Origin of the sequence: Streptomyces sp. TRM70350, from assembly GCF_019219825.1 — a bacterium.
Lineage (GTDB): Bacteria > Actinomycetota > Actinomycetes > Streptomycetales > Streptomycetaceae > Streptomyces.
This window is the reverse complement of record NZ_JAHUXH010000006.1, coordinates 56698-112878: the sequence shown is the minus strand read 5'-3', so window position 1 is coordinate 112878 and position 56181 is coordinate 56698. Positions and strand designations below refer to the sequence as shown.

General features: G+C 72.5%; 53 protein-coding genes and 2 pseudogenes (2 of these 55 cut by a window edge). 36 read left to right on the top strand and 19 right to left on the bottom strand.

Going from position 1 to position 56181, the window contains the following annotated elements:
• On the bottom strand, positions 1 to 176 hold the 5' portion of the coding sequence (locus KWI83_RS11985) for a VOC family protein (protein ID WP_218514307.1). 589 nt of this gene lie to the left of the window's left edge; only the first 176 of its 765 coding nucleotides appear in the window; the start codon lies at positions 174 to 176; its stop codon lies beyond the left edge, outside the window.
• Positions 177 to 342: 166 nt separating this feature from the next.
• Here KWI83_RS11985 and KWI83_RS11980 point away from each other — a divergent pair, with 166 nt between their 5' ends.
• Positions 343 to 1257, top strand: coding sequence for a GNAT family N-acetyltransferase (locus KWI83_RS11980; protein WP_218514306.1), 915 nt, complete (start codon positions 343 to 345; stop codon positions 1255 to 1257).
• A gap of 7 nt (positions 1258 to 1264) precedes the next feature.
• On the opposite strand, the gene KWI83_RS11975 is transcribed toward KWI83_RS11980, so the two are convergent.
• Positions 1265 to 1657, bottom strand: coding sequence for a VOC family protein (locus KWI83_RS11975; RefSeq protein WP_218514305.1), 393 nt, complete (start codon positions 1655 to 1657; stop codon positions 1265 to 1267).
• A gap of 72 nt (positions 1658 to 1729) precedes the next feature.
• Here KWI83_RS11975 and KWI83_RS11970 point away from each other — a divergent pair, with 72 nt between their 5' ends.
• Positions 1730 to 2272 carry a GNAT family N-acetyltransferase gene (locus KWI83_RS11970; protein ID WP_218514304.1) on the top strand — a complete coding sequence of 181 codons (543 nt, stop codon included), beginning with the start codon at positions 1730 to 1732 and terminating at the stop codon, positions 2270 to 2272.
• A 3-nt stretch (positions 2273 to 2275) separates the two neighbouring features.
• Here KWI83_RS11970 and KWI83_RS11965 read toward each other — a convergent pair whose 3' ends face one another.
• Positions 2276 to 2959 carry a glycerophosphodiester phosphodiesterase family protein gene (locus KWI83_RS11965; protein ID WP_218514303.1) on the bottom strand — a complete coding sequence of 228 codons (684 nt, stop codon included), beginning with the start codon at positions 2957 to 2959 and terminating at the stop codon, positions 2276 to 2278.
• 243 nt (positions 2960 to 3202) lie between these two features.
• Between KWI83_RS11965 and KWI83_RS11960 the strand changes: the two genes are divergently transcribed.
• From KWI83_RS11960 to KWI83_RS11945, 5 genes and pseudogenes are all read left to right on the top strand, one after another.
• Positions 3203 to 4600, top strand: coding sequence for a DUF6421 family protein (locus KWI83_RS11960; protein WP_218514302.1), 1398 nt, complete (start codon positions 3203 to 3205; stop codon positions 4598 to 4600).
• Positions 4601 to 4638: 38 nt separating this feature from the next.
• Complete coding sequence (locus KWI83_RS11955) at positions 4639 to 5385, top strand: SDR family NAD(P)-dependent oxidoreductase (protein ID WP_218514301.1); 747 nt, start codon at positions 4639 to 4641, stop codon at positions 5383 to 5385.
• On the top strand, positions 5382 to 6452 hold the full coding sequence (locus KWI83_RS11950) for a low specificity L-threonine aldolase (protein ID WP_218514300.1): 1071 nt from the start codon (positions 5382 to 5384) through the stop codon (positions 6450 to 6452). The genes KWI83_RS11955 and KWI83_RS11950 overlap by 4 nt, the downstream gene beginning before the upstream one ends.
• Positions 6453 to 6563: 111 nt before the next feature.
• Positions 6564 to 6701: pseudogene (locus KWI83_RS38430) on the top strand (transglutaminase); the annotation flags it as partial.
• Positions 6702 to 6714: 13 nt separating this feature from the next.
• The gene (locus KWI83_RS11945) at positions 6715 to 7416 is read left to right on the top strand and encodes a B3/4 domain-containing protein (protein ID WP_218514299.1); all 702 of its coding nucleotides are present in this window, start codon (positions 6715 to 6717) and stop codon (positions 7414 to 7416) included.
• Between the two features lie 37 nt (positions 7417 to 7453).
• Here the strand turns inward: KWI83_RS11945 and KWI83_RS11940 are convergent, their stop codons facing one another.
• Complete coding sequence (locus KWI83_RS11940; RefSeq protein WP_218514298.1) at positions 7454 to 8182, bottom strand: lysophospholipid acyltransferase family protein; 729 nt, start codon at positions 8180 to 8182, stop codon at positions 7454 to 7456.
• Between the two features lie 296 nt (positions 8183 to 8478).
• Here KWI83_RS11940 and KWI83_RS11935 point away from each other — a divergent pair, with 296 nt between their 5' ends.
• The 4 genes from KWI83_RS11935 (at position 8479) to KWI83_RS11920 (ending at position 11655) form a co-directional block, all read left to right on the top strand.
• Positions 8479 to 8931, top strand: a complete 453-nt coding sequence (locus KWI83_RS11935) for a thioredoxin family protein (protein ID WP_218514297.1) — start codon at positions 8479 to 8481, stop codon at positions 8929 to 8931.
• Positions 8932 to 9118: 187 nt separating this feature from the next.
• Positions 9119 to 9637: a flavin reductase family protein gene (locus tag KWI83_RS11930; protein ID WP_218514296.1), complete on the top strand. Its 519-nt coding sequence runs from the start codon at positions 9119 to 9121 to the stop codon at positions 9635 to 9637.
• Between the two features lie 208 nt (positions 9638 to 9845).
• A complete protein-coding gene (locus KWI83_RS11925; protein WP_218514295.1) occupies positions 9846 to 10631 on the top strand; it encodes an electron transfer flavoprotein subunit beta/FixA family protein in 786 nt (261 codons plus the stop codon).
• 61 nt (positions 10632 to 10692) lie between these two features.
• Positions 10693 to 11655: an electron transfer flavoprotein subunit alpha/FixB family protein gene (locus tag KWI83_RS11920; RefSeq protein ID WP_218514294.1), complete on the top strand. Its 963-nt coding sequence runs from the start codon at positions 10693 to 10695 to the stop codon at positions 11653 to 11655.
• Between the two features lie 56 nt (positions 11656 to 11711).
• On the opposite strand, the gene KWI83_RS11915 is transcribed toward KWI83_RS11920, so the two are convergent.
• Positions 11712 to 12641 (bottom strand): endonuclease/exonuclease/phosphatase family protein, encoded by a 930-nt coding sequence (locus KWI83_RS11915; protein WP_218514293.1) that lies wholly within the window; start codon positions 12639 to 12641, stop codon positions 11712 to 11714.
• 190 nt (positions 12642 to 12831) lie between these two features.
• Here KWI83_RS11915 and KWI83_RS11910 point away from each other — a divergent pair, with 190 nt between their 5' ends.
• A complete protein-coding gene (locus KWI83_RS11910; protein ID WP_218514292.1) occupies positions 12832 to 14136 on the top strand; it encodes an aldolase/citrate lyase family protein in 1305 nt (434 codons plus the stop codon).
• Positions 14137 to 14243: 107 nt separating this feature from the next.
• The gene (locus KWI83_RS38425; RefSeq protein ID WP_308122034.1) at positions 14244 to 16628 is read left to right on the top strand and encodes a protein kinase; all 2385 of its coding nucleotides are present in this window, start codon (positions 14244 to 14246) and stop codon (positions 16626 to 16628) included.
• Here the strand turns inward: KWI83_RS38425 and KWI83_RS11900 are convergent.
• Both KWI83_RS11900 and KWI83_RS11895 read right to left on the bottom strand, forming a co-directional pair.
• Complete coding sequence (locus KWI83_RS11900) at positions 16574 to 17389, bottom strand: hypothetical protein (protein ID WP_218514291.1); 816 nt, start codon at positions 17387 to 17389, stop codon at positions 16574 to 16576. The genes KWI83_RS38425 and KWI83_RS11900 overlap by 55 nt on opposite strands.
• Positions 17390 to 17396: 7 nt before the next feature.
• Positions 17397 to 18434 carry a LacI family DNA-binding transcriptional regulator gene (locus tag KWI83_RS11895; RefSeq protein WP_218514290.1) on the bottom strand — a complete coding sequence of 346 codons (1038 nt, stop codon included), beginning with the start codon at positions 18432 to 18434 and terminating at the stop codon, positions 17397 to 17399.
• Between the two features lie 189 nt (positions 18435 to 18623).
• Here KWI83_RS11895 and KWI83_RS11890 point away from each other — a divergent pair, with 189 nt between their 5' ends.
• From KWI83_RS11890 to KWI83_RS11880, 3 genes are all read left to right on the top strand, one after another.
• The gene (locus tag KWI83_RS11890; protein WP_218514289.1) at positions 18624 to 19577 is read left to right on the top strand and encodes an ROK family protein; all 954 of its coding nucleotides are present in this window, start codon (positions 18624 to 18626) and stop codon (positions 19575 to 19577) included.
• Between the two features lie 404 nt (positions 19578 to 19981).
• Positions 19982 to 20212 (top strand): hypothetical protein, encoded by a 231-nt coding sequence (locus tag KWI83_RS11885; protein ID WP_218514288.1) that lies wholly within the window; start codon positions 19982 to 19984, stop codon positions 20210 to 20212.
• Positions 20213 to 20354: 142 nt separating this feature from the next.
• Positions 20355 to 21395 carry an NUDIX hydrolase gene (locus tag KWI83_RS11880; protein WP_218514287.1) on the top strand — a complete coding sequence of 347 codons (1041 nt, stop codon included), beginning with the start codon at positions 20355 to 20357 and terminating at the stop codon, positions 21393 to 21395.
• A gap of 275 nt (positions 21396 to 21670) precedes the next feature.
• Here the strand turns inward: KWI83_RS11880 and KWI83_RS11875 are convergent, their stop codons facing one another.
• Positions 21671 to 23026 (bottom strand): dipeptidase, encoded by a 1356-nt coding sequence (locus tag KWI83_RS11875; protein ID WP_218514286.1) that lies wholly within the window; start codon positions 23024 to 23026, stop codon positions 21671 to 21673.
• A gap of 191 nt (positions 23027 to 23217) precedes the next feature.
• On the opposite strand from KWI83_RS11875, the gene KWI83_RS11870 reads away from it, so the two are divergent.
• The 3 genes from KWI83_RS11870 (at position 23218) to KWI83_RS11860 (ending at position 26861) form a co-directional block, all read left to right on the top strand.
• Positions 23218 to 24468, top strand: coding sequence for a geranylgeranyl reductase family protein (locus KWI83_RS11870; RefSeq protein ID WP_218514285.1), 1251 nt, complete (start codon positions 23218 to 23220; stop codon positions 24466 to 24468).
• 513 nt (positions 24469 to 24981) lie between these two features.
• Entirely contained in the window at positions 24982 to 26199 is a 1218-nt protein-coding gene (locus KWI83_RS11865) for a sensor histidine kinase (RefSeq protein WP_218514284.1), read from the top strand.
• A complete protein-coding gene (locus KWI83_RS11860) occupies positions 26196 to 26861 on the top strand; it encodes a response regulator transcription factor (protein WP_218514283.1) in 666 nt (221 codons plus the stop codon). The genes KWI83_RS11865 and KWI83_RS11860 overlap by 4 nt, the downstream gene beginning before the upstream one ends.
• Here KWI83_RS11860 and KWI83_RS11855 read toward each other — a convergent pair.
• Complete coding sequence (locus tag KWI83_RS11855) at positions 26822 to 27106, bottom strand: DUF6332 family protein (protein WP_218514282.1); 285 nt, start codon at positions 27104 to 27106, stop codon at positions 26822 to 26824. The two genes, KWI83_RS11860 and KWI83_RS11855, sit on opposite strands and share 40 nt — an antisense overlap.
• A 327-nt stretch (positions 27107 to 27433) precedes the next feature.
• Here KWI83_RS11855 and KWI83_RS11850 point away from each other — a divergent pair, with 327 nt between their 5' ends.
• Positions 27434 to 27829, top strand: coding sequence for a MarR family winged helix-turn-helix transcriptional regulator (locus tag KWI83_RS11850; RefSeq protein ID WP_218514281.1), 396 nt, complete (start codon positions 27434 to 27436; stop codon positions 27827 to 27829).
• Positions 27830 to 27850: 21 nt separating this feature from the next.
• Here KWI83_RS11850 and KWI83_RS11845 read toward each other — a convergent pair whose 3' ends face one another.
• Positions 27851 to 28591 (bottom strand): maleylpyruvate isomerase family mycothiol-dependent enzyme, encoded by a 741-nt coding sequence (locus KWI83_RS11845; protein ID WP_218514280.1) that lies wholly within the window; start codon positions 28589 to 28591, stop codon positions 27851 to 27853.
• Positions 28592 to 28707: 116 nt separating this feature from the next.
• A pseudogene (locus KWI83_RS38420) lies at positions 28708 to 28854 on the bottom strand (MFS transporter); the annotation flags it as partial.
• A gap of 210 nt (positions 28855 to 29064) precedes the next feature.
• On the opposite strand from KWI83_RS38420, the gene KWI83_RS11840 reads away from it, so the two are divergent.
• A complete protein-coding gene (locus KWI83_RS11840; RefSeq protein WP_218514279.1) occupies positions 29065 to 30519 on the top strand; it encodes a glyceraldehyde-3-phosphate dehydrogenase in 1455 nt (484 codons plus the stop codon).
• 62 nt (positions 30520 to 30581) lie between these two features.
• Here the strand turns inward: KWI83_RS11840 and KWI83_RS11835 are convergent, their stop codons facing one another.
• Together KWI83_RS11835 and KWI83_RS11830 are read right to left on the bottom strand one after the other, a co-directional pair.
• Entirely contained in the window at positions 30582 to 31070 is a 489-nt protein-coding gene (locus tag KWI83_RS11835) for a GNAT family N-acetyltransferase (RefSeq protein WP_218514527.1), read from the bottom strand.
• Between the two features lie 169 nt (positions 31071 to 31239).
• On the bottom strand, positions 31240 to 32736 hold the full coding sequence (locus tag KWI83_RS11830; RefSeq protein ID WP_218514278.1) for an alpha/beta hydrolase: 1497 nt from the start codon (positions 32734 to 32736) through the stop codon (positions 31240 to 31242).
• Positions 32737 to 32884: 148 nt separating this feature from the next.
• On the opposite strand from KWI83_RS11830, the gene KWI83_RS11825 reads away from it, so the two are divergent.
• The 11 genes from KWI83_RS11825 (at position 32885) to KWI83_RS11775 (ending at position 45444) form a co-directional block, all read left to right on the top strand.
• On the top strand, positions 32885 to 34141 hold the full coding sequence (locus tag KWI83_RS11825) for an ATP-grasp domain-containing protein (RefSeq protein ID WP_218514277.1): 1257 nt from the start codon (positions 32885 to 32887) through the stop codon (positions 34139 to 34141).
• A complete protein-coding gene (locus KWI83_RS11820) occupies positions 34138 to 34965 on the top strand; it encodes a Rossmann-like domain-containing protein (protein ID WP_218514276.1) in 828 nt (275 codons plus the stop codon). The genes KWI83_RS11825 and KWI83_RS11820 overlap by 4 nt, the downstream gene beginning before the upstream one ends.
• Entirely contained in the window at positions 34962 to 36041 is a 1080-nt protein-coding gene (locus KWI83_RS11815) for a PLP-dependent cysteine synthase family protein (protein WP_218514275.1), read from the top strand. The genes KWI83_RS11820 and KWI83_RS11815 overlap by 4 nt, the downstream gene beginning before the upstream one ends.
• Before the next feature lie 11 nt (positions 36042 to 36052).
• Positions 36053 to 37099: a mandelate racemase/muconate lactonizing enzyme family protein gene (locus KWI83_RS11810; RefSeq protein WP_218514526.1), complete on the top strand. Its 1047-nt coding sequence runs from the start codon at positions 36053 to 36055 to the stop codon at positions 37097 to 37099.
• Positions 37083 to 38324: an MFS transporter gene (locus KWI83_RS11805; protein WP_218514274.1), complete on the top strand. Its 1242-nt coding sequence runs from the start codon at positions 37083 to 37085 to the stop codon at positions 38322 to 38324. The genes KWI83_RS11810 and KWI83_RS11805 overlap by 17 nt, the downstream gene beginning before the upstream one ends.
• 10 nt (positions 38325 to 38334) lie before the next feature.
• Entirely contained in the window at positions 38335 to 39129 is a 795-nt protein-coding gene (locus tag KWI83_RS11800) for a bifunctional 2-polyprenyl-6-hydroxyphenol methylase/3-demethylubiquinol 3-O-methyltransferase UbiG (RefSeq protein ID WP_218514273.1), read from the top strand.
• Positions 39130 to 39157: 28 nt separating this feature from the next.
• Positions 39158 to 40729 (top strand): ABC transporter substrate-binding protein, encoded by a 1572-nt coding sequence (locus KWI83_RS11795; RefSeq protein ID WP_218514272.1) that lies wholly within the window; start codon positions 39158 to 39160, stop codon positions 40727 to 40729.
• Positions 40726 to 41679: an ABC transporter permease gene (locus KWI83_RS11790; protein WP_218514271.1), complete on the top strand. Its 954-nt coding sequence runs from the start codon at positions 40726 to 40728 to the stop codon at positions 41677 to 41679. Before KWI83_RS11795 ends, KWI83_RS11790 begins: the two co-directional genes overlap by 4 nt.
• Positions 41676 to 42476: an ABC transporter permease gene (locus tag KWI83_RS11785; protein WP_218514270.1), complete on the top strand. Its 801-nt coding sequence runs from the start codon at positions 41676 to 41678 to the stop codon at positions 42474 to 42476. The genes KWI83_RS11790 and KWI83_RS11785 overlap by 4 nt, the downstream gene beginning before the upstream one ends.
• On the top strand, positions 42473 to 44026 hold the full coding sequence (locus tag KWI83_RS11780) for an ATP-binding cassette domain-containing protein (protein ID WP_308122032.1): 1554 nt from the start codon (positions 42473 to 42475) through the stop codon (positions 44024 to 44026). Before KWI83_RS11785 ends, KWI83_RS11780 begins: the two co-directional genes overlap by 4 nt.
• Before the next feature lie 158 nt (positions 44027 to 44184).
• Complete coding sequence (locus tag KWI83_RS11775; protein ID WP_218514269.1) at positions 44185 to 45444, top strand: phosphodiester glycosidase family protein; 1260 nt, start codon at positions 44185 to 44187, stop codon at positions 45442 to 45444.
• Positions 45445 to 45491: 47 nt separating this feature from the next.
• Here KWI83_RS11775 and KWI83_RS11770 read toward each other — a convergent pair whose 3' ends face one another.
• Positions 45492 to 47324 (bottom strand): glycoside hydrolase family 15 protein, encoded by a 1833-nt coding sequence (locus tag KWI83_RS11770; protein WP_218514268.1) that lies wholly within the window; start codon positions 47322 to 47324, stop codon positions 45492 to 45494.
• Between the two features lie 148 nt (positions 47325 to 47472).
• Positions 47473 to 48252 (bottom strand): DeoR/GlpR family DNA-binding transcription regulator, encoded by a 780-nt coding sequence (locus KWI83_RS11765; protein WP_218514267.1) that lies wholly within the window; start codon positions 48250 to 48252, stop codon positions 47473 to 47475.
• Between the two features lie 136 nt (positions 48253 to 48388).
• On the opposite strand from KWI83_RS11765, the gene KWI83_RS11760 reads away from it, so the two are divergent.
• Complete coding sequence (locus KWI83_RS11760; protein WP_218514266.1) at positions 48389 to 49264, top strand: SIS domain-containing protein; 876 nt, start codon at positions 48389 to 48391, stop codon at positions 49262 to 49264.
• Positions 49265 to 49939: 675 nt separating this feature from the next.
• Positions 49940 to 50800 carry a class II fructose-bisphosphate aldolase gene (locus KWI83_RS11755; protein ID WP_218514265.1) on the top strand — a complete coding sequence of 287 codons (861 nt, stop codon included), beginning with the start codon at positions 49940 to 49942 and terminating at the stop codon, positions 50798 to 50800.
• On the opposite strand, the gene KWI83_RS11750 is transcribed toward KWI83_RS11755, so the two are convergent.
• The gene (locus KWI83_RS11750; RefSeq protein ID WP_218514524.1) at positions 50790 to 51926 is read right to left on the bottom strand and encodes a methyltransferase; all 1137 of its coding nucleotides are present in this window, start codon (positions 51924 to 51926) and stop codon (positions 50790 to 50792) included. The genes KWI83_RS11755 and KWI83_RS11750 overlap by 11 nt on opposite strands.
• Before the next feature lie 69 nt (positions 51927 to 51995).
• Between KWI83_RS11750 and KWI83_RS11745 the strand changes: the two genes are divergently transcribed.
• Positions 51996 to 52694 (top strand): alpha-ketoglutarate-dependent dioxygenase AlkB, encoded by a 699-nt coding sequence (locus tag KWI83_RS11745; RefSeq protein WP_218514264.1) that lies wholly within the window; start codon positions 51996 to 51998, stop codon positions 52692 to 52694.
• Positions 52691 to 53935, top strand: a complete 1245-nt coding sequence (locus KWI83_RS11740; RefSeq protein ID WP_218514263.1) for an ROK family protein — start codon at positions 52691 to 52693, stop codon at positions 53933 to 53935. Before KWI83_RS11745 ends, KWI83_RS11740 begins: the two co-directional genes overlap by 4 nt.
• A gap of 208 nt (positions 53936 to 54143) precedes the next feature.
• Here KWI83_RS11740 and KWI83_RS11735 read toward each other — a convergent pair whose 3' ends face one another.
• The 3 genes in view from KWI83_RS11735 to KWI83_RS11725 are tightly spaced (at most 4 nt apart) and all read right to left on the bottom strand, a layout consistent with a single transcriptional unit that may run on beyond the window.
• Positions 54144 to 55055: a phosphotriesterase gene (locus tag KWI83_RS11735; protein WP_218514262.1), complete on the bottom strand. Its 912-nt coding sequence runs from the start codon at positions 55053 to 55055 to the stop codon at positions 54144 to 54146.
• Complete coding sequence (locus tag KWI83_RS11730) at positions 55052 to 55636, bottom strand: DUF4865 family protein (protein WP_218514261.1); 585 nt, start codon at positions 55634 to 55636, stop codon at positions 55052 to 55054. Before KWI83_RS11730 ends, KWI83_RS11735 begins: the two co-directional genes overlap by 4 nt.
• A gap of 4 nt (positions 55637 to 55640) precedes the next feature.
• Positions 55641 to 56181, bottom strand: partial view of a TetR/AcrR family transcriptional regulator gene (locus tag KWI83_RS11725; RefSeq protein ID WP_218514260.1) — the 3' portion only. 47 nt of this gene lie beyond the right edge of the window; only the last 541 of its 588 coding nucleotides appear in the window; the start codon falls outside the window, past its right edge — the gene reads right to left on this strand; it ends in the stop codon at positions 55641 to 55643.

Genomic DNA, 56181 nt, shown 5'->3' with positions numbered 1-56181 from the left:
GCGGCCACCGCCGCGTCGCCCAGGTGCGCGACCGTGTAACCGCCCGCCTCCTGGCGCGGGTCCGTCTCGGACCGCCAGCCGAACAGCTCGGCGTAGAACCGCTTGGCCCCGTCCAGGTCAGTCGTGCCCAGTTCGACCCAGCAGGGACCGCCGACCACCGGCTTGTCGAGCTTCATCCGACGTTCCTTCCGCAGCGAGAACCTCCACCTGCACGCTAGCCCCGCCCACTGACAGCGGCCATCCGGCAACCTTCTCGCGCCCGCGCCGCCGCCGACGTACGATCACCCCCGTACCGCACCGCGTGGCGGCCTCCAGACGATTCCCCCTGCCCGGAGGTTTTGCATGTCCGCGCCCCAGGTGCGCCCCTTCCGCCGCGACGACCGCGACCAGCTCACCGAACTGGTCAACGCGCATGTCGCCGCCGTCGTCCCCGGTGTCTCCGTCTCCGTCAACACCGTGCTCAGCGCGCTGGAGCGGGAGCCGGACGAGTTCATCACCGACCCATGGGTGTGTGAGCGGGTCACCCTCGTCGCCGAGCAGCGTCGCTCCCTGGTCGCGGCCGCCCATCTGCTGCGCTACCGCGCCGACGCCGAGGTCGGCGAGCACTACCGCGACGCCGGTGAGATCCGCTGGTTCGTGTGCGCCCCTGCGGCCTCGTTCCGGCCGGACACCGAGCGGGCCGCCGGCCTGCTCATGCAGGGGTGCCTCGCCCAGCTGGCCCGTTGGCAGGTACGGGTGCGGTACGCCGACGGCACGCTCCCGGCCCCGGCCGTGTACGGGCTGCCTCGCCCCTGGCCGCACGTCCGGTCCGTCTACGAGCGCGCCGGGTTCCGCCACGTCGGCGGCACGGAGGTGCTGCTCATCGCCCGCGTCGCCGACCTTCCCAGGCCGGAGACCCGGCCTGGGGTGACGTACGAGCGCACGCTCGGGGAGTGCGGCACCCGCTGGACGGCGTACGAGGACGGGCACGCCGTCGGTTTCGCGGAGGTGGACACGGCGCTTGCCCGGCCCGAACGGCACGTCCGGGCGGGCGGGCTCGCGGACGTCGGCAACCTGTACGTCGAGCCGTCCCGCCGGGCGGAGGGCTGGGAGCGCCGCTTGCTCGCCCAGGCCGCCGACTGGCTGCGCCTGTGCGGCGCGGACCGTGTCCTGGCGTACGAGGCGGCCGAGGACCGTACCGCGATCGACCGGCTCACCGGGACGGGTTTCCGGGAGCTGACCCGCACCGACCGCGGCTGGGAGCACCGCCCGGCCTGAGGGGTCCTCAGGTGCCCGGCCGGTACCGGATGGGATGATCCGCCGGGACCTCCACCAGCACGATCGGCACGCCGTCCGGGTCCGCGATCCACATCTCGATCAGTCCCCATGGCTCGCGGACCGGCGGCCGTACGATCTCCACGCCCTTGCCCCGCAGTTCGTCGTGCGCGGCGGACACGTCCGCGACCTGCAGCCACAGCCGGACGGCCGGGGACGGCGGCGTCTCGGAGCGGCCGGAGAGTTCCAGGTGACCGCCGCCGATGAAGTAGACGGTGCCGCGGTCCGGCCCCGTGCCGAACTCGCGGTAGACGGCGAGGCCCAGCTGCTCGCCGTAGAAGAGACGGGACCGCTCGGGGTCGGTGGGGCGCAGCAGGATCCGGCCGCTCAGTACATGCACCATGCACCCGGAGCCTAGTCGTGGCGCTACGCTCGTCGATGCCCGAGCCACGCCGGACCATGCGGAGGGAACCTGATGGACAGCGCCACCACCCACTCACTGACCTTCCGCGACGCCACCGACGCCGACGTGGACACGCTGGTCGCACTGATCGAGTCCGCCTACCGGGGCGACTCCAGCCGGGCCGGGTGGACCACCGAGGCGGACATCCTGCAGGGGCAGCGGACCGATCCCGAGGGCGTGCTGGCGGTCATCAAGGCGCCGGACAGCAGGCTGCTGACGGTGGAGCGGGACGGCACCGTCGTCGCCTGCTGCCAGCTCGAACACCGTGGCGAGCACGCCTACTTCGGCATGTTCGCGGTGAGCCCCCGGTTCCAGGGCTCCGGCCTCGGCAAGGTCATCCTCGCGGAGGCGGAGCGGCAGGTCCGCGAGACCTGGGGCGCCAAGGAGATGCACATGACCGTGATCTCCGCACGCGAGGACCTCGTCGCCTGGTACGAGCGGCGCGGCTACCGCCGTACGGGACGGATGACCCCGTTCCCGTACGGCGACGAGCGGTACGGCATTCCGCAGCGCGACGACCTGCAGTTCGAACTGCTCGTCAAGAAGTTTGCGTAGCGCCTACGCCGTGAACCGGGCGGTGCGCTTGGTCTCCGGGTAGTCGGTCGTCGCGCCGTCCAGGTCCAGCGCTCGTACGAGACGCAGGTGCTCCTGCGTGTTCACCACCCAGCCGATGATCCTGAGGCCCGCCTCGCGCGCGTGCTCCACGATCTCCAGGGTGAGCCCGCGGATGTTGAGGCAGACGGTCGCCGCACTGGCCTCGACGGCGCGCTCCACGACGTCCGTGCCGTACCGGCTCGCGATCAGCGCGGTGCGGACGCCGGGCACCAGCCGGGCGATCTCGGCGATCGCCTCGTCGTGGAACGAGGACACCTCGACCCGGTCGGCCAGATCCCGCTCCCGCATCACCTCGGCCAGCGCCCGCGCCGCCCGCACGTCCTTGATCTCCGCCTGCAGCGGCGCCCGGACCGCCGCCAGGACCTCCTCGAACACCGGGACCCGCTCGCCCCGGCCCGCGTCCAGGGCGCGCAGCTCGGCGAGGGTCTGCTCGGCGACCGGCCCCGAGCCGTCCGTCGTACGGTCCACGTCGGTGTCGTGCATGACGACGAGGGCGCCGTCCCTGCTCAGACGGAGGTCGAGTTCGATCGCGTCGAGACCGGCCTCCTCGGCGGCGGTGAAGGACCGGAGGGTGTTCTCGGGCTCCACGCCCATGACTCCGCGGTGACCGATGGTGAGGAAGTTCAAGGTTCGACTCGCTTCCGTCGACGGCGGCGGGTTCAGGCCTCGCGGCCCTCCTGGACCGTATCGCCTGGGGCCGGGCCGAGGGTGACGACGGGGCGATGTGCCTCCGAGTTCGCCGTGTCCCACAGGAAAAAGTGCGGTGAAGGTGGGGGCGAGGCAGAATAATTTCCCGAGGGCCCCCTTGCTGGGAGAAACCTGCTGTGTATACGGTCTCCTTACGCGAGGTTCTCCCGTGGAGGATGGGACATGACGGAAATTCTTGTGCAGGTGGGCTCCGAGAGGAAGGTTCCTTCCGTGACCAGGGTGGTCGAGCACCCGGCGTGGCCCGTGCTCAAGGATGCCGTGGAGCAGATCCGGCCATGGCAGTCCAAGGACGGATCCATCGACTTCGAGGCCGACGGCGCCCCCGACCCGGCGGAGGCCGAGCGCGCCGTACGGCGTGTCGTCGACGCCGTCGAGGAGCTGTCCCCGCTCCTGCCCCACGACGCCGCCTACCACCGGGCCCTCGTGCAGGACCTGCGCCGCTGGGCCGGCGACGGCTTCAAGGTGCCCGACTTCCTGGACTCGCTGCTCGCCTTCCAGCCCGCCGCCAACCGGCAGGACGGCCTGCAGCACCTGGTCGTCTTCCCGATGTACACGCAGAACGGCAACCCGGACCGCAACCTCGAAGCGGTCGTGCTGCGCATGGTCTGGCCGGACTGGCTGGCCGAGCTGGAGCGCACCCGCTACGACAACCCGCTGTTCTGCGGCATCACGTTCGAGGACTTCACGGCCGGGTACGACACCAACTCCGCCGTCCTCTTCCCCGAGACCATCGCCGTGCGCCAGGCCCCGGAACGGTTCTCCTGGGGCGGCATCTTCTGCGACCGCGAGGCCGCCCGCTTCCGCCGGGTCACCGAGGCCGCCGTCGACATCCTGGGCCTCGACCTGCCCGAGGACATCGCCGCCATGGTCCATGACCAGAAGCGCTGCGAAGAGGCCTTCGTGCTCTGGGACATGGTCCACGACCGCACCCACAGCCACGGTGACCTGCCGTTCGACCCGTTCATGATCAAGCAGCGCCAGCCGTTCTGGATGTACGGCCTGGAGGAGCTGCGCTGCGACCTCACCGCCTTCAAGGAGGCCGTGAAGCTGGCCGGCGAGGGCGTTCCGCAGGCCCGTGACGTGCAGTACGCGGTGCTGTTCGACCGGATGTTCCGCTTCCCGGTGACCGGCGAGCGGGTGCGCAACTACGACGGCCTCGGCGGCCAGCTGCTCTTCGCCTACCTGCACCAGCACGATGTCGTCCGGTGGACCGACAACAAGCTGTCCATCGACTGGGAGCGCGCGCCGCAGGTCACCAACCAGCTGTGCGCCGAGATCGAGAAGCTCTACCGGGACGGCATCGACCGCCCCAAGCTCGTGCACTGGTTCGCCGGGTACGAGCTGGTCTCCACCTACCTCGCCCCGCACCCGGGCTCCAAGTGGGCCAAGGGCCCGGACGCCCTGGACCTGACCCAGCCGCCGCGCAAGCTCGTCGATGACGTGCTTCCCGACGAATTTCCGCTGAGCATGTTCTATGAAGCGCTGTCCAAGAAACTCAAGAAGGTGATTGCCTCGACCCGGGGCATCACGGCGGACAGCGCCGAGCGGGTCGCCGCGTGAGCGATCACGTCCAGAACACTGCTCAGGAGGCGAAGACCATGGGGAACGGGGCTCTCAGCGGTGCGGTGATCGCGGTGGCCGGCGCGGGTGGACCCGCCGGCCGGGCGACGCTGCTGCGGCTGGCCGAGGCGGGCGCGACCGTCGTCGGCTCCGACAACGACCCGGAGCGACTGGCGGAGGCCGTGGACACGGCCAGGTACGCGCACGGCGGTGCCACCGTCGTCGGCGACACGGTCGACCTGCTCGACCGGCAGGCCGCCCAGGACTGGGCGGTCCGCATCGAAAAGGACTTCGGCCGCGTCGACGGCCTGGTCCACCTCGTCGGCGGCTGGCGCGGCAGCGAGACCTTCACCAAGACCCGGCTCGACGACTGGGACCTGCTGGAGTTGCTGCTCATCCGCACCGTCCAGCACACCTCCCTCGCCTTCCACGAGGCGCTGCAGCGCAGCGACCGCGGCCGGTATCTCCTGATCAGCGCCGCCGGCGCCAGCAGGCCCACCGCGGGCAACGCCGCGTACGCCGCCGCCAAGGCCGCCGCCGAGGCCTGGACGCTGGCCCTGGCCGACTACTTCGCCAAGGCCGGGGGCGAGCAGGGGCCGAAGGCCGCGGCTGCGATCCTGGTGGTGAAGGCACTGGTGCACGACGCCATGCGCGCCGAGCGACCCAACGCGAAGTTCGCGGGCTTCACCGACGTCAAGGACCTGGCGGAGGCGATCGCCGGTGTCTGGGACAAGCCCGCCGCCGAAGTGAACGGACAACGTCTGTGGCTGACCGAGAAGCCGTGAACCCCCCGAAGACCGACGCGCGTCGCCAGCACGACCCCGAGGTCCGCGGTTTCGCCAGTGACAACTACGCCGGGGCCCACCCGGAGGTGCTCGCCGCCCTGGCCCTGGCCAACGGCGGGCACCAGGTCGCGTACGGCGAGGACGCGTACACCGAGAACCTCCAGCGGATCATCCGCAGCCACTTCGGTGCCACTGCGGAGGCGTTCCCGGTGTTCAACGGCACCGGCGCCAACGTCGTCGCCCTGCAGGCGGTCACCGACCGCTGGGGCGCGGTGATCTGCGCCGAGAGCGCGCACATCAACGTCGACGAGTGCGGGGCGCCGGAGCGGGTCGGCGGGCTGAAGCTGCTCACCGTTCCCACGCCCGACGGCAAGCTCACGCCCGAGCTGATCGACCGGCAGGCGTACGGCTGGGACGACGAGCACCGGGCGATGCCGCAGGTCGTCTCCATAGCCCAGGCCACCGAGCTGGGCACGGTCTACACGCCGGACGAGATCCGGGCGATCTGCGAGCACGCCCACGCGCACGGGATGAAGGTCCACCTGGACGGCTCCCGCATCGCCAACGCGGCCGCCTCCCTGGACGTCCCGATGCGGACCTTCACCAACGCGGCCGGCGTCGACATCCTCTCCCTGGGCGGCACCAAGAACGGCGCCCTGTTCGGTGAGGCGGTCGTGGTCGTCAACCAGGACGCCGTCCGCCATATGAAGCATCTGCGCAAGCTGTCCATGCAGCTCGCCTCCAAGATGCGCTTCGTGTCGGTGCAGTTGGAGGCCCTGCTCGCCAGGGACCTGTGGCTGCGCAACGCCCGCCACTCCAACGAGATGGCCCAGCGGCTCGCCGAGGGCGTACGGGCCGTGCACGGCGTCGAGCTGCTCCACCCGGTGCAGGCCAACGCGGTCTTCGCGCGGCTGCCGCACGACGTGAGCGAGCGGCTGCAGAAGCGGTTCCGTTTCTACTTCTGGGACGAGGCCGCCGGTGATGTGCGCTGGATGTGCTCCTTCGACACCACGGAGGAGGACGTGGACGCGTTCGTCGCGGCGCTCAAGGAGGAGATGGCGCGGTAAGCCCGCGTTGTGCATAGATGTGCGATCACCTGAAACGTCATTGACGCTCGGGTGGTCGCGTTTCTGTGCTCTGCCGCACTCCCGGGACTCCGGCGATCTCCACGTCACCCGGCCTTCACGCCCGACCTGAAGTCCAATGAACTGGACTCTCCGGTCCTGTATGCTGCACCGCATCCAGGGGTGCTGGAGGCCCTCAAGGCGGCCCCCGACCGGCCGTACCTCTGGCAGCACCTTCCCACCGCACTCTGAGGCAAGGCGGACCATGACCTTCACGCTGACCGTGTCCGACGAGGTGCGCGCACTCGCACCCGGCTTCACCTACGTCGCCGTCGAGGCGCACGGACTCGTCAACGGCCCCAGCACCGGCGACAGTTCGGCCCTCCTCGACGACGCGGCCCGCCGTCTCGCCGTGCGCCTGGACGGGCGCGCCCCGCACGAGGATCCGCACATGGCCGCCTGGCGCGAGGTGTACACGGCGTTCGGATCGAAGCCGTCGCGCACCCGCAACTCGGCGGAGGCGCTGGCCAAGCGGGCTCTCACGGATGCCGGTCTGCCCCGGATCAACGTCCTCGTCGACGTCTACAACGCCATCAGCGTCGCCCATCTGATCCCGGTCGGCGGCGAGGACATCGGCCGCATCGAGGGAGGGATGCGCCTGGTGCGGGCCACCGGCGACGAGGATTTCGTGACCGTCGCCGGCGGCGAGGAGGTCGTGGAGCACCCCGACCCCGGCGAGGTGGTGTGGCGCGACGAGGCCGGGGTCACCTGCCGTCGCTGGAACTGGCGCCAGGGCCCACGCACCCGGCTCACCGAGGAGACCGTCTCGGGCATCTTCCTGCTGGAGGCCATGGCCCCGCTGCCGGTCGCCGAGGCAGAGGAGGCGGCCGCCGAACTCGCCGCCCTCCTGGAGAAGTTCAGCCCCGGCGCCCGGATCACGGTGCACGCCCCGCAGTCCGCGAGCTGAGCCGCCCGGTCCGTCTGGGCCGTCCCGCCGCTGTGCGTCAGCGGGAGTCGGCCTCGCGGACCTGTTCCGGGGTGGGGGCCGTGCCGCCGAGGTGGGCGGGGAGCCACCAGGTGTCGTCCGTGCCGCGAGGGCGTCCGGGGTAGGCGCGCTGCGCCGCGTCCAGCAGGTCCTGGACGCGCTCGCGCAGGCGGCGGGTGATCGCGCCCGCGTACTGGTCGCGGGGGGCGTCGAGGGCCTCGCCGACCCGGATCGTGACCGGGATGTGGCTGCGCTTGAAGTTGCGCGGGTGGCCCTTGGTCCACAGCCGCTGTGTGCCCCACACCGCCATCGGGATCAGCGGCACGCCCGCCTCCTGGGCCATGCGCGCCGCACCCGACTTGAAGCTCTTCAGGGTGAACGACTGCGAGATCGTGGCCTCCGGGAACACGCCGACGATCTCACCCGAGCGCAGCGAGTCCAGGGCGTGCTGGTAGGCCGCCTCACCCTGCTTGCGGTCCACCGGGATGTGCCGCATGCCACGCATCAGCGGACCGGAGACCCGGTGCCGGAAGACGGACTCCTTCGCCATGAAACGCACCAGGCGCTTCTGGGGGAGCGCCGCCAGGCCGTTGAAGATGAAGTCCAGATAGCTGATGTGATTGCTCACCAGCACGGCGCCGCCCGAGCGCGGGATGTTCTCCGACCCCTTGCAGTCGATCTTCAGGTCCCAGACCTTGAACATGGTCAGCGCGAGACCGACGACGGGGCGGTAGACGAGTTCTGCCATGGGCGGGGTGGACCCTTCCTGCTCTGCCTGGGAAGGGACTCCCGGCGGACAAGTTACGCAGCCGTAGGTTACGACACTCGCAGATCGTGCCCCAAGAACGTGCGGGGAGCCAGTCCTGGTTCCCGACCGAGGCGAGATCCTCGTCACGTCCGCGCGTAGGTCCACCTCGTGCTTTTACGGCGTCTTTACTCCGTGCGTACGGTGACCTGCTGGGCGAGCCCGTAAAATTCGCACGCCACACGGAACCCCAACGCCCCGTCGAGGAGGGCGGCGACGAGCCCGGCCCGGTCATGTCCATGAACCCAGGATTCCGCAGCGAAAAGGCTCCAGGCGGGAATCTTTGCGGTCTCGTGAACGCTTGTGCCGGGCAGGACGGGAGTTGTGACAGGCCGGGGTGGTGTGTGCGCGTGCGTGACGGGGACAAGCGGCTCGGTGCGGCCGAACTGGGGGCCGACCTCGGTGAACGCGCCACACTGGTGCAGTTCTCCAGCGCCTTCTGCGCGCCCTGCCGGGCCACCCGGCGCATCCTCGGCGAGGTGGCCGGCCTCGTCCCCGGTGTCACCCACGTCGAGATCGACGCCGAGGCCCATCTGCCTCTCGTACGCGCACTCGACATCGTCAAGACCCCGACCGTGCTGGTGCTGGACGCCGACGGCCGGGTCGTGCGGCGGGCCGCGGGACAGCCGCGCAAGGCCGACGTGATCGCCGCGCTGGGACAGGCGGTCCGCATCCAGGGCTCCGGGTCCTGAGGCGCAGACCGGATTCCGGGACGAACTTGACTGTGCGCGGCATCTATCGTCAGCCTGACCGTATGCCTTCGGACGTCCTTCTCTTCGGCCGGGTTCACGTCGACCTCGTCCGCACCGCGAGCGCGCGCTGTCCGGGCTGCTGAACAGCCCAGGATCCGCTCGTCGTCTCCCGCAGAAGGTCAACTCCATGACGGCCACCCCCGACCTTGCCGTTCCCACCTCTCCGTCGACCGCCGCGCCCGACCTGTTCCGCGCCGTCTTCCGGCGGCACGCGGCCGGCGTGGCGGTGATCACGGCGCGGGGTGACACCGGCCCCGTCGGCTTCACCGCCACCTCCCTCACCTCGGTCTCCGCCGAACCGCCGCTGCTCTCTTTCGGGATAGGCACGGGGTCGTCCAGTTGGGCGGCGATCTCCGGGGCCGACCATGTCGGCGTGCACGTGCTCGGCGAGCATCAACAGGAACTGGCGGCCACCTTCGCGCGCAGCGGCGCCGACCGGTTCGGCGCGCCCACCGTCTGGCGCGAGGGTCCCGAAGGCGTTCCCCTGCTCGACGGCGTACTGGCCTGGCTGGTGTGCAAGGTGCACGCGCGCGTGCCCGCGGGTGATCACCGCCTCGTACTCGCGGAGGTCGTCGACGGCGACCCGGCCGGCGTGGGCCGGCCGCTGCTGTACCACCAGGGACGCTTCACCGCGTTGCGCGACTGAGCGCACCTGCGGAATCGTCCAGTTCCGGTTACGCTGCGTTGCGAAGGTCACAGTTCAAAGCGCTTGCTTAGCGGGCATGAACTGGGTGTACTGACGAGTAATATCTCGTTCGGAGCGCGGGTCGCCCCGACCGGGATCGGCCGCTAGAGGCGCCTATGCTGCCTGCAAGAAGGCAGCCTGAAATTGACGATGCAGTAGGAGAGCCGGCGTGAGCTTGAGGATCGTTGTCACTGTGAAGTACGTGCCCGACGCCACTGGCGACCGGCACTTCGCCGATGACCTGACCGTCGACCGGGACGACGTGGACGGTCTGCTCTCCGAACTCGACGAGTACGCGGTCGAGCAGGCGCTGCAGATCGCCGAGGACGCCGACGACGCCGAGGTCACCGTCCTGACGGTCGGCCCCGAGGACGCCAAGGACGCGCTGCGCAAGGCCCTTTCGATGGGCGCCGACAAGGCGATCCACGTCGAGGACGACGACCTGCACGGCACCGACGCCATCGGCACCTCCCTGGTGCTGGCCAAGGCCATCGAGAAGGCCGGGTACGACCTGGTCATCTCCGGCATGGCCTCCACCGACGGCACCATGGGCGTCGTACCGGCGCTGCTCGCCGAGCGTCTCGGCGTCCCGCAGGTCACCCTGCTCTCCGAGGTCTCCGTCGAGGACGGCACGGTCAAGGGCCGCCGCGACGGCGACGCCGCCTCGGAGCAGCTTCAGGCCTCGCTTCCGGCGGTCGTGTCCGTCACCGACCAGTCGGGCGAGGCGCGTTACCCGTCCTTCAAGGGCATCATGGCCGCCAAGAAGAAGCCGGTGGAGTCCTGGGACCTGTCCGACCTCGACATCGAGGCCGAAGAGGTCGGCCTGGACGGCGCCTGCACCACGGTCGACACCGCGGCCGAGCGCCCGGCCCGCACGGCCGGCACGATCGTCAAGGACGAGGGCGAGGGCGGCAAGCAGCTCGCTGAGTTCCTCGCGAGCCAGAAGTTCATCTGAGCCCTGAGCTCGACTTCGCCGACCGCCCCGCACACTTCGCAAGCAGGAGAGAAGAAGTCCCATGGCTGAAGTTCTCGTCTACGTCGACCACGTGGACGGTGCCGTCCGCAAGCCCACCCTGGAGCTGCTGACGCTGGCCCGCCGCATCGGCGAGCCCGTCGCCGTCGCCCTCGGTAACGGCGCCGCCGACACCGCCGCCACGCTCGCCGAGCACGGCGCGGTGAAGGTCCTCACCCACGACGCCGCCGAGTACGCCGACTACCTGGTCGTCCCGAAGGTGGACGCCCTGCAGGCCGCCTACGAGGCCGTTTCCCCGGCCGCCGTGCTGGTGCCGTCCTCCGCCGAGGGCAAGGAGATCGCCGCCCGCCTCGCGCTGCGCATCGGCTCCGGCATCATCACCGACGCCGTCGACCTGGAGGCCGGTGACGAGGGCCCGGTGGCCACGCAGTCGGTGTTCGCCGCGTCCTTCACCACCAAGTCCCGTGTCACCAAGGGCACCCCGGTCATCACGGTCAAGCCGAACTCGGCCGCCGTGGAGGCCGCGCCGGCCGCCGGTGCCGTCGAGGCGCTGTCGGTGACCTTCTCCGACAAGGCCACCGGCACCAAGGTCATCTCGCGCACGCCGCGTGAGTCGACCGGCCGTCCGGAGCTGACCGAGGCCGCGATCGTGGTGTCCGGCGGCCGCGGGGTGGGCGGTGCGGAGAACTTCGCGCTGATCGAGGCGCTCGCCGACTCGCTCGGCGCGGCCGTCGGCGCGTCGCGCGCCGCGGTGGACGCGGGCTGGTACCCGCACACCAACCAGGTCGGCCAGACGGGCAAGTCCGTCTCGCCGCAGCTGTACATCGCCTCCGGCATCTCCGGCGCGATCCAGCACCGCGCCGGTATGCAGACCTCGAAGACCATCGTGGCCGTCAACAAGGACCCCGAGGCCCCGATCTTCGAGCTGGTCGACTACGGCGTCGTCGGCGACCTGTTCGACGTCGTCCCGCAGCTGACCGAGGAGATCAAGTCCCGCAAGGGCTGATCGTCCGCAGGCCGTACGAGGCCCCCGTGACCGCCGCCGGTCACGGGGGCCTCGGCTCATCCCAGGGTCAGTGAGGCCTGCACCGGCAGATGGTCGCTCGGGAACTGCCCGTCCACCGAGAAGGTGTTGACGGACGCCCGGTGTGCGGTGACGCCGGGCGTGGCGAGGATCCAGTCGATCCGGTCGCCGTTCGGGGTCAGCGGCCGGTAGCCGTGGAAGGTGGCGTAGTGCGGGCCGCGCTCGGCGGCCGTCTCCCAGGTGTCGACGAGCCCGGCGCCCAGCATCGTGTCGTAGACCGGGTTCTTGTGCGCGGCGACGTTGAAGTCGCCGGTCACCAGCAGCGGCAGCGAGCGGTCCAGCCCGGCGATCCGCTGCACGATCAGCGCGGCGGCACGCGCGCGTGCGTCCTGGCTGCGGTTGTCGAGGTGGGTGTTGAGGACGTAGAACTCCCGGCCGTCGTCCCGCAGATCCCGGAAGCGGACCCAGGTGACCATGCGGATGGAGCCGCCGCCCCAGGTGTTCGACCCGATCACGTCGGGGGTGTCGGAGAGCCAGAAGTGGTCGTATGCGAGCGGGGCGAGGCGGCGGGTGTCGTAGAAGATCGCCATGAACTCGTCGCGGCTGCCGCCCGCGCGGCCGGTGCCGATCCAGTCGTGGTGCGGGCCGAGGTCGGACTCGATGTCCAGCAGCTGCTGGTAGAGGCCCTCCTGGGTGCCGATGAGATGCGGGTGCTCGCGGCGCAGCAGCTCGCGCGTCACGGGTCTGCGCACGGCCCAGCTGTGGGGTTCGGTGGTGCTCGCGAAGCGGAGGTTGAAGGACATGGTCTCCAGCCGGAGGCTGGTGCGCCGCACCGCCGGTGCGAGGCCGGTCTCCTCCGCCGAGGCGGCCGACGACGACAGTGCTGTACTGGAGAGGGGCAGGGCGGCCGCCGCGGCTAACGCGGTCTTCAGGCCCAGGCGGCGCGTGACTCGGCTCTGGTTCGGCACGGTGCTCCTTCGATGGGGCGGCCAGGGAGTCGGTGTACGAAGTGTTCTACCGCCCCATGAGATGAGCGTGAACATGCCGAAAGGCCGGGGTGGCCCGGTGAGGAAGTGGTGTTGACCAGGCGGTAGGTCCCCGGATAACTTCGTTCTACGGATTGTTGATTCCGCATAGCGGAAAATAGGAGGGTGTGGGATGGGTCAGGGCCAGCAGGAGCAGGTCGCGACGAGCCTCGCGGGCACGGTCAGCGAGGAGATCAGCGCCTCCCTCGCGCCGGTCGACGCCGAACTGGAGCGCCGCTACCCCGGAGACCCCGGCACCCGCCAGCCCGTCCACACCGTCTACGTCCCCGGTGACGCCTTCGCCGCCGACACCATCCGCTCCTGGGGCGACCAGGCACTCGCCGCCCTCGACGAACACGCCCCGGACGCCGCCTCCTTCGCCGCCGTCCTGGGGCTTGCCGACGACCTCGCCGAGCCCGTGTACACGCGCGTGCGCGCCAAACTGGAACGCGAGCCCGTCGAAGACCTGCGCGTCGACTTCGAGGACGGCTACGGCCCCCGCCCGGACGCCGAGGAGGACGAGGCGGCCGCCCGCGCGGCCCGGCTGATCGCGCAGGCGTACGAGAACGGGACCGCGGCGCCGTACATGGGCATCCGCATGAAATGCATGGAGGCGCCGGTACGGGACCGGGGCATCCGCACCCTCGACATCTTCCTCACCGGCCTCATGCGGGCCGGTGGCCTGCCCGACGGGCTGGTCCTCACGCTGCCCAAGGTGACCTGTCCGGAGCAAGTCGGCGCCATGGTCCGGCTGCTGGACGCCTTCGAGAAGGCGCACGCGCTGGAACCCGGCCGGCTGGGCTTCGAGATCCAGATCGAGACCAGCCAGTCCATCCTCGCCGCCGACGGCACCGCCACCGTCGCCCGGATGATCCAGGCCGCCGAGGGCCGCGCCACCGGGCTGCACTACGGCACCTTCGACTACAGCGCCTGCCTCGGCGTCTCCGCCGCCTACCAGGCCAGCGACCACCCGGCCGCCGACCACGCCAAGGCGGTCATGCAGGTCGCGGCGGCGGGCACCGGTGTACGGGTGTCGGACGGCTCGACCAACGTCCTGCCCGTCGGCCCGACCCAGAAGGTCCACGACGCCTGGCGCCTGCACTACGGCCTCACCCGCCGCGCCCTGGCCCGCGCCTACTACCAGGGCTGGGACATGCACCCCGGCCACATCCCCACCCGGTACGCGGCCGTCTTCGCCTTCTACCGCGAGGGCTTCGAGCAGGCTGCGGCCCGCCTCGCCCGCTACGCCAACCGGGCCGGTGGCGACGTCATGGACGAGCCCGCCACCGCCAAGGCCCTCAGCGGCTACCTGTTGCGCGGCCTGGACTGCGGGGCCCTCGACATCGCCGAGGTCGCGCGGCTGACCGGCCTCACCCGCGCCGACCTGGAAGGCTTCGCCGCGCCCCGGCGGGGCGACCTGACGGCGTCCGCGAAGTAGGCAGCGGGCCTGTCACAGGCGCCACCTGAGGGCCTGGTTGTCGGTGCTGCCCCGTAGTCTGTACGGCACTCATGCACATGTCGTACTGACGTAGGAACGGGGCAGCGGTGTCTTCGGGGGAGTACGGACGGGCGGACCGGGCCGGTCGGCTGCTGGCCGGACGCTACCGCGTGGTGGCGCAGCTCGGCCGGGGTGGCATGGGCGTGGTCTGGAGAGCGGTCGACGAGGTCCTCGGCCGTGAGGTCGCTGTCAAGGAACTGCGCACCTACACCGACGCCGCCGGGCCCGAACTGGCCGACCTGCGGCTGCGGATGCAGCGCGAGGCCCGCGCCGCCGCCCGGGTGCGGCATCCCGGCGTCGTCGCCGTGCACGACATCGCCGAGGTCGACGGCCGCCCGCTGATCGTGATGGAGCTGGTCGACGGCCCCTCCCTGGACGACGTACTGCGCGACCGCGGCACCCTCGACCCGCGCGAGGCCGCCGGAATCGGCGCCAAGGTCATGGACGCGCTGGCCGCCGCCCACCGCGTCGGTGTGCTGCACCGTGACGTCAAGCCGGGCAACATCCTGCTGGACCGCTCGGGGCGGGTGCTGCTCACGGACTTCGGCATAGCGACGATGGAGGACCCCGGCGACGGCTCGGCGACCCACCTCACTCGCAGCGGCGAACTCGTCGGCTCCCTCGACTACTTGGCCCCCGAACGAGCCCAGGGCGCCGACCCCGGCCCCGCCTCCGACGTCTGGGCCCTCGGGGCCACCCTGTACGCCGCCGTCGAAGGCGCCTCCCCGTTCCGCCGTACGTCGACGTACTCGACCCTCACCGCGATCGTGGCCGAGCCCCTGCCGGAACCGCAGCGCGCCGGTCCCCTGGGCCCCCTCCTGCGCCGCCTCATGGACAAACGCCCGGAGTCCCGACCGGAGGCGGAGGAGGCGCGGGAGCTGTTGCAGCAAGTCGCGGACTCACCTGCCACCGACATACCGACGGCGCTGCTGCGGGGCGGAGCGGCGGGGACGCTCTCGCGCGAGGACCCGCCGGGCCGACCAGAGACGGAACTGAGTGTTCCGGCGATACCGCCGGGGTTCGGGCCGGTTCAGGGGGCGCCGGGTGGGGCGGCGCAGGGCGGGACCGGCGGGCAGGCGGTCGGCGGGGAGACCGGGTCGGGCCCGCAGGGCATCGGCGAGACCGCCCAGACGGGTCGTGGGCCGCAGGCCTCTGACGAGCACACGGCGCCGAGCCCTCAGGGCTTCGGCGAGCCCCCGCAGAACGGTTCTGGCCATCGGGACTTTGGCGCGCCCGCACGCGCTGGGTCCGGGCCGCAGGAGTTTGGTGGGCTGGCGCGGGCTGGGTCCGGGCCGCAGGAGTTTGGTGAGTTCGCGCAGGCTGGGTCCGGGCCGCAGGGCTCTGGCGCCCTCGCCGCGACCGGCCCCCACCCTCAGGGCAGTGGCGGGCCCGCGCAGACTGGGTCCGAGCCGCCGGACTTTGGTGCGCCCGCGCAGACTGGCCCCGATCCTCAGGGCTTTGGTGGGCTGGCGCAGGCTGGGTCCGATCCTCAGGGCTCTGGCGCCCTCGCCGCGACCGGCCCCGACCCCCAGGGCATTGGCGGGCTCGCACAGACGGATTCTGGCCCCCGAGGCTATGGTGCGCCTGCGCAGACGGATTCTGGCACCCGAGGCTATGGTGCGCCTGCGCAGACGGCTTCTGGCCCGCAGCGCTACGGCTACCCCGCGCACACCGCCCCTGCCCCCACCCCGCAGGCATTCGGCACCCCCGCCCCCTCCGGCCCAACCCCGCCCACCGCCTCCGCCCCCACCGGCCCCATGGCCGTCACCCCACCCCGCCGCAAGGGCCGTGCGCTGCTCGCCGCTGCCGTGGTCGTGGTTGTGCTCGCGGCAGCCGGTGTCACGGTCGTCATGCTCGACAACGGCTCGGGCGAGGCGACGGCAGATGCGCGGCCCACCGAATCCGCCGCCCGTGCCACGCCCGCCCCCTCGGTTCGCACCGAGGGCGGCCGTTCGGCCGACGCCACGCCCTCCGAGCAGGGCGCCGACGGCAAGAAGACACCGACCGCGGAGCAGTCGACCGGCGAGGAGGGCGAGCCCGCTCCCAAGGACACGGCAGCGCCCAAGCCGTCCCCGTCACAGACGACCGGGGCCGGGACCACCGGGGGCGGCAGTACGACGGGCGGCGGCGGCACCGAGACCACCCCACCGCCGTCCTGCCACTCCATAGGCGGCGGCAAGTACAACTGCACGGTCTGGCGCACCGCCAAGTCCTACACCACCTCCGGCACCGAGGTCGGCATCCTCAACGCGGGCACCAACTACTTCTACTGCCAGCAGAACCTGGGCCGCCGCGAGACCTACGGCGAGTGGACCAACGTCTGGTGGGGCCGCACCGACGACGACAGCGGCAACGCCGACGTCTACGTCAGCGCCGTCTACATCCGGGGCGGCGACAACGACGCCCCGGTACCCGGCCTCCCGCTCTGCTGAGCCCGCACGTACCGTTCCAGCCCGGACGCCGTCACCAGCTTCTCCTCGGCGAACAGCCGCGTACCCCGCACGCACAACCACCGGTCGGCCCGCGCCCGCGCACAGAACTGCTCGGGCGTCGAACCGAACAGCTCCCGCAACCGGGGCAGACCAACGAGGAGTTCCGTCAGCAGCGCACGCTGGCCGGGGTGGCTGCGGGGCGCCTCGGTGCCGTCACGGAGGACGCCGTGCCGGTTGACGTACACATACGCGCCCGGCAGCGTCGTACCGTCCGCCACTTCGATCCGTACGTCGGGCGCGGGCAGCCAGGCCCGGTCGAAGTTGCCGCGCGGCAGGGGCACGCCCTCACTCGCGTCCACCACCGCCAGCTGCTCGGCGTCCAGCCAGATGACGAACAACTCCCGTAAGGCCAGGGGCGAGTGGACCGGCGACGCGGAGACATACCCCATGCGACTGACGTGCGCGGAGACACCCACGTCGATGCCGGTGACCCGGGCCTTCACCATCGGGACGGGGGACCGGATCCCGGACTCGCGCAGTTTGTGACGCAGTTGGCCGGGGCAGGCGTTGGAGCCGACGGCGAGCACCGGCGTGCGGTCCTCGTGCACCAGCCGCTCCAGCGGCAGCAGCCGGTCGCCATCCAGCAGCCCCGACTCCCGGGGCCAGGCCCCCGGATAGCTCAGCGGCTGCTCGCGAGGCGCCTCGGCAAGCCCGAGCGCCTCCAGGGTGCGGTCCTCAAGTGGCTGCGCGCGGTCGTCCACGGGCCGCTCAGTCCGCCGGCGGCAGCTCGCCCGAGCCGCGGGTGATCAGCCGGGTCGGCAGTTCGATCTTCTCCGGCACGGCCGGCGAGCCGTCCAGCTGGCGGAAGAGCCGCTCGGCGGCGGTGCGGCCCAGCGCCGCCGCGTCCTGCGCGACGACCGTGACACCCGGCTGGAGCAGATCGGCCAGCTCGATGTCGTCGAACCCGACGAACGCCACCCGGCGCGGATGCTCGGCAAGGACCCGGATCACGGTGACCGTCACCCGGTTGTTGCCCGCGAAGATCGCGGTGACGGGCGAGGGACCGGACAGCATCTCCTCGGCCGCCCGCCGCACCCGCAGCGGATCCGTGGCCCCCAGGGACATCCAGGCGTCCTCGACCGGTATGCCGGCGTCCTCCATGGCCGCCCGGTAGCCGCGCAGCCGCTCGGCGGCGGTGTGGATGCGGGGCATGTCGCCGATGAACCCGATCCGCCGGTGCCCGTGCGCGATCAGGTGGGCGACGCCGTCCCGGGCGCCGCCGTAGCTGTCCGACAGGACGACATCGGCGTCGATCTTCCCGGCCGGACGGTCCACGAACACCGTGGCGACGCCCGCCTTCAGCTCGGGCTCCAGATAGCGGTGGTCGTCACCCGCAGGGATGACCACCAGCCCGTCCACCCGCCGCGCGCACAACGCGAGCACCAGCTCCTGCTCGCGCTCGGGGTCCTCGGCACTGGAGCCGTTGATCAGCAGGGCGCCGTGCGCACGGGCGACCTCCTCCACGGCGCGGCTCAGGGGGCCGTAGAACGGGTCGGCGAGGTCCTCCAGGACCAGCCCGATGCTCGCCGTACGGCCCTTGCGCAGCACCCGCGCGCTGTCGTTGCGGCGGAAACCGAGCGCCTCGATGGCCTTCTGGACGCGGCGCTCGGTCTCCGGGGTCACGCCCGGCTCGCCGTTCACGACCCGGGAGACCGTCTTCAGTCCGACTCCGGCGCGGGCCGCTACGTCCTTCATGGTGGGCCGGTTTCCGTAGCGCGTTCCGGCGAGGCGATGGGTCTCGGGCACGGTGCGGTGTCCTGTCCTGTGATCCACGGGGATGCGTCGGTCCATGGTTTGTATGAGGATGTGGCGTCGAGCATAGAGCCTGGACAACGTTGTCAGAAGCGGGAGAGACTGTCCAGCGCACTCCCCGGCCCGCGCCCCACCGCTGGGCCGGCCAGCCCATTTCCCAAGGTGACGGGGGATCCGACACAGATGCACACCGACCTCGTGGCCGCGCTCGACATCGGCGGCACCAAGATCGCAGGCGCGCTGGTGGACGGCGGCGGCCGGATCGTGGTGCGCGCCCAGCGCCCCACGCCCGCCCAGCAGGACGGCGACACCGTGATGCGGGCCGTCGAGGAGGTGATCGGCGAACTCACCGCCTCGCCGCTGTGGGGCCGTGCCGACGCGGTCGGCATCGGCAGCGCGGGCCCGGTGGACGCCTCCGCGGGCACGGTCAGCCCGGTGAACGTGCCCGGCTGGCGTGACTATCCGCTGGTGGCCCGGGTCCGGGCGGCGACCGGCGGGCTGACCGTCGAGCTGATCGGCGACGGCGTGGCCATCACCGCCGCCGAGCACTGGCAGGGCGCGGCCCGCGGCCACGACAACGCGCTGTGCATGGTCGTCTCCACCGGCGTCGGTGGCGGCCTGGTCCTCAACGGCCGCCTCCACCCCGGCCCCACGGGCAACGCCGGCCACATCGGCCACATCAGCGTGGATCTCGACGGGGCCCCCTGCCCGTGCGGTTCCCGTGGCTGCGTGGAGCGCATCGCCAGCGGCCCCAACATCGCCCGCCGCGCCCTGGAGGACGGCTGGCTGCCGGGCCCCGACGGCGACACCTCGGCCGCCGCGGTGGCCGCGGCCGCGCGCGCGGGCGACCCGGTCGCCGTGGCCTCCTTCGCACGTGCCGCGCAGGCCCTGGCCGCGGGCATCGCGGCGACCGCGGCCCTGGTCGAGATCGACATCGCCGTGATCGGCGGGGGCGTGGGCAAGGCGGGTGACGTGCTCTTCACGCCCCTGCGCAAGGCCCTCGCCGACTACGCGACCCTGTCGTTCGTCCAGCGCCTGACCGTGGTGCCCGCCCAGATGGGCACCGACGCGGGGCTGGTGGGGGCCGCCGCGGCAGTGCTGGGCCACAGGGCGGACGCCGCGGCGGCAGGAGTGTGAGGAAACGTCGGCAGGAACGTTCAGCCGGGTCCATGGTGGCGGCCGGGGTCGGTGGAGTCCTCATGGCCGAGTCAAGGGTTTCGCGATCTCGGCAGGGTCTTCGGCGTGCTGGTCGTCGATGCGACGGTCGGTGTCGATACCGACCCAGAGGCGGTCTGCGCGGTCGGCCGTGGGCGTCTCCTCAGCGTCGGGTAACGCCCGTTCTGTCCGGGGCACCCGCCGTCAGCTCCGTACGCGACGCGCAAAGCGCGGCCGGGCGTCCGGAGATCCGGGCGGCCCCTCCACCGGAGCCACCGGGGGACGGAAGCCGCTTTGGAGTCACACCCGGCCTTCCCGGACAGCCGAACAACTCACGGAGCGGTATTGGTGCGTGACCCCGGACCGGGTCCGTCAGTTGATCGGGCATGAAGAAGCGCAGCATGCTCGCCATCGCCTCCCTCGCCACCGGTTTCGTCGTCGCGGCGGTCACCCCTTCCCACGCCGTGGGTGACGGGCTGGGCAACCTCGACGTCGGGGACACCCTCAGTAAGCTCGACAAGACCCTCGCCAACGAAAACCTGCGGCTGGACCACGGCGGCACGGGTGGCAACCAGAGCGTCAAGAACAGCGGCAAGCAGGGTCACAAGGCCCACTGAGGCAGCGGACAGCGATACGGCGAAGCGCCGGGCCCCGCACAAGGGGTGCCGGCGCTTCCGCTTGTGCACCCTCAACTGGGGCTGGTTTCCGTGGCAGGGTGAAGCGGGCAAGGCACAGGGGGCCAACAGAAGAGGGGGAACCGTGATCGTCTGGATCAACGGCGCGTTCGGTGCGGGGAAGACCACGACCGCACGGGAACTGATCGACCTGATCCCGAACAGCACGCTCTTCGACCCCGAGGTCATCGGCGGCACACTCACGCACCTGCTGCCGGCCAAACGCCTCGCCGAGGTCGGCGACTTCCAGGATCTGCCGATCTGGCGACGCCTTGTCATCGACACGGCGGCCGCGATGCTCGCCGAACTCGGCGGCACGCTCGTCGTGCCCATGACCCTGCTGCGCCAGGAGTACCGCGACGAGATCTTCGGCGGTCTCGCAGCCCGCCGGATCACCGTCCGCCATGTCCTGCTCGCCCCGGCCGAAACGATCCTGCGCGAGCGGATAGCCGACCGTGAGATACCGCAGGACCTGACCGACGGCGAGATACGGGCCCGGCAGTGGTCGTACGACCACATCGAGCCGTACAAGGCCGCCCTCGCCTCCTGGCTCACCGCCGACGCCCACCCCATCGACAACGGCGCCCTCACCCCGTACGAGACCGCCGCCCGGATCGCCGAGGCCGTCAACTCCGGTGCCGTGCCCGTCTGCGACATCGTGCAGACCCCCGAACCCACCGCCGAGACACTCGCCGCCGGCGTCCTCCTCTTCGACGAACAGGACCGCGTGCTGCTCGTCGACCCGACCTACAAGGCGGGCTGGGAGTTCCCCGGCGGAGTCGTCGAACCGGGTGAGGCGCCCGCCCGCGCCGGTATCCGCGAGGTCGCCGAGGAGACCGGGATCCACCTGGACGACGTACCGCGCCTGCTCGTCGTCGACTGGGAGTCGCCCGCGCCTCCCGGGTACGGCGGTCTGCGCCTCCTCTTCGACGGCGGCAGCCTCGACTCCGCGGAGGCGCGGCAGTTGCTGCTGCCCGGTCCCGAACTGCGCGGCTGGCGTTTCGTCACCGAAGAAGAGGCGGCCGGTCTGCTGCCGCCGGTCCGCTACGAGCGGCTGCGCTGGGCGCTGCGGGCCCGGGAACGCGGGGCGGCGCTGTATCTGGAGGCGGGGGTCCCGGTCGGTTGAGGGCGGGCGTCCGCCCTACCGCGGCCGGTGCCCCCTGCTGTCGGCCGCCCCCCGAGGCCGATCCGGACCGCACCGGGGCGCGCGAGTGCATCGGGCCGGTCGGGGGCGTGCCCTCGCCGATCGACCCGATCGACTCGCCCCCCGGCTGCCGTTTCGCACCTGCCGCTGGAAGGCCCGGGACAAGTGCGCGACCGAGGAGCCACGGTCGGCCCACCGGCATCCGGCCCGAGCCGGTCGGTCGCGAGCTCTCCGCGGGGACAGGCGGCAGCGAGCGCTCAGCTCGCCGCGTAGTTGCGCAGGAAGAGTGCCTCCGCCACGGACAGCCGTTCCAGTTCCTCGGGGGACACGCTCTCGTTCACGGCGTGGATCTGGGCCTCCGGCTCGCTCAGGCCGATGAGGAGGATCTCCGCGCGCGGGTAGAGGGCGGCGAGGGTGTTGCACAGCGGGATGGAGCCGCCCTGGCCGGCGTACTGCATCTCCTGACCCGGGTACGCCACCGCCATCGCGTCGGCCATGGCCTGGTACGCCGGGCTGGACGTGTCCGCGCGGAATGCCTGGCCCTGGCCGATCTGCTCGGTGCTCACCCGCGCGCCCCACGGCGTGTGCGCCTCGATGTGCGCCTGGAGCAGCTTGGTCGCCTCGGCCGCGTCCACGCCCGGCGGCACCCGCAGGCTGATCAGCGCGCGGGCGCTCGCCTGCACGGACGGGGTGGCGCCGACGACCGGCGGGCAGTCGATGCCGAGCACGGTCACGGCCGGACGCGCCCAGATCCGGTCGGCGACCGTACCGGAGCCGATCAGCCCGACCCCGTCCAGCACCTTGGCGTCCTTGCGGAACTGCTCCTCGTCGTACTGCAGCCCGTCCCACCGCTCCTCGGCGGCCAGCCCGTCGACCGTCGTCGACCCGTCCTCCGCGCGCAGCGAGTCCAGTACGCGGACCAGCGCGGCCAGCGCGTCCGGCGCGGCGCCGCCGAACTGGCCGGAGTGCAGGTTGCCCGCGAGCGTGTCGACCTGGACGCGGAGGAGCGTCATGCCGCGCAGCGTCGAGGTCACCGTGGGCAGTCCGACACGGAAGTTGCCCGCGTCGCCGATCACGATCGTGTCGGCCTCCAGCAGCTCCGGGTGCTCCTCGGCGTACCGCTCCAGTCCGCCCGTGCCCATCTCCTCCGAGCCCTCGGCGATCACCTTGACGTGCACGGGCACACCGCCGTTGGCCCGGAGCGCGCGCAGTGCCAGCAGGTGCATGATCAGGCCGCCCTTGCAGTCGGCGGCACCGCGGCCGTACCAGCGGCCGTCCCGCTCGGTCAGCTCGAAGGGCGGGGTGGTCCAGCCGGCCTCGTCCAGCGGCGGCTGCACGTCGTAGTGGGCGTAGAGCAGCACGGTCTTCGCGCCCGCCGGGCCGGGCAGGTAGCCGTACACCGACTGCGTGCCGTCCGGGGTGTCGAGCAGCGCCACGTCCTCGAAGCCCTCGGCGCGCAGCGCGTCCGCGACCCAGCGCGCGGCGCCCTCGCTCTCACTGCGCGGGAACTGGTCGAAGTCCGCCACCGACTTGAAGGCCACCAGCTCGGTGAGTTCCGCCTTCGCCCTGGGCATCAGCGAGGCGACGGTCTCGGCGACCGGATTCGACGACATGGGCACGCTCCTCGTGGGTGCGACGTTGTACTTCTCTGTACGGGTCTGCGCGGTCGGCAGATGCCGTGTGGGCGCGTCCCGGTGTGCGGGGCGCATACGGTGCCGATCCTCCCACAGCGGCCTGCGGCGATCATCGCCGTAGGATGCGGGGGACAGATCGGCAGGCGGCGGATCGGGAGCAGTAGACCATCGTGAGCAGCGAGAACTCTTCGGCGGACGACGGGCGGCAGGTGTGGGACGTCGTCGTGGTGGGCGCGGGACCCGCGGGGGCCTCGGCGGCCTACGCGGCGGCGGTCGCGGGACGGCGTGTGCTGCTGTTGGAGAAGGCCGAGCTGCCCCGTTACAAGACGTGCGGCGGCGGGATCATCGGCCCCTCGCGCGACGCGCTGCCGCCCGGGTTCGAACTGCCGCTGCGGGACCGGGTGCACGCGGTGACGTTCGCCAACAACGGCCGCTTCAGCCGTACCCGGCGCTCCAAGCAGATGCTCTTCGGGCTGATCAACCGGCCCGAGTTCGACCAGCAGCTCGTCGAGCACGCGCAGAAGGCGGGAGCCGAGCTGCGTACGGGCGTCACGGTGTCGCGGGTCGAGCAGCATGGGGCGGCGGTGCCGGACCGGCGTACGGTCGCCGTCGTGCTGCAGGGCGGTGAGACGCTGCTGGCGCGGGCCGTGGTCGGCGCGGACGGCAGCGCCAGCCGGATAGGCGCACACGTCGGGGTCAAGCTCGACCAGGTGGATCTCGGCCTGGAGCTGGAGATCCCGGTGCCGGACACGGTCGCGGAGGACTGGCAGGGGCGGGTCCTCATCGACTGGGGGCCGATCCCGGGCAGTTACGGGTGGGTCTTCCCCAAGGGCGACACGCTGACGGTCGGGGTGATCTCCGCGCGCGGTGAAGGCGCCGCGACCAAGCGGTACTTGGAGGACTTCGTCGGGCGGCTGGGACTCGCCGGTTTCGAGCCGAGCATCTCCTCCGGGCACCTGACCCGCTGCCGCGCCGACGACTCACCGTTGTCGCGCGGGCGCGTGCTGGTGTGCGGGGACGCGGCGGGGCTGCTGGAGCCGTGGACGCGGGAGGGCATCTCGTTCGCGCTGCGGTCGGGGCGGCTCGCGGGGGAGTGGGCGGTGCGGATCGCGGAGGCGCACGACGCGGTGGACACGCGTCGGCAGGCCCTGAACTACGCGTTCGCGATCAAGGCCGGGCTCGGTGTGGAGATGGCGGTCGGCAGGCGGATGCTGACGGTGTTCGAGCGGCGGCCCGGGCTCTTCCACGCGGCGTTGACCGGGTTCCGGCCGGCGTGGAAGGCGTTCATGGACATCACGCGGGGCGCCACGTCCCTGGGCGAGATCGTCCGCACCCATCCCATGGCGCAGCGCGCCCTGACCGCGCTGGACCGCCGTCCGGTGGGCGGTGCGACGGCTGAGACCGGCGAGGTCAGCTCCTGAGGTCTGTGGCGCCGGTGTCCGTGGTGCCCGCCGGAGGAGTTGCGGCCGGAGGCGGTGCGGATGGCCGCCGATCTCGCGCCCTTCCTGCCACCCGAGGTGGGGACCGTGGAGGACCGCGGGCCGTTCTTCCGGCATGCCGTCGCTCAGCTCGCCCACATCGTCGGCCTCGTCCTTCCGCAGGAGGCCGCGCCGCGCCGGGCCGTCAGGGCAGCGGCGGCGACACCGGCGGCGACGGCAGCAAGTCCGGGTCCTGACGCAGGATCCGCGCATGCAGGGACCGGAGCGCGGGCCCCGGGTCCGCGCCCATCGTCTCCACGCCTCCCTCATCCGGTTCGTGCTGCTGCCGGTGGCGGGGCGGCCCGCGGGCGGGCGAACTGGTGGGCGCGGAGGCGGCTGCGCGCGCTGCGGGTCCGGGAGGGGGTGGGGAGAGGGAGGACGTACTTCGGGGGGAGTACGTGTGATCACCTCGCCCGGCTGACGCCGGGCGGCGTGGGGCGGTCTAGCGTGGCGGGCATGGCGGAGCAGTGGGGACGGTCTGGCGGGTGGTGGCGGCACGGGCCGCCGTGGCCGGGCCGCTGGGACGAGGAGCGGCCGGGCCGGTGGCCGTGGCGTTCCACCGTGCTGCTCACCGCCTTCGTGCTCATGGGGTCGACCTTCGCCGCGCACGCCCAGGAGGGGGAGCGGGCGGCGCTCGACCCCTTCGCGCGCGTGCTGCTGGTGGTGGCGGCGGGGGTGCTGCTGTGGCGGCAGCGGTTCCCGGTGGCCGTGGTGTTCGGCAACGCGGTGGTCGTCGCGGTGTATCTGGGCGCCGGGTATCCGTACGGGCCCGTGCTGCTCACCGTCGCCGTCGCCTGTTTCGGCGCGATCGTCGCGGGGCATCGCAGGGCCGCCTGGGCGGCGCTGGGGATGTTGTGGGCGGCGCATGTGCTGGTCGCGCACTGGCTGTACCGGTGGCTGCCGCCGTCCGGGGACGCGCCCGCCTCGTGGACGCAGGAGATCGTGACCGCCACCTGGGTGGTGGCGGTCGTGGCGCTGTCGGAGCTGGCCCGGACCCGGCGGGAGCAGTGGGCGCGGGAGCGGGCCGAGCGGGCGCAGGCGGCGCGGCGGCGGGCGGACGAGGAGCGGTTGCGGATCGCGCGCGAACTGCACGACGTGCTCGCGCACAGCATCTCCGTGATCAATGTGCAGGCGGGCGTCGGTCTCGCCCTCCTCGACAGCGACCCGGAGCAGGCGCGCACCGCGCTCTCCGCCATCAAGGACGCCAGCAAGGAGGCGCTCGGCGAGGTCCGTCAGGTGCTCGACACCCTGCGCACGCCGGGGGACGCGCCGCGCGCTCCGGCGCCCGGCCTGGACCGGCTGCCCGAGCTGGTCGAACAGGCGGCGAGCGCGGGATTGACGGTGACGGTCGAGGGCGAGGCGCCCCGTCTGCCGCCCGGGACGGACCTCGCCGCGTTCCGGATCGTCCAGGAGACCCTCACCAATGTCGTACGGCACTCCGGTTCGCGGCACGCGTGCGTGCACCTCGATCAGACGGGCGGCGCGCTGCGACTGCGCGTCGACGACGACGGACCGGCGACCGGCGCCGACGCGGGCGGCAGCGGCAACGGACTGGCCGGAATGCGGGAGCGGGCGGCCGCGCTGGGTGGCACCATCGAGGCGGGCCCGCGACCCGACGGCGGCTACCGGGTGCTCGCCACCCTGCCGCTGACGAGGAAGGACGACGACCGGTGATCCGGGTAACTCTCGCCGACGACCAGTCCCTGGTCCGGGCCGGTTTCAAGGCGTTGCTGGACGCGCAGCCGGACATCGAGGTGGCCGGGGAGGCCGCCGACGGTGAGGAGGCGCTGCGTGCGGTGCGCGAACTGCGGCCCGACATCGTCCTGATGGACATCCGGATGCCCGTCCTCGACGGCCTGGCCGCGACCCGCCGGATCATCGAGGACGCGGCTCTGAATGACGTGAAGGTGGCCATGCTGACCACCTTCGAACTGGACGAGTACGTCTTCGAGGCGATCCGCTCCGGCGCCTCCGGATTCCTGGTGAAGGACACCGAGCCGGACGAACTCCTGCGCGCGCTACGGGCGGTGGTCGCGGGCGACGCGCTGCTCTCACCGGGCGTGACACGGCGGCTGATCGCCGAGTTCGCGGCCCGCTCCAAGGAGCCCGCGGCCGCCGACGCCCTCGCCGCACTCACCGAGCGGGTGCGGGAGGTGATGGCCCTGGTCGGCATCGGCCTGTCCAACGAGGAGATCGCCCGCCGCCTGGTCGTCAGCCCCCTCACTGCGAAGACGCACGTCAGCCGCACGATGGTGAAGCTGGGCGCGCGGGACCGGGCCCAACTGGTGGTGCTGGCCTACGAGTCGGGGCTGGTGCGACCGGGCTGGCTCGGCTGAGTCGCCTGCCGGAAACGGACGAGCACGGCGATCACCCGCACGACGAACAGCACCGGCCCGAGGACCAGTCCCGCCCGGATCAGCGAGGTCTCCACCACGCCGGGCAGTGCGAAGAGCCACGCCGGACCGGCGACCGCCCCGACGACGACCGCCGCCGCGAAGGCCGCGCTGCACAGCGCGTACCCGATCTCGACGGTGATCGCATCCCGCTCGGCCTGCGTACGCCGTCCCCCGTAAGTCTCCATGACCCGCATCAAACATGCGTGCGCCCGACGGAGCAAGCAGGCCCCGCCGGGCGCACCCCGGAGACGTCCCTGGGCCCTGTCGTCACATTCCCCGTCGTCCGCCCGGAGGGCGAAGCCCGTTCGAGCGTGGGGGAGCGTGCGATCGCAAGGCGCCGGGCCGCCCGCGATGGCGAGCGTGCGTGCCAGGCCCCGCCAGCGTCCCTCGGACGCCGAGGTGGTGAGCGGAGAGGTCATGACACGGAACACTGCTACTGCATGCGCATGCATCCCAATGCAAGCACATTTAATGCTGACGCAAGGAATTCACTTCTCTGCTACGGTGCGGCCATGGCGGCGAAGAAGGCCGAGCAGGCGCTTGTGGAGCAGTGGCGGGCCATCCTGGCCCTGCACTCCCGCACGCAGTGCGAGATAGACCGCGCACTGCACCAACACGGCCTGTGCGCCAGCGACTTCGAGGTCCTCGATGTGCTCGCTTCCGGCTCCACGGCCGACACCGGCGCCTGCTCCCTCCGCGTCCAGGAGATCTCCGAGCGGGTCCACCTCAGCCAGAGCGCGCTGTCCCGGCTGATCGCCCGGTTGGAGAAGGACGGGCTCGTGGAACGCGCCATGTGCCCCGAGGACCGGCGTGGTGTCCGAGTGGCGCTCACGGCGAAGGGGCGCGCCCTGCACGGCGAGGTGCTGCCCGTGCAGCGGGCGGTGCTGTCCCGGATGCTGGCGGACTGACCCACATCACGGGGCCGGGCGTCAGCTCCAGACGATCCCGGACTTCTCCCGCCACAGATCGGCCAACGCGCTGTCCCCGCCGACCTCGGGGAACGGCTGCCGGTTCCAGAGCGAGAGATACAGCCGTACGGCCGGTCCGCCGATCTCGCAGTCGGCGGCACCGGCGTCGTCCCGTACCGTCACCGGCGGTTCCGTGGACAGCCGTACGGTCCACACCGCGTCGTCCACGTCGGTCGCCCGCACCCGCAGCACCCGGGGCTCCTCGGTGCGCACGGCACTCTTGCGGCGGGCGTGGAAGACGCGCAGCAGTTCGTCGATGCCGTCCACCGCGAAGTCGCGGGCGATCTCCGCGTTCGCACCGCCGCGCGCCGCCTCGGCGTCGACGCGGTGCACCGTCGTCTCGTGCGCCTGCCGCCGCGCCCAGCACGCGAGCGGGGTCGGGGCGGGCAGCACCTGCCAGCACCGCACGTCGGGTGGCGCGGCGGTGAGGGTGTCGACGAGTCGGCGGTGCCCTTCCCGATACCAGGTCAGCAGGTCCTCGCCGTCCAGGTCGGGCAGTTCGCCTCCGGGCTGGTACGAGGTCCGCGCCTCGGCGACGAAGCCGGTCGCCCAGCGGTGCACCATGCCGGTGTGCCGCAGCAGATCCCTGACCTGCCAGTCCGGGCAGGTCGGCACCTTGGCGTCGGTCCCGGCCTCGGCGGCGGCCGTGGCAAGCAACCGGCCCTCGCGGTCGAGGGTGCTGATGAAGTCGGCGGTCTCCATGCCGATGAGTCTGCCGTATGGAGTGCGGTCGAGGGGGAGCGTTTTTCTCGGCTAACGCCCCGAGTTGCGGGCTTTCTCGTCAGCCCCCGGCCATCCTGCGCGTGGCGAACCCGATGTGCGGGCGGCCCGAGCAGCATCCCGCCGTGTCCGGGTGTCGAGGCGGTGGCGACGCCGCCGGGACCGGCGGGCGCGCCCGCACGTTCGACGGCGACGGGGAGGAGCTTGGCGAGGGCCAGCCCGGCGACCGCGAAGCCGAGGCGTGCGTTGTGTGCGGCACGGAATGAGGTCGGTTCGATGGTCCTCGCCGTCCGCAGACCGGGCCGTGTGCTGCCGGGGAACGGACCCGCCACCGTCGCCGACGCGCTCGGGGCGTGTCACCGCGGGGCCGGAGAACCCCACCCGACCACCGGGTGAATGACCGAATCGGCGGTGTGGTTAGCATATGAGCGCCACCTAGCTCGAAAGATAGGCCCGTGACTGTCAACGACGACTCGTTCACCAACTGGAAGAACCGCGAGGAGATCGCGGAGTCGATGATTCCGATCATCGGGAAGCTGCATCGCGAGCGGGATGTCACCGTCCTGCTGCACAGCCGCTCCTTGGTGAACAGGTCGGTCATCAGCATCCTCAAAGCCCACCGGTTCGCCCGCCAGATCGCCGGTGCCGAGCTCTCGGTCACCGAGACGATGCCGTTCCTGCAGGCGCTCACCACCCTCGACCTCGGCCCCTCCCAGATCGACATCGGCATGCTCGCCGCCACGTACATGGCCGACGACCGCGGCCTGAGCGTCGAGGAGTTCACCGCCGAGGCCGTCGCCGGTGCCACCGGCGCCAACAGGATCGAGCGCCGCGAGCCGCGCGACGTCGTCCTCTACGGCTTCGGCCGCATCGGTCGCCTCGTCGCCCGCCTGCTGATCGAGAAGGCGGGCTCCGGCAACGGCCTGCGGCTGCGCGCCATCGTCGTCCGGGGCGGCGGCGGGCGGTCCGGCGAGGACCTCGTCAAGCGTGCCTCGCTGCTGCGCCGCGACTCCATCCACGGCCAGTTCCAGGGCACGATCACCGTCGACGAGGCGAACAGCACGATCCTCGCCAACGGCAACGAGATCAAGGTGATCTACTCCGACGACCCGACGTCGGTGGACTACACGGCGTACGGCATCAAGGACGCCATCCTCATCGACAACACCGGCAAGTGGCGCGACCGCGAGGGCCTGTCCAAGCACCTCCAGCCGGGCATCGCCAAGGTCGTGCTGACCGCCCCCGGCAAGGGCGACGTCCCCAACATCGTGCACGGCGTCAACCACAACACCCTCAAGCCGGACGAGGACATCCTGTCCTGCGCGTCCTGCACCACCAACGCGATCGTCCCGCCGCTGAAGGCGATGGACGACGAGTTCGGCGTGCTGCGCGGCCACGTGGAGACGGTCCACTCGTTCACCAACGACCAGAACCTGCTGGACAACTACCACAAGGCCGACCGCCGGGGCCGTTCCGCGCCGCTCAACATGGTCATCACCGAGACCGGCGCCGCCTCCGCCGTCGCCAAGGCGCTGCCCGACCTCAAGACGAAGATCACCGGCAGCTCGATCCGCGTGCCGGTGCCGGACGTCTCGATCGCGATCCTCAACCTGCAACTCGCCCGCGAGACCACCCGCGAGGAGGTCCTCGACCACCTCCGCGAGGTGTCGCTGACCTCGCCGCTCAAGCGCCAGATCGACTTCATCACCGCCCCCGACGCGGTCTCCAGCGACTTCATCGGCTCGCGCCACGCCTCGATCGTCGACGCCGGCGCCACCAAGGTCGAGGGCGACAACGCGATCCTCTACCTCTGGTACGACAACGAGTTCGGCTACTCCTGCCAGGTCGTCCGCGTCGTCCAGCACGTCTCCGGGGTCGAGTACCCGACCTATCCGGCACCGGTCGCCTGATCCGGGCACGGGCCCGGCCGGTTGCCGCGGCCCGTGGCCCGATCCCGACGCCGACCCGCGGGCTACCTCGGCCCGCCGGCCGGCATCGGGATCTCGAAGTGCACCGTCGCGACGCCCGGACCGTGTTCACCCGTGGTCCGGGCGTCGAAGATCTCCTTGGCCAGGCCGCGCCAGAACGGCTCCGAGCCCTCGACGTTGACGTTGGTGTGGAGATAGATGCGCTCGTAGCCGGGCGTGTCGGCGACGAAGTCGCAGGCGGTCTCGACCAGGGTGCGGGCGAGTCCGCGCCGCCGGTGGTCGGGGTGGACGTACACGCGGACCAGTTGGGCGGTGCTGCCCGACGGGTACTGCTCGGCGAGCCGGCGCGGGTGCGGCGGATGGGCGGGCCCCGCCGAGCGGACGCCGGTCGTGGCGACGACCTCGCCGTCCAGCACCGCGACCAGGAGCAGATGGCGGGGGTCGTCCAGGTACGTGCCCTCGATGTCCAGCACGTCCCGGTGCCACTGGGGTACGTACCCGTACCCGAACTCCCGGTAGAAGGTGTCGAGCATGACGCGGCGTGCGCCCTCCACGTCGGCCGGGGTCGCGGGGCGCACGGTGTACGCGTGGTGCTGGGTGTTGCTCACGGGGGCTCTCCTGTTTCTCTGGCGTGCTCCGGCCGATGTGTGCGTCACCCTAGCAGCTAGATGAAAACCGTTTTCACCTGCGGGTGACGGCCCGTCATCGTGCTGACGGCTCCGGCAGCCCCGGCCCCGTACACCTCACATCCCCCGCCGGAACCGCCCCGCCGACCAGATACGCCGCCACCGTGTCGTCCACGCACGTGTTCCCCCGGCTGGCGAACACACCGTGCGAGTAGTCGTTCTCCAGCGTCACCAGCCGCGAGCCGGGCAGGAGCCGTCGTAGTTCCCGCGCCCCCGCGACGGGTGTGACGGGGTCGTGCGCCGAGGCCACCAGCAGCAGCGGTGGCGCGTCCGGGCTGCCGAGGGGGGTGCGGTGGGCGGGTCGGTACCGCCAGTACGCGCAGGTCGACGCCTCCATGCCGGTCAGGACCGGCTGGGGGTCGACACGGCGGATGCGGCGGATGTCCGTCAGGACGCGGGCCGGCGTGGGCGCGGGCCCGTCCGCGCACTTGACGATCCGGTTCGCCGCCTCGTAGTTGCGCGAGGACGCGCTCTCGAAGGGTGAGGCCGGGCGCAGGCCCGTCACCGTGCCGTCCCGCAGATAGGCACGCAGACCGTCGGCGAGTCCCGACCAGCGTTCGGTGCGGCCCAGCGCGCGGTAGACGGCCCGGTCGAACTCCGCCGCACCGAAACCCTCCACCGGCCGCTCCGCCAGCCCGCGCCGCACCCGCAGATAGGCCTCACGGACGTCCGCCGTTCGACCGCCCAGCCCGAAGCGGTCCGCGTGCGCGGCCGTCCAGGCGTAGAACGTGTCGCGCTGCCGCAGCAGCGCCCGGCTCTGGACGACGTCGAAGGCGTACCAACTCCACGGCCCCACCACGCTGTCGAGGACCATACGGCCCACCCGGTGCGGGAACAGGGCCGCGTACGCCGCGCCGAGATAACTGCCGTACGACACACCCAGGAAGCTCGTCGACGGCTCTCCGAGCGCGGCCCGGACGGCGTCCATGTCGTGCGCGGTCTGCTCGGTGGACAGATACGGCAGGACGCCGGACGCGCCCCTGGCGCAGTCGTCGGCCATGTCGCGGAGCGAGGCGAGATAGGCGCGTTCCGCGGTCGGGCCCACCGGCACCGGGTCCGCGCCCGGGCTGTCGAAGAGGCCGCCCATCGGACCGCAGTCGGCGGGGGCGCTGTGGCCGACGCCGCGCGGGTCGAAGCCGATGACGTCGTACGAACGCCGCACGCTCTCAGGGAGTCTGACGCGCTTCGTCACCGCGTAGGGCAGCCCGGAGCCGCCCGGTCCGCCGGGGTTGACCAGCAGGATGCCACGCCGTTCGGCGGGCGTGCCCGTGGCGGGGACGCGGGAGACGGCTATCTCGACACGCCGTCCCTGTGGACGGTTCCAGTCGAGCGGTACGGCGATGGTGCCGCACTCGACGCGGTCCGGCGCGGGCGGGGCGGGCACGGAGTCCGGGCAGGCGCCGAAGCGGAGGCCGGGGGTGGGGGCGGCCTGCGCCGGGTTCGCGGGGAAGAGGGTCGCGGCGCCGGCCGCGAGGGCGCACAGCAGGGCCGTGCGGCGTGAGGGGAGAGGCACGGAGCACTCCGGACAAGTGTCGGATGATCAGATGACAATGGGAATCATTGTCGCTACCGTTGCCTGCGCACAACCCGGCGCCCTGCCCGAACAGGGGCCCCGTCGGGCTGCCCTGACATCAGAACTACTGCGCCTGAAAAGGGGAGTTGTGGGTCATCTGCTGGTGGTCGAGAGCTGGGTCGGCTCGATGAGCAGGCTGCTGCCGCGCGCGATTCGGGAGGACGGTCACGAGTTCACGTTCCTCACTCGCGACCTGCACCACTATCTGCGGTCGGCGCCGGAGGGAACGGCGCATCCGCTGCTGGGCGCCCGCAACATCGTCACCGCCGACACCAACGACCCCGAGGCACTGCTGCCCGAGGTCGAACGGCTGCACGCGGTGCTGGGCTTCGACGGCGTGCTCACATCCTGCGACTACTACCTGCCGACAGCGGCCCGGATCGCCGGACGCCTCGGCCTGCCCGGGCCCGGCCCGGAAGCGGTCGGGAACGCCTGCCGCAAGGACGCCACCCGCCGCATCCTCGCCGACGCCGGACTGCCCCAGCCGCGCTTCGCCGTCCACGAGGAGTGGGCGGACATCGCCCGGGCCGCACGGGAGATCGGCTACCCGCTGGTCGTCAAGCCCGTCGACCTGTGCGCGGGCATGTACGTACGGCGCGTGGACAACGAGGCGGAACTCGCCGCCGCCTTCCGGGCGCTGGCCGACTTCCCGGTCAACGCGCGCGGACAGCGGCGGGCGCCCGTCGTGCTCCTTGAGGAACTGCTGGACGGGCCCGAGGTGAGCGTCGAGACCGTCTCGCACGGCGGCGCGGTGCACGTCGTCGGCGTGACCGACAAGAGCATCGGCGGCGCGCCCGCCTTCATCGAGACCGGCCACATGTTCCCGGCCGCCCTCAGCCCCGCCGACACCGAGGCCGCCGAGCAGACCGCGCTGGGTGCCCTGAAGGCGCTCGGGCTGACCGACGGCGTGGTCGCGCACACCGAGGTCAAGCTGACGTCCGCCGGGCCGCGGGTCGTCGAGGTCAACCCGCGCCCCGCGGGCAACCGCATCACCGAGCTGGTCCGCCATGTCACCGGCATCGACCTCGCCGCCGCCTTCGTCGACGTCGCCCTCGGCCGCACCCCCGACCTGCGCCGCACCGACACGGGGCTGCGCAGCGCCGCCATCGGCTTCCTCGTGCCGGACACCGCGGGCACCCTCGAAGCCCTCGACGGCACCGGACTCCACGACGCCCCCGGCGTGCTGGAGGTCCAGCTCGCCGAGCCGGGCAGGACGGTGAAGGCGGCCGGCAGCAACAACGAGTACCTCGGACACGTCATGGCCGGTGACGCCGACGGGCCCGGCGCCCGCGACCGCGTCGAGGCCCTGCTGGCCAAGCTGCGCGCCGGGCTGGTGATCCGATGACCGTCGACATGGCGACGTACCGGACACTCACCGACCTCGTGGACCGCGTCCGGGCCGGAGAACTCGGCCCCGACCCCGCCACGCAGCGGATCGCCGTCGCCTTCACCACCCGGCAGGCCGTACGGCACTCCGGGCGTGGCACCGGCTACCGCAACGAGGTCCTCAGCCTGCGCCTCGCCGAGGCCGTCGGCTCCTGCGCCGTCGAACCCGGGGCGCTGCCCGAGACCGCCCTCGACGACTGTGTGGGCGCGGACGTGGCCCGGCTGCTGGACCACCCGCTGCTGCCGGTGCGCGTGGCGGCGCTCGACGCCTATCTGATGCAGGTCACCCCGCACACGCCCGACCACGGGGCGGACCCGGTGCGACTGCCCGCCGGGTCCTCGCTGGCGAAGTCGCGGGCCCGCGCGCGTGCCGTCGTGGAGCTGCTCGATCTGCCGGCCGGGGCGACCGTGCTGGTCGTCGGGGTCGTCAACTCGCTGCTGGAGGCGCTGCGTGCACGCGGGATCGGCTACATACCCTGCGACCTCAAGGGCGGGGTCACCGAGTGGGAGGAGCCGGTCGTCACGGACGCCCTCGGCGCCGCCGACCGCTGCGACGCGCTGCTCGTCTCCGGAATGACGCTGGGCAACGGCACCTTCGACCCGTTGCGCACGCACGCGCTGCGGCACGGCAAGCAGCTCGTGATGTTCGCCCAGACCGGCAGTGCCGTCCTGCCCCGCTTCCTCGGTCAGGGTGTGAGCGCGGTGTGCGCGGAACCGTACCCCTTCTTCTGGCTGGACGGCGGGCCCGGCGTCATCCACCGCTACCGTGAGGGCGACCGATGACCACGACCGCCGTACGCGCCCCGGCGCGCCCTGAGCTGCTCGACCTCCTCGGTCGTACGCCGGTCGTCCGGATCGGCGCCGAACTGCCCGGCCCGCACCCCGGTTTCTGGGCCAAGCTCGAAGGGCTCGCGGCGGGCGGGATGAAGGCGCGGGCCGCCGTGTCGATGATGCTCGGCGCCCGCGAGCGCGGCGAGCTGCGGCCCGGGGCGCCGGTCGTGGAGTCGACGTCCGGGACGCTCGGCCTCGGCCTCGCCTTCGCGGGACAGGCCCTCGGCCACCCCGTGGTGCTGGTCGGCGACAGCGAACTGGAGCCGTCCATGCGGCAGTTGCTGCGCGCCCACGGCGTGCGGCTGGAGATCGTCGACCGGCCCGCCCCGCAGGGCGGCTGGCAGGCGGCCCGCCTCGCCCGGCTGCGGGAGCTGCTCGCCGACCTGCCCGACGCGTACTGGCCGGACCAGTACAACAACCCCGACAACACCGCCGGTTACGCCTCACTCGCCGCCGAACTCGCCGTCCAGCTCGACCATCTGGACGTCCTGGTGTGCAGCGTCGGCACCGGCGGCCACAGCGCCGGCCTCATCGGCCCGCTGCGCCGGCACTGGCCGGCCCTGCGGCTGATCGGCGTCGACGCGACCGGCTCGACGATCTTCGGCCAGCCCGCCCGGCCCCGGCTGATGCGCGGCCTGGGCAGCAGCATCCATCCGCGCAACGTCGCCTACGACGCCTTCGACGAGGTGCACTGGGTCGGCCCCGCCGAGGCGGTGGACAGCTGCCGCCGACTCGCCCGGGGCGCTTTCGTCACCGGCGGCTGGAGCACCGGCGCGGTCGCGCTCGTCGCCGCCTGGGCGGCCCGCGTCCACCCGGGCGCGGTGGTCGCCACCGTCTTCCCCGACGGCCCGCACCGCTACCTCGGCACGGTCTTCGACGACGACTTCACCACCGCGCACGGCATCGACCCCGCCACCGCGGCCCGGCGGCCCGTCGAGATACCCCACCCGCGCGCCGCCGAGGCCACCGGATGGGTGCGCTGCACCCGTGTCACCGACCCGCTCGACTCCCCGGAAGTACACCAGTGAAGGCCACCCGGCTGAAGGCCACCCAGCGCACCGTACGCCTCGACCTCACCGAGCCGCTGCGCATCTCCCGCTCCACCATGTCCGCACGCGACGCCGTGTGGCTGACCATCGGACACGAGGGGCTGTACGGCCATGGAGAGGCCGTCAGCAGCGTGTACTACGGCCTCGACGCCGACCGGCTCGGACGGCTCATCGCGGCCGTCGACCTGCACCGCTTCACCGAGCCGGAGAGCGCCCTTGAGGCGCTGCGGGCAGGGGAGCTGGCCGGGGACACTCCGCCCGCCGTCACCGCTGCCGTCGAGTCCGCGCTCCTCGACCTGGTCGGCCGGCGGACGGGCACCCCCGTCCACCGTCTCCTCGGCGCCGCTGCCGCCCCCGTGGCCGCCACCGCCCGCACCATCGGCATCTGCGCGCCCCTGCACGCCGCCGCCGAGGCCAGGCGCCTGGCCGCCGCCGGTTTCGAGGTCATCAAGGTCAAGGCGGGCACCCCCGACCCCGAGGACGACATCGAGCGGGTCCGCGTCGTCCGCGACGCCGCTCCGCGCGCCCGGCTGCTCCTCGACCCCAACGGGGCCTGGACGCCGACACAGGCCGACGCCCTGCTCAGGAGATTCGCCGACCTCGGCGTCGAAGCCGTCGAACAGCCCCTCGCCCCCGGCGACCCGGAGACGCTGGGCGCCCTCGCCGAGCGCTCCCCCCTGCCGGTCATCGCCGACGAGGACGCCGTGAGCCTCGACGACGCCCGCCGCCTCGCCGGACGCGTGCACGGCGTCAACGTCAAGCTCGCCAAGTGCGGCGGCGTCCACGCGGCCCTGCGCATCGCCGAGGCCATCGAGGGCAGCGGCACCGCGCTGATGCTCGGCTGCCTCACCGCCAGCACCCTCGGGCTCGCCCCCGCCGTCCACCTCGCCGACCGCGCCCGCTGGGCCGACCTCGACGGACACCTGCTGCTCGCGCACGACCCGTGGACCGGCATCGGCGGCGCCGACGGCTTCGTCCGCGCAAGCGACCTGCCGGGGCTCGGCATCGAGGAGGTGGCGCGTGAAGACGTGGCATGAGATGCGCCGGTTCCCGCTCGCCGTACGCCTCCTGCTGGTCAACCAGCTCGGCGTCAACACCGGCTTCTACCTCCTCATCCCCTACCTCGCCACCCACCTCACCGAGAACCTCGGCATGTCGGCGGCCGTCGTCGGCATCGTCCTCGGCGTGCGCAACCTCAGCCAGCAGGGCCTGTTCATCATCGGCGGCTCCGCCGCCGACCGGCTCGGCGCCCGGGGCGTCATCATCGCCGGGTGCGCATTGCGGACCGTCGGGTTCGGGCTGTTCGCGCTCGGCGACGGGCTGGCCGTACTGCTCGCCGCGTCCGTGCTGAGCGGTCTTGCCGGAGCGCTGTTCAACCCCGCCGTGCGGGCCTACCTCGCCCAGGAGTCGGGGGAGCGCAAGGCGGAGGCGTTCGCGCTGTTCAACGTGTTCGCCACGACCGGCGCGCTGATCGGACCGCTGCTCGGCAGCCTGCTCCTGCTCGTCGACTTCCGCACCTCCGCTCTGACCGCCGCCGCGATCTTCGCGGTCCTCACCGTCGCGCAGGCCCTGGTCCTGCCCGCGCGGAAGGTCGAGCCGAGCAAGGGCGGGGTTCTCGCCGACTGGCGGGAGGTCGTCGGCAACCGCGCGTTCCTGGCGTTCGCGCTGGCCATGGTCGGCATGTTCACCCTGGAGAACCAGCTCTACCTGCTGCTGCCGTCCGGCGCCCGGCAGGCCACCGGCTGGGACGGCGCGGCCGGCCTGGTCTTCCTCGTCGGCACCCTCGTCAACCTCACCCTGCAACTGCGCCTCACCCGCGCCCTCAAGCAGCGCGGCAGCAGGGCCCGCTGGATCTGCGCAGGCCTGACGCTGATGGGCCTGGCCTTCCTGCCGCCGGCCACCGTGGCGCACACCACCTCCGCCGGGTTCCTCGACGTCGTACCGGTCCTGCTCGGCACCCTGATGCTCTACGTCGGCATCATGATCGCCTCCCCGTTCGTGATGGAGCTGATCCCCGGCTTCGGCCGCCCCGAGCTGACCGGCACCTACTACGGGATCTTCTACGTCGTCTCCGGCATCGCCGCCGCCCTCGGCAACACCGTCGTCGGCTGGGCCATGGACACCGGCGAGGACGGCGCCTCCTGGCTGCCCTGGGTGTGCTGCGCCTGCTTCGGGCTGGCCTCCGCGCTCGGCGTGGCCCTGCTGCACCGGCGGAACGCGCTGCCGACCCCGTCGAAGACGGCCGTACCGGCCCCGGCCTGAGGAGCTGTCCATGACCACTGCCGCCAACCTCCTCACCGACAACCCCGAGCTGTACGAGGCCCGCTTCCCCGACCCCGACCGGCTGGCCGGGCGCTGGACCGAGGACTGCCTGCGGCGGTACGGCGCCGGACCGCGCGTCCTGGACCTGGGCTGCGGCACCGGGCGCGACGCCGCCCATCTGCACGCCGCCGGACGCCGGGTGACCGGCGCGGACCTCTCCGAGGCGATGCTCGCCCACGCGCGTGTCCACCACCCCGGGCCCGCGTACGTCCGCGCCGACCTGCACGGCTTCGATCTGGGCCGGGGCGCGTTCGACGCGGTGGTGTGCCTGGACAGCGCGCTGCTGTACTGCCACACCAACGACCAGCTCGACGGTTTTCTGACCTCGTGCCGCCAGGCCCTCGCGCCGGGGGGCCTGCTGGTCGCGGAGATGCGCAACGGCGCCTACTTCCTGGGCCGCACGGACCTGCTCGATGCGCCGAAGGTCAACTCCTTCACCTGGCGGGGCACGGAGTACCGCTCCACCACCACCCTCACGGTGGACCGCACGGCCCAGCTCCTGCGCCGGGTGCGGGTGTGGACCGCGGACGACGGATCGCCGCCCGTTCAGCAGCGCTCCGCCTGGCGGCTGCTCTTCCCGCAGGAGCTGCGGTACGTACTGGCCGCGCACGGTTTCGAGGTGCTCGATCTCCACGACGGGCCGGGCCCGCGCACGGAGCCCGCCTGGCGCGAGGGCCGCTTGCCCGGCATGACGACCGACGCCGACCGGCTGCACGTCGTCGCGCGCCTCACCACCCCCCACTGACCTGTCCCTCTCTCCCCAAGGACCACTCATGCACGACGAACGCTTCGCAGGCCTGCGCCGCCGCGGCTTCCTCGCCGCCACCGGCGCCGCCTCCCTCGGCGCCCTGGCCCTCACCGGCTGCGGCTCCTCCGACAGCCCCGCCACGAGCGAGGGCGACGGCAAGCCCAAGCGCGGCGGACGGCTGCGTGCCGCCTTCGCCGGGGGCGGCGCCAGCGAGACCCTCGACCCGCACCTGGCCAACCTCTTCGTGGACGCGGCCCGCGCCAAGGCGCTGTTCGACAAGCTCGCCGACTACGGCCCCGACCTGGCCGCCGAACCCCGCCTCGCCACCAAGTGGGAGGCGAACAAGACCCTCGACCGCTGGCAGGTCACCCTGCGCGAGGCCACCTTCCACGACGGCAAGCCGGTCACCGCCGCCGACGTCCTCTACAGCTACCGCCGCATCGCCGACCCCAAGCAGGCGTTCCGCGCCAAGGCGTCCCTGGAACCCATCGACCTCGACGCCAGCCGCGCCACCGGCGAGCGGAGCGTCGAGTTCGTCCTCAAGCGGCCGACCGCCGAATTCCCCAACGTGCTGGCCGCGTTCGGCGCGTACATCGTCCCCGAGAACGCGTCGGACTTCGACAAGAAGCCGATCGGCTCCGGCCCGTTCCGGTTCGTCTCCTTCGCCCCCGGCCGCTCGGCCGTGTTCCGCCGCTACGACGACTACTGGGAGGGCGCCCCCCACCTCGACGAGCTGGAGTTCGTCGTCGCCAACGAGGAGTCCGCCCGTGTCAACGCCCTGCTCGGCGGTCAGGTCGAGTACGCGCACGAGCTCAACCCGACCACCGCGCGCGCCCACGAGAACCAGGGCCAGATCGAGATCGTCCGGTTGCGCAACAGCGCCATGCAGGCGTTCGTGATGAAGACCGACCGGCCGCCCTTCGACGACAAGCGGGTCCGGCAGGCGTTCTTCCTCATCGCCGACCGCAAGGAACTCGTCGACGGCGCGCTGTCGGGCGCGGGCGAGATCGGCAACGACCTGTTCGGCAAGGGCTACGAGTACTACGCCGACGGCCTCCCGCAGCGCGAACAGGACCTCGACAAGGCCCGCGCCCTGCTCAAGCAGGCCGGCGCCGACAACCTGAAGGTCACCCTCGACACCTCGGCCGTCGCCGCCGGGTTCACGGAGGCGGCCAGCATCTTCCGCGACCAGGCGAAGAAGGCGGGCGTCACCATCGAGGTGAAGATGGGCAGCAAGGACTCCTACTGGAGCGACATCCTCGACTCCGGCACCCTCGCCTGCTACCGCTCCGGCGCCATGCCCATCGAGGCGCACATCTCCCAGCGGCTGCTCAGCGACTCCACCACCAACGCCACCAAGTGGCAGCACAAGGACTTCGACGCGCTCTACCAGCAGGCCCAGTCCACCCGGGACAAGACCGAACGGGCCGCGGTCTACGAGCGCATGCAGCGCCGCCTGTACACCGAGGGCGGCTTCCTGGTGTGGGGCTTCGCCGACTGGATCCTCGGAACGGCCCGCAACGTGAAGGGAGTCGAGCGCGACGCGCCCGCCAACACCCTCGACTGGGCGCGCTTCGACAAGGTATGGCTCGGGTGAGCGGACTGCGCTCCTTCGTCGCCCGGCGGCTGCTCCTCGGCGTCGCGCAGACCGTGGCCGTCGTGCTGCTGGTCTTCGCGCTCACCGAGGCGCTGCCGGGCGACGCCGCGGTCGCCCTGGCCGGCGACCAGCCCGACCCGGCGCGTATCGCGGCGATCCGCGAGGCCATGCAGCTGGACCGGCCGGCGTACGAGCGGCTGGCCGACTGGGCGGCGGGCCTGCTGCACGGCGACTTCGGCACCTCGCTGGCCTCCGGCCGACCGGTCAGCCAGTACATCACCGACGGGTTCGGCCCCACGCTCTTGCTGGCCGCGCTCACCGTGGTCCTGCTGGTGCCGCTCGGTTTCGGCCTCGGTGTGCTGGCCGCCCGGCACGAGGGGCGGCTGATCGACCGGCTGGTCAGCTCGGTGACGCTCGCCGTGTACGCCGTCCCGGAGTTCGCGCTGGGTGTGCTGCTGGTCAGCGTGCTGGCACTCCAGCTGGGCTGGCTGCCGCCGACCGCCGTCGGCTACGGCACCGACCTGCTCGCCCATCCGGCCGCGCTGGTCCTGCCCGTGCTCGTGCTGCTCTCCCGGCCCGTCTGCTCGCTGTCCCGCCTGGTGCGGGCCGGCATGGTCGACGCCCTGGCCGCCCCGTACGCGGTGCACGCCCGCCGCTACGGCGTCACCGGCGCCCGCGTCCGCTACGCGCACGCCCTGCCCAACGCCCTCGCCCCGGCCGCGCAGCAACTCGCCCGCACCATCGACTGGTTGCTGTGCGGCGTCATCGTCGTGGAGGCCCTCTACGTGATCCCCGGACTGGGCACGGTCCTGCTCAACGCCGTCGCCGAACGGGACGTGCCGGTGGTGCAGGGCCTGGCCGTGGTCTTCGGCGTCCTGACCGTCGTACTCAATCTTGGTGCCGACCTCGTCGCCCACAGGTTCGCACCGCGAGCGGGGGTGGCCGCGTGAGGTCCCGATTCGCGCTCGGTACGGCCGTCATCTGCGTGCCGGTCGTACTCGCCCTGCTGGGGCCGCTGTTCGCGGGCGAACCGGACCCGCGCGGGATGTCCTTCGCGCTCGGCGACGGGCACTGGCTCGGCACCGACTTCGTCGGACGGGACGTCTGGCAGCAGGTGCTGCACGGCGGCCGCCCGGTCGTGGTGACCGCGCTCGCCGCGACCGCGCTGGCCTACGCCGTGGCGATACCCCTAGGGCTGCTCAGTGCGCTCACGCACCGGCGCTGGCTGGAGGAACTCCTGATGCGGCCCCTGGACGTGCTGCTCGCCGTGCCGTCGCTGCTGCTGATCCTGCTGGTGGCATCGGTGTTCGAGCCCGGCGCGGTCGGGCTCGCGCTGCTCGTGGCCGTGGTCAACATCCCGGACGCCGCCAGGATCGTCCGCGCCGCCGCCGCGGAGGCCGCCGCCCGGCCCGCCGTCGAGGCGCTGCGCATGCAGGGCGAGACCTGGTGGCGCATGGCCGTCGGCTATGTCGGCCGCGCCACCCTGCGCACCCTCGCCGCCGACGCGGGAGTGCGGCTCACCGGCGTGCTCTACCTGGTGGCGACGGCCGCCTTCCTCGGCGTCGGAGTCGCCCCGGACGCCGCCGACTGGGCGGTCATGGTCGACCGCAACCGCACCGGCCTCGCCGTGCAGCCCTGGGCCGTCGTGGTGCCCGCCCTGCTGATCGTCGCCCTGACGATGGGCAGCAACCTGCTCTTCGACGCCGCACTGGACAAGCGCAGCACACAGAAGGAACGACAGCCGTGAACGACGTGCTGAAACAACCGGACCCCGTCGCCCAGATCGCGAACCTGCGCGTCGAGATCGACGGCAGGGCCATCGTCGACGGCGTCGACCTGCGGGTCCTGCCCGGCGAGGTCACCGCGCTCGTCGGCGCCTCGGGCAGCGGCAAGACCACCACCGGCCTCGCGCTGCTCGGGGAGTACCCGCCGGGCGCCCGGGTCACCGGTGACGTACGCGCACCGGCGGGCGTCGGCTATGTGCCCCAGCATCCGGCAGCCGTGCTCAACCCCGCCCGCCGCGTGTCGGCGCTCCTGTACGACATCGCCCGCGACCGGGTACGGGACCTGCCCCGCCGTGAGCGGAAGGCGGCGGCCCGCGCACACGTCCTGCAAGCGCTGGCCGACGCACAACTTCCGGACGCCGAGGCCCTGCTGGACCGCTACCCGCACCAGTTGTCCGGCGGCCAGCAGCAGCGCGTCGTCCTCGCCCAGGCGCTCCTGCTCGGCGCCCGCGTCATCGTCGCGGACGAACCCACCACCGGTCAGGACGCCCTGACCAAGAGCCGGATCGTCGACGAGCTGTCGGCGGTGGCGGCGAAGGGCATCGCGGTGGTCCTGCTCAGCCACGACCTCGATGTCGTGCGGGCCCTCGCCGACGACGTCCTGGTCATGCGCGCCGGGCAGGTCGTCGAGTCGGGCCCGCCCGAGCGGCTGTGGCTCGCCCCGCGTCACGAGTGGACACGCCGTCTGCTGGACGCGCAGGCGCCCGCGGCCACGGACGAGGCCGCCCCGGACCACACCGAGGCCCTGTGCGTAAGGGACTTGACGGCCCGTCACCGCGATGGGGGCCGCGATGCCACGGTGGCGGTCCGTGTCCCGGAGCTCACCCTCCGCGCGGGCGAGTGCCTGGCCGTCGTAGGCCGTTCCGGCAGCGGCAAGTCCACCCTGGCCCGCTGTCTGGCGGGGCTCCACCGCGACCACAGCGCGGAGATCCTGCTCGACGGCCGTGCCCTGCCGCGCAGCCTGCGGCAGCGTGACCGTGAGCAACTGGCGGCGGTGCAGTACGTCTTCCAGGACGCCCGCGCCGCCTTCGACGAGTACCGCCCCGTCCTCGCCCAGGTCGCCCGTACGGCCGTACGCCTGCGCGGCGTCGACGAGCGGACCGCTCGCGCGGAGGCACTCGCCACGCTCAGCCGCCTCGGCCTCCCGGAGGAACTGGCCGGCCGCCGCCCCGCCCGGCTCTCCGGCGGCGAACTCCAGCGTGCCGCCCTCGCCCGCGCCCTGCTCGCCCACCCCCGGGTCCTGATCTGCGACGAGATCACCTCCGGCCTCGACACCGTCACCCGCCGCGGCATCCTCGACGTGCTGGCCGGTCTGCTGAGGGACCGCGACGACCTCTCCCTCGTCCTGATCACCCACGACCTGGACACCGCCCGCCTGGCCCACCGCATCGCCGTCCTGGACGCGGGCGAACTGGTCGAGCAGGGACCGGCCGACCAGGTGCTCGGCGCGCCACGGCACCCCTTCACCGCGTCCCTCACGGAGACCACCGCGCGTCTGGCGGCCGGGACCTGACGGCGCGTCGGCGTCACCGCCCGGAAACGCGCCGTTCCCCGTGGCCGTCACCTCCCGGGCAACTTGCCTTGCCCGGCGGGCCGTTGTTAACTCGGGCGGTGCTGTGTCGTCAACTCGGGCAACGGTGGCCGTTGCCTGCGGCTCGGACGCTCGCGGGCATGACAACGACCTCGTACAGAGCCGGACTGTCGCGTGCCGCAGCGGCCACCGCCGCCGCCCTGGCCCTCCTGGCCGCCCCGTCCGGGCAGGCCGCCGCCGCCGACCCGGCCCTGCCCCTGGGCGACGCCGACCTGGCGGAGACCCGTACCACTCAGTCCCTGGCCGACGGTGTCACCCTCACCCGTGTCGTCCGGGGCACCGAGCCCGCTCCGGCCGACCAGATCGAGACCACGACCCGCGGCCCCTGGGTGGTCAACGTCCTGACCATCGACCCGCGCAAGACCCGTGGCCACCTGGAGGCCACCTACGGCCCCGATCTCGCCCGCACCGAGAAGACCACCGACCTCGTCCGCGCCACCGGGGCACTCGCGGGCGTCAACGGCTCGTTCTTCACCTTCACCGCCAGCCGCCAGTACCCGGGCGACCCGGTCGGGCTCGGTCTGTACGGCGGCAAGTTGCTCAGCGAGCCGACCCGTGACCCCGCCGAGGTCGATTTCGTCGTCGACTCGCGCAGCGACCGGGTCCTGATGGGCAAGCTGAGCTGGTCCGGCAGCGTGCAGAACCGCGAGACCGGGGCGAGCCTGCCGCTGGAGTTCCTCAACCACCCGCCGGTCGTCCCCGCCGGGTGCGCCGCCCTCACGGACCAGACCGCGTGCACCCAGCCCGGTGACGTCGTCCGCTTCACGCCCGAGTTCGCCGCGGCCACCCCGTCCGGCGCGGGTGTCGAGGTCGTCCTCGACCGGCGCGGCTGTGTGGTCCGCACCGCGACGACCCGGGGCACCGAGCTGACCGCCGGTCAGACGTCCCTCCAGGCGACCGGCCGTGAAGCGGCCACCCTGGCGCAGGTGGCGGGGAACGGCTGCCTGCGGACGACGTCCGTCCTCGTCGACGAGAAGGGCGACAGGCTCCCGCTGCGCAAGAGCCTGTCCGGCGTCAACGGCCGCTACCGGCTGACCGCCGACGGCCAGATCGTCGTACCGGACGGTTCGGGCGGCTTCTTCGCCCGCAACCCCCGCACCGTCGCCGGTACGACGAAGGACGGCCGGATCGTCCTCGCGACCATCGACGGCCGGATGACGAGCAGCGTCGGCACCACCATGGACGAGACCGCCGCCGTCGCCCACGCGCTGGGCCTGCACGACGCGGTCAACCTCGACGGTGGCGGCTCCACCGCCATGTCCGTGCGGGGCGAGCTGGTGAACCGGCCGAGCGGCACGACCGAGCGGCGCGTCGGCGACGCGCTGGTCTTCCGCGACTGACCCTGCCCGCTACGTCGCCGACCGGCCGAGCCGTGGCGCCCGGCCGGTCAGCCGAGGGCCTTGTCCAGGTTGAACGCCGCGCTGATCAGCGCGAGATGGGTGAACGCCTGCGGGAAGTTGCCCTGCTGCTCGCCGGTGTGGCTGATCTCCTCGGCGTACAGGCCGAGATGGTTGGCGTAGGTGAGCATCTTCTCGAACGCCAGCCGTGCCTCGTCCACCCGCCCGGCGTGCACCATGGCCTCGACGTACCAGAACGAGCAGATCGAGAACGTGCCCTCGTCGCCGCGCAGTCCGTCGGGGCTGGCCACCGGGTCGTAGCGGTAGACCAGCGAGTCGGACACCAGGTCCTGGGTGAGGGCGTCCAGTGTGGACAGCCACTTGGGGTCGGTGGGCGCGATGAACTTCGTCAGCGGCATCATCAGCACCGCCGCGTCGAGCACCTCGTCGTCCTCGTGCTGGACGAACGCCTGCCGCCGCTCGGACCAGCCACGGCTCATGATCCGCCGGTAGATCGTGTCGCGGGCGCCCCGCCACCGGACCAGGTCGGCGGGCAGACCGCGCCGGTTGGCCATCCGGATGGCGCGTTCGATCGCCACCCAGCACATCAGCCGTGAGTACAGGAAGTTCTTGCGGCCGCCGCGGGTCTCCCAGATGCCCTCGTCCGGCTGGTCCCAGTGCTCGCACACCCAGTCGACCAGCGAGCAGACGTCGTCCCACTGGCCGCTGGAGATCGGCTGCGCCCACTTGTCGTACAGGTAGATGGAGTCGATCAGCGCGCCGTAGATGTCGAGCTGGAGCTGCTCGGCGGCGGCGTTGCCGACCCGCACCGGCGTCGAGCCGTGATGCCCCTCCAGGTGGATGAGTTCACGCTCGGGCAGATCGGTGCGGCCGTCGATGCCGTACATGATCTGCAGCGGGCCCGACGGCTTGCCGTCGCCCGGACTGATGTGCCGGGTCACGAACTTCATGAACTCGGCGGCCTCGCCGGTGAAGCCCAGCCGCAGCAGCGCGTACACGCAGAAGGCGGCGTCGCGCACCCACACGTACCGGTAGTCCCAGTTGCGTTCGCCGCCGAGCTGCTCGGGCAGGCTCGTGGTCGGCGCGGCCACGATCGCGCCGGTGGGCGCGTAGGTGAGCAGCTTCAGGGTGAGCGCCGAGCGGTGCACCATCTCCCGCCAGCGGCCCCGGTACTTGGAGGCGGACAGCCACCGCCGCCAGTACGCCACCGTCGCCGCGAACTGCAGCTCCGCCTCCATGCTCGGGCACCCTCGTGGCGCCACATCGCCGCCGACCTGGTCCAGCGCGAACACCGCACACTCACCTTCGGCGAGCTTGAAGTCGGCGCGTGCGTCGAGCCCGTCGGCCTCCAGGGGGACCGTGGCGGTGAGCCCCAGCGACAGCTCGGCGGAGTCGAACACCGCAACGTCGCCGACCATGCGCAGGGTGTGCGGCTGGGCGCCGTAGTCGAACCGGGGCGCCACTCGTGCGCGGAACGGGATGGAACCGCGTACGCACAGCACCCGCCGGATCAGCCGGTGCCGTTCGGCCTCGACCGACTCGCCGCTGATCGGCATGAAGTCCTGCACCTCGCCGACGCCGTCCTCGGTGAAGAAACGGGTGATCAGGACATTGGTGTCGGGGAAGTAGAACTGCTTGCTCTTCGCGGGCACGGCCGCCGCCAGCTCGAAACAGCCGCCGCGCTCCGTGTCCAGGATCGCCGCGAAGACGCTGGGCGCGTCGAACGCCCCGCAGCAGTACCAGTCGATCGTGCCGTCGGTGCCCACCAGGGCAACGCTGCGCAGGTCGCCGATCAGCCCGTGCTCGGCGATCGGCAGATACCCGGAGTGCCCGGTCGCCCCGCCGCTCGGTGTTCCGACCATCGCCGCCTCCCAGACCGGCCCTACAGCGCTTCCAGCTTAGGCGGGATCGAACGGGTGGGCGGGGTGAACGAGGAGGTCCGGTGGATCAGACGACCAGTGCGGTCGATCAGACGACCAGTGGGGTCGATCAGACGACCAGTGGGGTCGATCAGACCGCTGCCACCGCCACCCCCGCCTCCTCGAACCGCCGGACCATGTCCTCCTCCACCGCCGCGTCCGTGACCAGCGTGTCCACCAGTTCGGTACCGCAGATCCGGGCGAAGGCACGCCGTCCCAGCTTGCTGGAGTCGGCCGCGACGACCACCCGCTCGGCGCGCTCGCACAGCAGCCGGTTGATCGCGGCCTCCGCCTCGTCGTGGGCCGTCGCCCCGTCCACGACGTCGAGCGCGACGACCCCGAGCACCGCCACGTCCAGCGTGATCTGGCTCAGCACACCGTCCGCGAGCGGCCCGATGAGTTCGTACGACTGGGCCCGCGCGACCCCGCCCGTGACCACGATCTTGAACTGGGGGCGCACGGCCAGCTCGTTGGCGATGTTCAGCGCGTTCGTGACGACGGTCAGCGCGGGCGAGCCGGAGGCGAGGTCGCCGCGCACGGCCAGGGCCCGTGCCACCTCGGTGGTGGTCGTGCCGCCGGTCAGCCCGACCGCCTCGCCGGGCGTGATGAGGTCGGCGACCGCCTGGGCGATGCGCTGCTTCTCGGAGGCGCGGCGGGCGGTCTTGTAACGCAGGGGCAGTTCGTACGACACCCCGTGGACCACCGCGCCGCCACGGGTGCGGACGAGCATCTGCTGCTCGGCGAGCCGGTCGAAGTCCCGGCGGATCGTCGCCGCCGACACCTCCAGCTCGGCGGCGGCCTCCTCGACGTCCAGCCGACCGCGCTCGACGAGCAGTTCCAGCAGCGCCTTCCAGCGGGCGTCCCGCGACATCCGTTCCTCCGTCCGCGTTCCTCGTCCCGTGACCCTAGCGGACCTCCCACTGGGCCGGATTGCTTGATCCTGCTCGAAAATGCACTGTACCTTGCAGGAACAATCACATGCAGGCGTCTGTAGGGAGGGGTACGGCATGACACACGTCGAGGACGAGCTGCGCAGCCAGCCGGAGTGCTGGAACCGGGCCGCGGTGCTCGCGCCGGAGCACCGCGGGGCGCTGCCCGCGCCGGGGGAGCGGGTCGCGATCGTCGGATGCGGCACCTCGTACTTCATGGCGCAGTCCGCCGCGGCCCTGCGCGAGGGTGCCGGGCAGGGCGAGACCGACGCCTTCGCCGCCTCGGAGTTCCCGCACGGCCGCAGCTACGACCGCGTCCTCGCCCTGAGCCGCTCCGGCACCACCACCGAGGTGCTCGACCTGCTCCGGAAGGTGAACGGACGTACCCGCACCTCCGCCATCACCGCCGACCCGCACACGCCCGTCACGGACGCCGCCGACGACGTGGTCGTACTCGACTTCGCCGACGAGCGGTCGGTCGTACAGACCCGCTTCGCCACCACCGCGCTCACCCTGCTCCGCGCCCACCTGGGCCTGCACACCGACGCCGTCATCACGGACGCCCGCACCGCACTGGCCACGGACCTGCCCGAAGGACTCGTCGGGCGCGGCCAGTTCACCTTCCTCGGCACCGGCTGGACCGTGGGGCTCGCCCACGAGGCCGCCCTGAAGATGCGCGAGGCGGCCCAGGCCTGGACCGAGTCCTACCCGGCGATGGAGTACCGGCACGGCCCCCTCAGCATCACCACACACGGCACCGCGACCTGGATGCTGGGTCCCGCGCCCGAAGGACTCGCCGAACAGGTCCGGGCCACCGGCGGACAGTGGGTGGCGGCCGACCTCGACCCGCTCGCCGAACTCATCCGAGCCCAGCGCCTCGCAGTCGCCGCCGCAACAGCCCGCGGCCTCGACCCCGACCGGCCCCGCCATCTCACCCGCTCGGTGATCCTGTGAGCGGCGCCGGAAGGGACGAGGGGGAAGCCGTGCCCAGCGACCGCGTGATCCTGTCAGCCGCGCCCGCGGGGGGAGCCACGTGTCTTGTGACCGGGTGGTGCTGTGAGTCGCGCCCGCAGGGGAAGTCGAGCGTCTTGTGACCGCGCGGCGCTGTGAGTCGCGCCCGCAGGGGAAGTCGAGCGTCTTGTGACCGCGCGGCGCTGTGAGTCGCGCCCGCAGGGGAAGTCGAGCGTCTTGTGACCGCGCGGCGCTGTGAGTCGCGCCCGCAGGGGGAAGCCGAGCGTCCTGTGACCGCGTGGTGCTCTGCGTAGCCCCGCAAGGGGAAGCCGACCACCCGTTCCCCCCGTGACCCTCTGAACAAGCCCCGCAGGGAGAAGCTGAGCTCCCCGACGGCCGCGCGGTGCTGTGAGCCGCGCCCGCAGGGGAAGCCGTGGCCCCTGCGACCGCGTGGTCCTGTCAGCCGCGCCCGCAAGGAGAAACCGAGCCCCGTGACCGCGCGGTCCTCCGAGCAGCCCCGCGAGGGGAGACCGAGCCCCGTGCCCCAGTGACCATCTGAGCAGCCCTGCGAGGGGAGACCGAGCCCCCGCCCCCCCGTCACCCTCCGAGCAGCCCCGCAAGGGGAGACCCAGCCCCGTGCCCCCGTGACCCTCTGAGCAACCCCCACAAGGAGAAGCCATGCCCCTGGTGACCACTGGCGAGCTCGTCACGCGTGCCGGTCAGGCCCACTCCGCCGTCGCCGCCTTCAACATCATCACGCTGGAACACATCGAGGCCGTCATCGCGGGCGCCGAGTCCGTCCAGAGCCCCGTCGTCCTCCAAGTCAGCGAGAACGCCGTCAAGTTCCGCTACGGCCGACTGCTCCCGCTCGCCCGCGCCGCCGTCGCCGCCGCCGAACGGGCCGCCGTACCCGTCGGGTTGCACCTCGACCACATCCAGAGCGACGGCCTGCTCCGGCAGGCGCCGGACGCCGGGTTCAGCTCCGTCATGTACGACGCCGCGCGCCTGCCCTACGCCGAGAACCGCGCCGCGACCCGCGCCGCAGCCGACTGGGCGCACGCCCAAGGGCTGTGGATCGAGGCCGAGTTGGGTCAGGTCGGCGGCAAGGACGGACAGTCAGCGCTGGACGCCCACGCGCCCGGCGCCCGTACCGACCCCGACCAGGCCAGGGCCTTCGTCGCGGACACGGCGGTGGACGCGCTGGCCGTCGCCATCGGCAGCAGCCACGCCATGACCACCCGCACGGCCACCCTCGACCACGCCCTCCTCAAACGCCTCTCCGGCACCCTGGACGTCCCCCTCGTCCTGCACGGCTCCTCAGGAGTCCCGGACGACGAACTCACCGCGGCGGTCGCGGGCGGCATCACCAAGGTCAACGTCGGTACCGCCCTCAACATCGCCATGACCGGCGCGATCAGGGAGTTCCTCGCCGCGCACCCGGAGGCCGTCGACTCGCGCACGTACCTCAGCGTCGGCCGGGAGGCGATGGTCCGGACGGTGGCGGGGATCCTGCGTACGCTCGGCGCGCCTACCGCTTGACGGCCTTCAGCACCACGAACTTCGGGTCGCTCGCCACGAGTTCGCTGTTCCCGAACAGCCGCCGCAGCCTTACGTGGTACCCGAGATGGCGGTTGCCGATCACCCACAGCTCACCGCCCGGCCGCAACGTCCGCCGCGCCCCCGTGAACATCCGCCACGCGGTCGCGTCGGTCGTCGCCTGGTGGGAGTGGAAGGGCGGGTTGTTCAGGACCAGGTCGACACTGCCGGACGGCACCCCGGCCAGCCCGTCCCCGACCCGGAACTCGGCGTGCCCGGGCACCCCGTTCGCCCGGTACGTCGCCTCCGCCGAGGCCACGGCCTGGAACGACTCGTCCACGAACAGCACCTCGGCGGCCGGATCGGCCAGCGCCACCGCCGTACCGACGACACCGTTGCCGCACCCAAGGTCCACCACCCGGCGCGCCGCCCCGCGCGTCCGCGGCAGATGCGCGAGGAAGAACCGCGTGCCGATGTCGAGCCGGTCGGCGCAGAAGACGCCCGCGTGGTTGACCACCGTGCGCCCGGACACCGTGCCGATGCCTTCGGGCAGCGTGTAGCTGTACGGCCACGGGTTCGCGGGCCGCTCCAGCGACGGATCCGGTGTGCAGAAGATCAGCCGGGCCTTCTTCACCGCGAGCGAGGTACGCGTCGGGCCGAGGATCCGCTCGAAGAGGCTCAGCGTCGAGGTGTGGATCTCCTTCACCATGCCGGTGCCGACGACGACCGTGCCCTCGTGCACGGCGGGCGCCAGCCGCAGCAACTGGTCCTCCAGCAGCGCCAGGCTCTTCGGGACACGCACGAGGAGCACATCGATCCGCTCGGGCGGGGAGTCCTGCGTGGTGAGCAGCGACACGGTGCCCGGCTCGACGCCGCACCGGGCGAGGTTGGCCCGGGTCGCCTCCCGGGCGAGGTAGGAGTCGGTGATCTGTACCGGCGCGTGTTTCGCCAGCGCCGTGACCAGCGCGCCCCAGCGGTCCCCGAGCACCACGACCGTGCCGGACAGCGGGACTTCCTGGTCCGCGAGATGCCTGAGCAGATACTCGTCGGAGGCGTCCCACGCGCGCAGGCGGTCACGCGGGTCCTCGGGAAAACGGGTCGGCGCAAGCTCGCCCCAGGGCGTCGTCATACGGTCGTTCATCGTGCCGTCCAGGCTAGCGGAGCCGCAGCTCACGGCCGGTGCGGGAGGATGGAGGGCATGGACGCCGAGCTGTTCCCCAGGGACCCTACGGAGATCGCGCCCGGCGCGGTGCACGTGCCGGGCTGGCTGGACGGGGACGGCCAGCGTGAGCTGCTGCGCGCCTGCCGGGAGTGGGCGCGGCCACCCGCCGGGCTGCGCACCGTCCGCACCCCGGGCGGCGGCACCATGACCGCCCGGCAGGTCTGCCTGGGCTGGCACTGGTACCCGTACGCCTACGCCCGCACGGTCGTCGACGGCGACGGCACCCCGGTGAAGCCCTTCCCGGCCTGGCTCGGCGCACTGGGCCGGGGTGCGGTGACCGACGCGCTCGGTGCTCAGGCGGCGACCGGAGCCTCGTACGACATCGCGCTGATCAACTTCTACGACGCCGACGCCCGCATGGGGATGCACCGCGACAGCGACGAGAAGTCGGACGCGCCGGTGGTGTCCCTGAGCCTCGGGGACACCTGCGTCTTCCGCTTCGGCAACACCGAGAGCCGGTCGCGCCCGTACACGGACGTCGAGCTGCGCAGCGGCGACCTGTTCGTGTTCGGGGGGCCGTCGCGGCGCGCCTACCACGGGGTGCCGCGGGTGCGGCCGGGGACGGCGCCGGACTGGCTGGGGCTGACCGGGCGGCTGAACATCACCCTGCGGGTGAGCGGCTTCCAGGCGGTGGCCGCCGGGACGAAACGGATCATGGGAGACTCGCCCTCATGAGCGGCAAGGCGGACCCCCGGGCGGCGGGGGAAGGGACCACCTCAAGAACGCGGTTGGACCGGGGGCGCGGAGCGCTCGGCCCCGCGTTGGAGCTCGTGCACACCGGGCGGGCCCCGACCCGCGCCGTCCTCACCGCCGAACTCGGCGTCACCCGGGCCACGGCGGGCGCGGTCGCCGCGGAACTGGAGGCGCTCGGCCTGATCCGGGTCGACGCCCGGCCCGGTGCCGCCGCCGGTTCCCAGGGCCGCCCCTCGCACCGGCTGGAACTCGCCGAGGGCGGCCCCGTGGCGCTCGCCGCGCAGGTGCACGCCGACGGCTTCCGGGCCGCCCTGGTCGGCCTCGGCGGGCGGATCGTCGCCACCGCGCCCGGCTGCGAGACCGTCGACGCCGACCCGGCGAAGGTCCTCGGCTCGGTGGTGGAGGCGGGCGCCGGGTTGCTGCGCGAGACCGGGCGGCGCTGCGTGGGCGCCGGGCTCGCCGTGCCGTCGGCGGTCGCCGAACCGGCCGGGCTGGCGCTCAACCCACTGCACCTGGCGTGGCCGGCGGGGGCACCCGTGCGGGAGATCTTCGCCGAGTGCGTTCGCGCGGCCGGGATCACCGGGCCCGCGTTCGCGGCCAACGACGTCAACCTCGCCGCGCTCGCCGAGCACCGGCACGGCGCCGGTCGTGGCGCCCGCGACCTGCTGTGCGTGGCCACCGGGCACCGCGGCGTCGGCGGCGCGCTGGTGCTCGACGGGCGGCTGCACATGGGCAGTTCGGGCCTGGCACTGGAGGTCGGCCACCTCACCGTCAACCCCGAGGGCCGCCCCTGCCACTGCGGCAGCCGCGGCTGCCTGGACGTCGAGGCCGACCCGCTGGCCTTCCTCACCACGGCGGGCCGCGACCCCGGCCCCGAGGTGTCCCTGCTGAAGCAGGCCAACGACCTGATCCGGCACGAGTACACCGACCCCGCCGTCCGCACGGCCGCCGAGGCGCTCATCGACCGGCTGGGGCTGGGCCTCGCCGGTCTCGTGAACATCCTCAACCCCGACCGGATCATCCTGGGCGGCCTGCACCGCACCCTCCTGGACGCCGATCCCGAGCGACTGCGGGCGGTGGTCGCCGACCGCAGCCTGTGGGGGCAGAGCGGCGGAGTGCCGATCCTGGCCTGCTCCCTGGACCACAACAGCCTGGTCGGAGCGGCCGAGTTGGCCTGGCAGCCGGTGCTGGACGATCCGCTGGGGGCGCTGACGGCGGCGTGACGGAGGCCGGTGCACAGGGCGGCGCAAAGGGGCGCCGCTGCTACGGCGCGGCGCCGCCGTCGATGTGATTCTGGGCCTCGCCGTAGCGGTCCAGGGCCTTCGTGTACCTACATGGTCGGCAACTGCTCCCGCACGGCCCGCCTCGGCGCCCGCCGTGGGGCCCACGCCCGCCAGGCTCAGGCCGTCGGTGGACATCGCCCGGCGCCGGTCAGCGCCACTCCACGGAGAAGGCCCGTGCCGGGTTCTCGGTGAGCATGCGTTCCACCACCTCGACCCCCACCGCCAGTTCGAGCCTCGGCCGCACCCGGCGCAGCAGATACGGCATCCCGGGGCCGCCGCTCACCGAACGCGCCCCGGCGGTGGCGGTGTCGCCCCCGAGGAGCAGACGATCCGCGCATCCGCCGGCCTCGGCCAGCGCCCGTACGGCGTTCGGCATGCGCCAGTCCGTGGCGTGGTGGGCGCGGGACGGGCCGTCGAAGGCCAGGTAGGCACCTGCCTCGGCGGCCTGGCGGTGCACGACGAAGTCGGGGGAGCGGTTGAGGTGCCCGAGGACCACCCGGTGCGGCGGCACAGCCAACTCCCCGCACAGCAGGTCCAGTACGTCGAGTGCGCCCGTGCCCAGCTCCAGGTGGACGGCGACCGGCGCGCCGGTCGCGTGGTGGGCCTCGGCCGCGGCGGCCATGGTCCAGCGGGCGTGCGCGTCCAGCGTGTGGAACCCGCCCGCGACCTTGACGAACCCCGCACGGACGCCCGACGTGCCGATGCCCTCCGTCAGTTCGGCGACGAACACGTCCACGAGCCGCCCGCGCAGCCGCTCCAGCGTCCCCTCGCCGTAGTGACCGGCCTGGTGCAGCCCCGTCGCGGCCACCACATGCACCCCGCTCTCCCGGGCGAGCGCGGGCAGATCGGCGGCCCGCCGCCCCAGCCCGTACGGCGTCCACTGCACCACGCCGCCCCCGCCCTGCGCGCGGAACGCGGCCATCTCGGCCCGCGCCGCAGCGGCGTCCCGGAGCTCCTGACCGGGCAGCAGGGGAGTGGAGAGGAACAGGTGATCGTGCGCGTCGCACACGCCGAGGTGCTCGGGGAGGACATCCCCCAGCACCGTGCGGACCGTGCTCACCACTGGCGCCCCCGCGGCAGCGACTCCCGCTCCGGCGCGGACAGACGCAGCACCTGGAACACCTCACCCTCGGCCTTGGCCGTGTGGTCCGCCCAGAGCGAGAAGTGGACCAGCTCCCAGCGCGCGGCGTCCACGGCCGCGGCCGCACACAGCGCACCGTCCTGGGCGGCCAGCCGCTCCGCCTCGCGCACCGCGTCCCCGGCCACCTCCGACAGCACCACACCCTCCGGCACGGGTGTGCTCCTGCGGACGGCCACGCGCGCGTGCGCACCGACGGCGCCGCCCTCCTCGTACGCCAGACCCGCCCACTGCCGCACCACAGGTCGCCCGAAGTCGTCGCTGAGGCCCTGGAATCCGCCTCCCCAGAGGAAGGAGTTCAGGCCCTCCACGGTGCGCCACAGGTAGAAGGGCGCGTACTGGTTGACCGGCGATCCGTGCACCCCGCGCTCGCGGATCAGATACGCCTTGAAGCCCAGTCCTGCCCAGTCGTCCAGCAGATGCCCGAGGCGTGCCACGCGCGCGCGGATGACGTCCATCTCGTAGTCGGCGGGCAGGGTGAGCTGGTACTGCATGGCGTGCATCGGATCAGTCCCCTCGGGTGGGCGGCGGGGCGAGCAGGGCCAGCAGCCCACGGACCCCCGTGTCGAAGGCGGCCGGGGACCCGGACGCGCGGGCCAGGACGTAACCGCCCTGCACGGTCGCGACGATCGCCGCGGCGATCTCCTCGCCGTCCAGGTGTGGCGCGAACTGCCCCTGCTCCTGGCCCTGCTCGACCAGTGCCGCGAGTCGTTCGCGGAGCCAGTCGAGGGTCTCGTCGACGGGGGCGCGCAGCTCGTCGCTCGCGATCACGTCCGGGTCCATGGTCAGCCGGCCCACCGGGCAGCCGCGCAGCACATCGCGCTCGCGCCGCAGATACGCCTCGATCCGTTCGTACGGCGTTCCGGGACCGCCGAGTACTCCCTCGGCGGTAGCCCGCATCTCCTCGGCGGTCCGCCGGATCGCGGCCAGGGCGAGGTCCGGCTTGCCCTTGAAGTGGTGGTACATGCTGCCCTGTCCGGCGCCCGCGCGCTCCAGGATCGCCTTCGGGCTCGTCCCCACATAGCCGCGCTCCCACAGCAGCTCACGG

Excerpts from the sequence above, each read along its gene's own strand:
- KWI83_RS11980 (WP_218514306.1), top strand. The coding sequence starts at position 343 with ATGTCCGCGCCCCAGGTGCGCCCCTTCCGCCGCGACGACCGCGACCAG.
- KWI83_RS11975 (WP_218514305.1), bottom strand. The coding sequence starts at position 1,657 with ATGGTGCATGTACTGAGCGGCCGGATCCTGCTGCGCCCCACCGACCCC.
- KWI83_RS11970 (WP_218514304.1), top strand. The coding sequence starts at position 1,730 with ATGGACAGCGCCACCACCCACTCACTGACCTTCCGCGACGCCACCGAC.
- KWI83_RS11960 (WP_218514302.1), top strand. The coding sequence starts at position 3,203 with ATGACGGAAATTCTTGTGCAGGTGGGCTCCGAGAGGAAGGTTCCTTCC.
- KWI83_RS11955 (WP_218514301.1), top strand. The coding sequence starts at position 4,639 with ATGGGGAACGGGGCTCTCAGCGGTGCGGTGATCGCGGTGGCCGGCGCG.
- KWI83_RS11945 (WP_218514299.1), top strand. The coding sequence starts at position 6,715 with ATGACCTTCACGCTGACCGTGTCCGACGAGGTGCGCGCACTCGCACCC.
- KWI83_RS11940 (WP_218514298.1), bottom strand. The coding sequence starts at position 8,182 with ATGGCAGAACTCGTCTACCGCCCCGTCGTCGGTCTCGCGCTGACCATG.
- KWI83_RS11935 (WP_218514297.1), top strand. The coding sequence starts at position 8,479 with ATGAACCCAGGATTCCGCAGCGAAAAGGCTCCAGGCGGGAATCTTTGC.
- KWI83_RS11930 (WP_218514296.1), top strand. The coding sequence starts at position 9,119 with ATGACGGCCACCCCCGACCTTGCCGTTCCCACCTCTCCGTCGACCGCC.
- KWI83_RS11920 (WP_218514294.1), top strand. The coding sequence starts at position 10,693 with ATGGCTGAAGTTCTCGTCTACGTCGACCACGTGGACGGTGCCGTCCGC.
- KWI83_RS11910 (WP_218514292.1), top strand. The coding sequence starts at position 12,832 with ATGGGTCAGGGCCAGCAGGAGCAGGTCGCGACGAGCCTCGCGGGCACG.
- KWI83_RS11890 (WP_218514289.1), top strand. The coding sequence starts at position 18,624 with ATGCACACCGACCTCGTGGCCGCGCTCGACATCGGCGGCACCAAGATC.
- KWI83_RS11885 (WP_218514288.1), top strand. The coding sequence starts at position 19,982 with ATGAAGAAGCGCAGCATGCTCGCCATCGCCTCCCTCGCCACCGGTTTC.
- KWI83_RS11875 (WP_218514286.1), bottom strand. The coding sequence starts at position 23,026 with ATGTCGTCGAATCCGGTCGCCGAGACCGTCGCCTCGCTGATGCCCAGG.
- KWI83_RS11865 (WP_218514284.1), top strand. The coding sequence starts at position 24,982 with ATGGCGGAGCAGTGGGGACGGTCTGGCGGGTGGTGGCGGCACGGGCCG.
- KWI83_RS11855 (WP_218514282.1), bottom strand. The coding sequence starts at position 27,106 with ATGGAGACTTACGGGGGACGGCGTACGCAGGCCGAGCGGGATGCGATC.
- KWI83_RS11850 (WP_218514281.1), top strand. The coding sequence starts at position 27,434 with ATGGCGGCGAAGAAGGCCGAGCAGGCGCTTGTGGAGCAGTGGCGGGCC.
- KWI83_RS11845 (WP_218514280.1), bottom strand. The coding sequence starts at position 28,591 with ATGGAGACCGCCGACTTCATCAGCACCCTCGACCGCGAGGGCCGGTTG.
- KWI83_RS11835 (WP_218514527.1), bottom strand. The coding sequence starts at position 31,070 with ATGCTCGACACCTTCTACCGGGAGTTCGGGTACGGGTACGTACCCCAG.
- KWI83_RS11820 (WP_218514276.1), top strand. The coding sequence starts at position 34,138 with ATGACCGTCGACATGGCGACGTACCGGACACTCACCGACCTCGTGGAC.
- KWI83_RS11815 (WP_218514275.1), top strand. The coding sequence starts at position 34,962 with ATGACCACGACCGCCGTACGCGCCCCGGCGCGCCCTGAGCTGCTCGAC.
- KWI83_RS11800 (WP_218514273.1), top strand. The coding sequence starts at position 38,335 with ATGACCACTGCCGCCAACCTCCTCACCGACAACCCCGAGCTGTACGAG.
- KWI83_RS11795 (WP_218514272.1), top strand. The coding sequence starts at position 39,158 with ATGCACGACGAACGCTTCGCAGGCCTGCGCCGCCGCGGCTTCCTCGCC.
- KWI83_RS11775 (WP_218514269.1), top strand. The coding sequence starts at position 44,185 with ATGACAACGACCTCGTACAGAGCCGGACTGTCGCGTGCCGCAGCGGCC.
- KWI83_RS11770 (WP_218514268.1), bottom strand. The coding sequence starts at position 47,324 with ATGGTCGGAACACCGAGCGGCGGGGCGACCGGGCACTCCGGGTATCTG.
- KWI83_RS11765 (WP_218514267.1), bottom strand. The coding sequence starts at position 48,252 with ATGTCGCGGGACGCCCGCTGGAAGGCGCTGCTGGAACTGCTCGTCGAG.
- KWI83_RS11760 (WP_218514266.1), top strand. The coding sequence starts at position 48,389 with ATGACACACGTCGAGGACGAGCTGCGCAGCCAGCCGGAGTGCTGGAAC.
- KWI83_RS11755 (WP_218514265.1), top strand. The coding sequence starts at position 49,940 with ATGCCCCTGGTGACCACTGGCGAGCTCGTCACGCGTGCCGGTCAGGCC.
- KWI83_RS11750 (WP_218514524.1), bottom strand. The coding sequence starts at position 51,926 with ATGACGACGCCCTGGGGCGAGCTTGCGCCGACCCGTTTTCCCGAGGAC.
- KWI83_RS11745 (WP_218514264.1), top strand. The coding sequence starts at position 51,996 with ATGGACGCCGAGCTGTTCCCCAGGGACCCTACGGAGATCGCGCCCGGC.
- KWI83_RS11740 (WP_218514263.1), top strand. The coding sequence starts at position 52,691 with ATGAGCGGCAAGGCGGACCCCCGGGCGGCGGGGGAAGGGACCACCTCA.
- KWI83_RS11730 (WP_218514261.1), bottom strand. The coding sequence starts at position 55,636 with ATGCACGCCATGCAGTACCAGCTCACCCTGCCCGCCGACTACGAGATG.